Source organism: Bradyrhizobium sp. AS23.2, from assembly GCF_001908185.1.
Taxonomy (GTDB): domain Bacteria; phylum Pseudomonadota; class Alphaproteobacteria; order Rhizobiales; family Xanthobacteraceae; genus Bradyrhizobium.
In genome coordinates this window covers 1-57,671 of record NZ_LGHM01000051.1, presented here as the reverse complement: position 1 = coordinate 57,671, position 57,671 = coordinate 1, and the positions used below count along the sequence as shown (strand labels likewise).

49 protein-coding genes, 6 pseudogenes and 1 riboswitch (1 of these 56 running past the window's edge) are annotated in these 57,671 nt (G+C 62.1%); of the genes and pseudogenes, 44 read left to right on the top strand and 11 right to left on the bottom strand.

Going from position 1 to position 57,671, the window contains the following annotated elements; genetic code table 11:
* Positions 1 to 853, bottom strand: the 5' portion of a protein-coding gene (locus AC630_RS12375; RefSeq protein WP_074118808.1) for an aldehyde dehydrogenase family protein. 665 nt of this gene lie to the left of the window's left edge; 853 of the gene's 1,518 nt are visible here — the first part of the coding sequence; its start codon is at positions 851 to 853; its stop codon lies beyond the left edge, outside the window.
* A gap of 23 nt (positions 854 to 876) precedes the next feature.
* On the bottom strand, positions 877 to 1,635 hold the full coding sequence (locus tag AC630_RS12370) for an SDR family NAD(P)-dependent oxidoreductase (protein WP_074118807.1): 759 nt from the start codon (positions 1,633 to 1,635) through the stop codon (positions 877 to 879).
* Between the two features lie 498 nt (positions 1,636 to 2,133).
* Between AC630_RS12370 and AC630_RS12365 the strand changes: the two genes are divergently transcribed.
* The 8 genes from AC630_RS12365 to meaB all read left to right on the top strand — a co-directional run bounded on the left by AC630_RS12365 (position 2,134) and on the right by meaB (position 9,428).
* The gene (locus tag AC630_RS12365) at positions 2,134 to 3,006 is read left to right on the top strand and encodes a branched-chain amino acid ABC transporter permease (RefSeq protein ID WP_074118806.1); all 873 of its coding nucleotides are present in this window, start codon (positions 2,134 to 2,136) and stop codon (positions 3,004 to 3,006) included.
* A gap of 3 nt (positions 3,007 to 3,009) precedes the next feature.
* Positions 3,010 to 4,086: a branched-chain amino acid ABC transporter permease gene (locus AC630_RS12360; RefSeq protein WP_074118805.1), complete on the top strand. Its 1,077-nt coding sequence runs from the start codon at positions 3,010 to 3,012 to the stop codon at positions 4,084 to 4,086.
* Entirely contained in the window at positions 4,083 to 4,841 is a 759-nt protein-coding gene (locus AC630_RS12355; protein WP_074118804.1) for an ABC transporter ATP-binding protein, read from the top strand. Before AC630_RS12360 ends, AC630_RS12355 begins: the two co-directional genes overlap by 4 nt.
* A gap of 4 nt (positions 4,842 to 4,845) precedes the next feature.
* On the top strand, positions 4,846 to 5,616 hold the full coding sequence (locus AC630_RS12350) for an ABC transporter ATP-binding protein (RefSeq protein ID WP_074118870.1): 771 nt from the start codon (positions 4,846 to 4,848) through the stop codon (positions 5,614 to 5,616).
* Between the two features lie 63 nt (positions 5,617 to 5,679).
* Positions 5,680 to 6,459, top strand: a complete 780-nt coding sequence (locus tag AC630_RS12345) for an enoyl-CoA hydratase/isomerase family protein (protein WP_074118803.1) — start codon at positions 5,680 to 5,682, stop codon at positions 6,457 to 6,459.
* A gap of 12 nt (positions 6,460 to 6,471) precedes the next feature.
* Entirely contained in the window at positions 6,472 to 8,100 is a 1,629-nt protein-coding gene (locus tag AC630_RS12340) for an acyl-CoA mutase large subunit family protein (protein WP_074118802.1), read from the top strand.
* 23 nt (positions 8,101 to 8,123) lie between these two features.
* The gene (locus tag AC630_RS12335; RefSeq protein ID WP_245330351.1) at positions 8,124 to 8,510 is read left to right on the top strand and encodes a cobalamin-dependent protein; all 387 of its coding nucleotides are present in this window, start codon (positions 8,124 to 8,126) and stop codon (positions 8,508 to 8,510) included.
* Positions 8,511 to 9,428, top strand: a complete 918-nt coding sequence (meaB, locus tag AC630_RS12330) for a methylmalonyl Co-A mutase-associated GTPase MeaB (RefSeq protein WP_074118800.1) — start codon at positions 8,511 to 8,513, stop codon at positions 9,426 to 9,428.
* A 646-nt stretch (positions 9,429 to 10,074) separates the two neighbouring features.
* On the opposite strand, the gene AC630_RS12325 is transcribed toward meaB, so the two are convergent.
* Positions 10,075 to 11,247: an acyl-CoA dehydrogenase family protein gene (locus AC630_RS12325; RefSeq protein WP_074118799.1), complete on the bottom strand. Its 1,173-nt coding sequence runs from the start codon at positions 11,245 to 11,247 to the stop codon at positions 10,075 to 10,077.
* 163 nt (positions 11,248 to 11,410) lie between these two features.
* Between AC630_RS12325 and AC630_RS12320 the strand changes: the two genes are divergently transcribed.
* A complete protein-coding gene (locus AC630_RS12320) occupies positions 11,411 to 12,031 on the top strand; it encodes a TetR/AcrR family transcriptional regulator (RefSeq protein ID WP_074118798.1) in 621 nt (206 codons plus the stop codon).
* Between the two features lie 450 nt (positions 12,032 to 12,481).
* Here the strand turns inward: AC630_RS12320 and AC630_RS12315 are convergent, their stop codons facing one another.
* Positions 12,482 to 13,573 (bottom strand): Zn-dependent alcohol dehydrogenase, encoded by a 1,092-nt coding sequence (locus AC630_RS12315; RefSeq protein WP_074118797.1) that lies wholly within the window; start codon positions 13,571 to 13,573, stop codon positions 12,482 to 12,484.
* Positions 13,574 to 13,972: 399 nt separating this feature from the next.
* Here AC630_RS12315 and AC630_RS12310 point away from each other — a divergent pair, with 399 nt between their 5' ends.
* A complete protein-coding gene (locus AC630_RS12310; protein ID WP_074118796.1) occupies positions 13,973 to 15,181 on the top strand; it encodes an ABC transporter substrate-binding protein in 1,209 nt (402 codons plus the stop codon).
* Between the two features lie 72 nt (positions 15,182 to 15,253).
* Here the strand turns inward: AC630_RS12310 and AC630_RS12305 are convergent, their stop codons facing one another.
* From AC630_RS12305 to AC630_RS12285, 5 genes and pseudogenes are all read right to left on the bottom strand, one after another.
* Complete coding sequence (locus AC630_RS12305; RefSeq protein ID WP_245330350.1) at positions 15,254 to 16,987, bottom strand: AMP-binding protein; 1,734 nt, start codon at positions 16,985 to 16,987, stop codon at positions 15,254 to 15,256.
* Between the two features lie 32 nt (positions 16,988 to 17,019).
* Positions 17,020 to 20,365: pseudogene (locus AC630_RS12300) on the bottom strand (carboxyl transferase domain-containing protein).
* A 151-nt stretch (positions 20,366 to 20,516) separates the two neighbouring features.
* Positions 20,517 to 22,139, bottom strand: a complete 1,623-nt coding sequence (locus tag AC630_RS12295) for an AMP-binding protein (protein ID WP_074118869.1) — start codon at positions 22,137 to 22,139, stop codon at positions 20,517 to 20,519.
* 29 nt (positions 22,140 to 22,168) lie between these two features.
* Entirely contained in the window at positions 22,169 to 22,678 is a 510-nt protein-coding gene (locus AC630_RS12290; protein WP_083636212.1) for a MarR family winged helix-turn-helix transcriptional regulator, read from the bottom strand.
* A gap of 214 nt (positions 22,679 to 22,892) precedes the next feature.
* Positions 22,893 to 24,110 carry an ABC transporter substrate-binding protein gene (locus AC630_RS12285; RefSeq protein ID WP_074118794.1) on the bottom strand — a complete coding sequence of 406 codons (1,218 nt, stop codon included), beginning with the start codon at positions 24,108 to 24,110 and terminating at the stop codon, positions 22,893 to 22,895.
* 284 nt (positions 24,111 to 24,394) lie between these two features.
* On the opposite strand from AC630_RS12285, the gene AC630_RS12280 reads away from it, so the two are divergent.
* The 9 genes from AC630_RS12280 (at position 24,395) to AC630_RS12240 (ending at position 33,671) form a co-directional block, all read left to right on the top strand.
* A complete protein-coding gene (locus tag AC630_RS12280; RefSeq protein ID WP_074118793.1) occupies positions 24,395 to 25,354 on the top strand; it encodes a LysR family transcriptional regulator in 960 nt (319 codons plus the stop codon).
* 338 nt (positions 25,355 to 25,692) lie between these two features.
* Positions 25,693 to 26,439, top strand: a complete 747-nt coding sequence (locus AC630_RS12275) for an SDR family NAD(P)-dependent oxidoreductase (RefSeq protein ID WP_245330349.1) — start codon at positions 25,693 to 25,695, stop codon at positions 26,437 to 26,439.
* Between the two features lie 36 nt (positions 26,440 to 26,475).
* A complete protein-coding gene (locus AC630_RS12270; protein WP_074118791.1) occupies positions 26,476 to 27,237 on the top strand; it encodes an SDR family NAD(P)-dependent oxidoreductase in 762 nt (253 codons plus the stop codon).
* A gap of 30 nt (positions 27,238 to 27,267) precedes the next feature.
* Positions 27,268 to 28,065, top strand: coding sequence for an ABC transporter ATP-binding protein (locus AC630_RS12265; protein ID WP_074118790.1), 798 nt, complete (start codon positions 27,268 to 27,270; stop codon positions 28,063 to 28,065).
* On the top strand, positions 28,062 to 28,772 hold the full coding sequence (locus AC630_RS12260) for an ABC transporter ATP-binding protein (RefSeq protein WP_074118789.1): 711 nt from the start codon (positions 28,062 to 28,064) through the stop codon (positions 28,770 to 28,772). Before AC630_RS12265 ends, AC630_RS12260 begins: the two co-directional genes overlap by 4 nt.
* Positions 28,773 to 28,779: 7 nt before the next feature.
* Positions 28,780 to 29,658, top strand: a complete 879-nt coding sequence (locus tag AC630_RS12255) for a branched-chain amino acid ABC transporter permease (protein WP_074118788.1) — start codon at positions 28,780 to 28,782, stop codon at positions 29,656 to 29,658.
* Between the two features lie 2 nt (positions 29,659 to 29,660).
* Complete coding sequence (locus AC630_RS12250; protein WP_074118787.1) at positions 29,661 to 30,659, top strand: branched-chain amino acid ABC transporter permease; 999 nt, start codon at positions 29,661 to 29,663, stop codon at positions 30,657 to 30,659.
* Between the two features lie 243 nt (positions 30,660 to 30,902).
* Positions 30,903 to 32,879, top strand: coding sequence for a flavin-containing monooxygenase (locus AC630_RS12245; RefSeq protein ID WP_074118786.1), 1,977 nt, complete (start codon positions 30,903 to 30,905; stop codon positions 32,877 to 32,879).
* Positions 32,880 to 32,921: 42 nt separating this feature from the next.
* Positions 32,922 to 33,671 (top strand): alpha/beta fold hydrolase, encoded by a 750-nt coding sequence (locus AC630_RS12240; protein WP_167561182.1) that lies wholly within the window; start codon positions 32,922 to 32,924, stop codon positions 33,669 to 33,671.
* Between the two features lie 166 nt (positions 33,672 to 33,837).
* On the opposite strand, the gene AC630_RS12235 is transcribed toward AC630_RS12240, so the two are convergent.
* Complete coding sequence (locus AC630_RS12235) at positions 33,838 to 34,608, bottom strand: IclR family transcriptional regulator domain-containing protein (protein WP_074118784.1); 771 nt, start codon at positions 34,606 to 34,608, stop codon at positions 33,838 to 33,840.
* 97 nt (positions 34,609 to 34,705) lie between these two features.
* Here AC630_RS12235 and AC630_RS12230 point away from each other — a divergent pair, with 97 nt between their 5' ends.
* The 7 genes and pseudogenes from AC630_RS12230 (at position 34,706) to AC630_RS12205 (ending at position 40,175) form a co-directional block, all read left to right on the top strand.
* Positions 34,706 to 35,182 carry a MaoC family dehydratase gene (locus AC630_RS12230; RefSeq protein ID WP_074118867.1) on the top strand — a complete coding sequence of 159 codons (477 nt, stop codon included), beginning with the start codon at positions 34,706 to 34,708 and terminating at the stop codon, positions 35,180 to 35,182.
* Positions 35,183 to 35,209: 27 nt separating this feature from the next.
* Positions 35,210 to 35,662 (top strand): MaoC family dehydratase, encoded by a 453-nt coding sequence (locus tag AC630_RS12225; RefSeq protein ID WP_074118783.1) that lies wholly within the window; start codon positions 35,210 to 35,212, stop codon positions 35,660 to 35,662.
* A gap of 3 nt (positions 35,663 to 35,665) precedes the next feature.
* Positions 35,666 to 36,910 carry an FAD-dependent monooxygenase gene (locus AC630_RS12220; protein ID WP_283808410.1) on the top strand — a complete coding sequence of 415 codons (1,245 nt, stop codon included), beginning with the start codon at positions 35,666 to 35,668 and terminating at the stop codon, positions 36,908 to 36,910.
* A 39-nt stretch (positions 36,911 to 36,949) separates the two neighbouring features.
* The gene (locus tag AC630_RS12215; protein WP_074118782.1) at positions 36,950 to 37,933 is read left to right on the top strand and encodes a Bug family tripartite tricarboxylate transporter substrate binding protein; all 984 of its coding nucleotides are present in this window, start codon (positions 36,950 to 36,952) and stop codon (positions 37,931 to 37,933) included.
* A 65-nt stretch (positions 37,934 to 37,998) separates the two neighbouring features.
* A pseudogene (locus AC630_RS12210) lies at positions 37,999 to 38,965 on the top strand (Bug family tripartite tricarboxylate transporter substrate binding protein).
* Between the two features lie 27 nt (positions 38,966 to 38,992).
* A pseudogene (locus tag AC630_RS48280) lies at positions 38,993 to 39,124 on the top strand (CoA transferase); the annotation flags it as partial.
* On the top strand, positions 39,084 to 40,175 hold the full coding sequence (locus AC630_RS12205; protein ID WP_083636228.1) for a CaiB/BaiF CoA transferase family protein: 1,092 nt from the start codon (positions 39,084 to 39,086) through the stop codon (positions 40,173 to 40,175). The pseudogene AC630_RS48280 and the gene AC630_RS12205, both read left to right, overlap by 41 nt.
* Before the next feature lie 134 nt (positions 40,176 to 40,309).
* On the opposite strand, the gene AC630_RS12200 is transcribed toward AC630_RS12205, so the two are convergent.
* Positions 40,310 to 40,507 carry a hypothetical protein gene (locus AC630_RS12200; protein WP_349538476.1) on the bottom strand — a complete coding sequence of 66 codons (198 nt, stop codon included), beginning with the start codon at positions 40,505 to 40,507 and terminating at the stop codon, positions 40,310 to 40,312.
* A 217-nt stretch (positions 40,508 to 40,724) separates the two neighbouring features.
* Here AC630_RS12200 and AC630_RS12195 point away from each other — a divergent pair, with 217 nt between their 5' ends.
* The 18 genes and pseudogenes from AC630_RS12195 to AC630_RS12110 all read left to right on the top strand — a co-directional run bounded on the left by AC630_RS12195 (position 40,725) and on the right by AC630_RS12110 (position 57,297).
* Positions 40,725 to 41,063, top strand: a complete 339-nt coding sequence (locus AC630_RS12195) for a hypothetical protein (RefSeq protein WP_074118781.1) — start codon at positions 40,725 to 40,727, stop codon at positions 41,061 to 41,063.
* The gene (locus AC630_RS12190; RefSeq protein ID WP_143197989.1) at positions 41,060 to 41,419 is read left to right on the top strand and encodes a hypothetical protein; all 360 of its coding nucleotides are present in this window, start codon (positions 41,060 to 41,062) and stop codon (positions 41,417 to 41,419) included. Before AC630_RS12195 ends, AC630_RS12190 begins: the two co-directional genes overlap by 4 nt.
* A 554-nt stretch (positions 41,420 to 41,973) precedes the next feature.
* Positions 41,974 to 42,885 (top strand): AraC family transcriptional regulator, encoded by a 912-nt coding sequence (locus tag AC630_RS12185; protein WP_245330346.1) that lies wholly within the window; start codon positions 41,974 to 41,976, stop codon positions 42,883 to 42,885.
* A 336-nt stretch (positions 42,886 to 43,221) separates the two neighbouring features.
* Positions 43,222 to 44,124, top strand: coding sequence for an AraC family transcriptional regulator (locus tag AC630_RS12180; protein WP_245330345.1), 903 nt, complete (start codon positions 43,222 to 43,224; stop codon positions 44,122 to 44,124).
* A gap of 512 nt (positions 44,125 to 44,636) precedes the next feature.
* Positions 44,637 to 46,157, top strand: a pseudogene (locus AC630_RS46895) (autotransporter-associated beta strand repeat-containing protein); the annotation flags it as partial.
* 745 nt (positions 46,158 to 46,902) lie between these two features.
* On the top strand, positions 46,903 to 47,748 hold the full coding sequence (locus AC630_RS46890) for an autotransporter outer membrane beta-barrel domain-containing protein (RefSeq protein ID WP_074118776.1): 846 nt from the start codon (positions 46,903 to 46,905) through the stop codon (positions 47,746 to 47,748).
* Positions 47,749 to 47,811: 63 nt separating this feature from the next.
* Positions 47,812 to 48,441, top strand: a pseudogene (locus AC630_RS12165) (acyl-CoA dehydrogenase family protein); the annotation flags it as partial.
* Between the two features lie 16 nt (positions 48,442 to 48,457).
* Positions 48,458 to 49,228, top strand: a complete 771-nt coding sequence (locus AC630_RS12160) for an enoyl-CoA hydratase/isomerase family protein (RefSeq protein ID WP_074118775.1) — start codon at positions 48,458 to 48,460, stop codon at positions 49,226 to 49,228.
* 18 nt (positions 49,229 to 49,246) lie between these two features.
* Positions 49,247 to 49,591, top strand: a pseudogene (locus AC630_RS12155) (oxidoreductase); the annotation flags it as partial.
* A gap of 44 nt (positions 49,592 to 49,635) precedes the next feature.
* Positions 49,636 to 50,220, top strand: a complete 585-nt coding sequence (locus AC630_RS12150; RefSeq protein ID WP_083636210.1) for an SDR family oxidoreductase — start codon at positions 49,636 to 49,638, stop codon at positions 50,218 to 50,220.
* Between the two features lie 72 nt (positions 50,221 to 50,292).
* Positions 50,293 to 51,051: an SDR family NAD(P)-dependent oxidoreductase gene (locus tag AC630_RS12145; protein ID WP_074118773.1), complete on the top strand. Its 759-nt coding sequence runs from the start codon at positions 50,293 to 50,295 to the stop codon at positions 51,049 to 51,051.
* A 55-nt stretch (positions 51,052 to 51,106) separates the two neighbouring features.
* Positions 51,107 to 51,928: an MBL fold metallo-hydrolase gene (locus tag AC630_RS12140; protein ID WP_083636209.1), complete on the top strand. Its 822-nt coding sequence runs from the start codon at positions 51,107 to 51,109 to the stop codon at positions 51,926 to 51,928.
* 192 nt (positions 51,929 to 52,120) lie between these two features.
* Positions 52,121 to 52,504 (top strand): hypothetical protein, encoded by a 384-nt coding sequence (locus tag AC630_RS48275; protein ID WP_074118772.1) that lies wholly within the window; start codon positions 52,121 to 52,123, stop codon positions 52,502 to 52,504.
* Between the two features lie 270 nt (positions 52,505 to 52,774).
* Positions 52,775 to 52,970: riboswitch (cobalamin riboswitch) on the top strand.
* Positions 52,971 to 53,306: 336 nt separating this feature from the next.
* Positions 53,307 to 55,337, top strand: a complete 2,031-nt coding sequence (locus AC630_RS12130; protein WP_349538437.1) for a TonB-dependent receptor — start codon at positions 53,307 to 53,309, stop codon at positions 55,335 to 55,337.
* A gap of 107 nt (positions 55,338 to 55,444) precedes the next feature.
* The gene (locus AC630_RS12125; RefSeq protein WP_074118771.1) at positions 55,445 to 56,023 is read left to right on the top strand and encodes a hypothetical protein; all 579 of its coding nucleotides are present in this window, start codon (positions 55,445 to 55,447) and stop codon (positions 56,021 to 56,023) included.
* Positions 56,020 to 56,316, top strand: a complete 297-nt coding sequence (locus AC630_RS12120) for a hypothetical protein (protein WP_074118770.1) — start codon at positions 56,020 to 56,022, stop codon at positions 56,314 to 56,316. Before AC630_RS12125 ends, AC630_RS12120 begins: the two co-directional genes overlap by 4 nt.
* On the top strand, positions 56,313 to 56,525 hold the full coding sequence (locus tag AC630_RS12115) for a CbtB domain-containing protein (protein ID WP_502691511.1): 213 nt from the start codon (positions 56,313 to 56,315) through the stop codon (positions 56,523 to 56,525). The genes AC630_RS12120 and AC630_RS12115 overlap by 4 nt, the downstream gene beginning before the upstream one ends.
* A 10-nt stretch (positions 56,526 to 56,535) precedes the next feature.
* Entirely contained in the window at positions 56,536 to 57,297 is a 762-nt protein-coding gene (locus AC630_RS12110) for a CbtA family protein (protein ID WP_074118769.1), read from the top strand.
* The last annotated feature ends 374 nt before the right edge of the window (positions 57,298 to 57,671 follow it).

The window sequence follows — 57,671 nt, the reverse complement described above, 5'->3', positions numbered from 1 at the left end:
CCGGAGACTTTCCGCCGAGTTCGAGCGACGCCCGCGTCATGTTGTCCATGGCCGCCTTGCCGACGAGCTTGCCGACTTCGGTCGAACCGGTGAATGCCACCTTGTTGATCCCGGGATGCGAGGCCAGCGCGGCGCCGGCATCGGGGCCTTCGCCGGTCACGATGTTCACGACGCCCTTCGGGCATCCGACCTTGAGCAGCAACTCCCCAAGCCGCAGCGCGGTGAGGGAGGTCTCCTCGGCGGGCTTGAGCACGACCGTGCAGCCGGTCGCAAGCGCAGGGCCGATCTTCCAGGCCGCCATCATCAGCGGAAAGTTCCATGGAATGATCGCGCCAACGACACCAACCGGCTCCTTGCGGGTATAGGCGAAATATTCGCCGTCCCGCGGGCGCGGGAAGGAGACGTCAACAGTCGTGCCTTCGATCTTGGTGGCCCAGCCGGCGATGTAGCGCAGGAACTCGACGGTATTCTTCAGGTCGACGCGGCGTGCCAGTACCAGGCTCTTCCCGTTGTCGAGGCATTCGAGCTCCGCAAGCTCGTCGCCATGCGCCTCGACCTCATCGGCGAGCCGCAGCAGCAGGCGTTCGCGGTCGACGGGTCGAAATTTTCGCCATTCCGCGCCCTCGAAGGCGCGGCGAGCTGCAGCTACCGCTCGATCCACATCGGCGGCGGATCCGGCCGGCACTGTCGTGATTGGCTGGCCATTCGAGGGATCGAACACGGGGAGCGTGCGTCCTGAAACGGCTTGGGTCCACTCGCCGTCGATCAGCATCGCGCGAGGCGAGGCGATGAAGTCGCGGGTGGCTTGCGAAATGGTTGCGGGGTTTGCCTCGGCAGCGGCGGTCTTGGACATGTCTTTCCCCTGTGATTGGCTTCTCAGTTCATCACCGTGCCGCCGTCGACCGAGATGGTTTGCCCGGTGACGAAGGCCGATGTGTCGGAAACCAGCCAAAGGATCGTTCCCGAGAGATCGGATGGCTGAAGGTTGCGCTGAATTGCCTGCCCGGCCTTGACCACATCGAGCGCCTTGTCGAGCTTGCTGGCAAAGAATTCGCGCGTTCCTTCGGTGATCACGGCGCTCGGCGCGACAGCGTTGACGCGGATATTGTCGCGGCCGAGTTCACGGGCGAGGCCCCGTGTCATGCCGATCACCGCCGCTTTTGACGTCGTGTAGTGCAAAACGAAGGGTGTGCCGAAGGTTGCCGCCAGCGAAGCGATGTTGACGATGCTGCCTCCACCGGCCGCCCGCATGGCTGGCGCAGCGGATTTGCAGCAATTCCAGATGCCTTTGACATTGACGGCCATGGCCGCATCCCAGTCGGCTTCGGTGATGGTCTCAAATCGACCGCCGCGGAGGCCGCCATAGAGCGCTGCATTGTTGATCAGCGCATCGACCCGGCCGAACGCCTTCGAAGCTGCTTGCACCATCGCATCGGTCGAGGACGTGTCAGTAACGTTGCATTTGACGCCGAGCGCTTTGGCGCCGGCAGCTTTGGCAATCTCGACGGTTTCTTCGCAATCGTTCACGTCCGCCGCGACCGGCCGGGCGCCGGCCGCGGCAAGTGCGCGCACATATTCCTGTCCTATTCCGCGAGCGGCACCCGTAACGATGACCACCCTGCCTTCAACGTTCATTGTCGTCCTCCCTGTCTTGAATTTTGCGAGGTCATATCAGCTTTCGGCAACTAAATCTACAAAAATGACTGATGGATCATTTTTTGTCGGTTGTGTGCGATGCGGAATTGCGGGCGTTCCAGCAATTTCGACGGGGAGTTGATCGACGATTGTTGTGTGTCAGAAAACCCTATAGTTGCAGTGCAATTGCAGGCGATTAGTGCGAAGCTGCGGTTCAATCCAAATGCCCAGAGGTTCGTGTTGGCGCGACGAGCGGATGTGTGTAGTTCGGCAATTTGGGTTCAGTCGAATAAAAGTTGACTTGCCAGTCATGATGCAATTAGCATGACGATGCGTACCGTCATTGGCCGGTAGGGTCGCGCAAGCGCCACTGGAACAGAACATCGATGGACGTTCAGGGGAGAAGCTCATGGACGGTTCCGGTCTGGGCGTCCGGTTCGCGGCAAGTGCGGATCGTGCCACGCCGTGCAGCGGCGGTCCCTTCGCGAGGGCGGGCTGATGGCCGAGTTTCTGCAACTCCTCATCAACGGGCTGGCGGTGGGCTGCATCTACGGGCTGGTCGCGCTCGGCTTCGTCCTGATCTACAAGGCCGGAGAGGTCGTGAACTTTGCGCAGGGCGAACTGGTGATGCTGGGCGCCTTCGCCGCGTTCACGTTCGTAGTCCAGTTCGGTCTGAACTATTGGGTCGGGCTCGTCCTCGCGATGGCCGCGATGGCCGTGTTCGGCGGCTTGCTCGACATGGTCGTGGTTCGGCGAATTGTCGGTCAGCCGCAGTTTTCGACCGTGATGCTGACGATCGGTATTGGCGTTGTAATGCGTAGCGGCGCTGCGATGGTCTGGGGCCCCGAGACGCGCAGCCTGCCGACGCCCTTTGACGCCACGACATTCCACTTCGGAGGCGTCGTCCTGTCGGCGGTCTATCTTGCAATCCTGGCCACGACGGTGCTCCTGGGGCTGCTGCTCTTCTGCTTCTTCCGCTTTACCCGCATGGGCGTTGCCATGCAGGCTGCTTCGCAGAACCAGCTTGCCGCCTACTGCATGGGAATTCCGGTCAAGCGAGTCCTCTCCGGCGTGTGGGCGCTGTCCGCCGTGGTCGCGACGATCGCCGGAGTCATGCTGGCGCCGATCAGCCTGGTCGACACCAATCTCGGTGCGGTCGGTCTGAAGGCGTTTGCCGCGGCGGTCATCGGCGGCTTCGGGTCTGTTCCCGGCGCCGTGCTTGGCGGAATCCTGCTGGGACTGATCGATCTCTTCTCAGGTGTTTATCTGCCGCAGGGCTTCAAGGACACCGCAGGGTATATCGTCCTGCTCGCCGTACTCGTGGTGTGTCCGCAGGGGCTGTTCGGCGCCGTTGGGCGCAAGAAGGTGTAGACCATGCGGATCATCTTCAAGACCCGTTACGACCAGGATATCAACCTTGCTCCTCACGGCGGCGTGGTCTTCTGGTACTCGCTGCTCGCCATCGCGCTCGTTGCCGCGCCGCTCATCGTTGCTCCCTTCTATGTGGGCGAGGTCAGCTTCCTGTTCATCTGGTCCCTTGCCGGCCTGTCCCTGATGGTGCTCACCGGCTATGCGGGGCTGATATCGATCGGGCATGCGGCCTTTATCGGCATCGGCGCCTATGTCCATACCTATCTGATCCGGCGGGGCGTCCCGTTTGCGCCGTCCTTGCTGTTGGCCGGCCTTGCCGCGACCGTTGCGGGTGTCGTCATCGCCGTTCCGGCCATCCGGATGCGCGGGCTCTATCTTGCCATCGCGACGCTTGCCTTCAGCGCCATCGCGCAGGAAGTGTTCGTCCGGTGGGAGGTGCTGACCGGTGGTTCGCGCGGCGTCGCCGTGCCGAAGCCGCAGTTTTTCGGGAGGACGATCGAGAGCGAGACCGGCTTCTATTATCTCTGCCTGTCGATCCTGGTGGTCTGCATCCTCGGAGTTCTGAATCTGTTGCGCGCGCCGACGGGGCGTGCCTGGATCGCGCTTCGCGACAGCGAGATTGCCGCGCAGAGCATGGGTGTGTACCTGGCGGGATACAAGGTCCTCGCCTTCGCCTTCAGCGCCTTCCTCGCGGGGATTGCCGGCGGGCTGTTCGCCCACAAGGTCGGCTATCTCACGCCCGACATCTTCACGCCGATCCTGTCCATCCAGCTCCTCATGCTGGTGATGGTCGGCGGCATCGGTTCGATCCATGGCGCGATCTTCGGTGCGATCTTTCTCGTTCTGCTTCCAACCGTCATCGCGCTGCTACGCGATTACCTGCCGGCGGCGATCGCCCAGCAGCCCGCCCTGGAGCCGGGGATCTACGGCCTGATCCTTGTGTTCGTCGTGTTGCTGGAGCCCCAAGGGCTCAACGGCCTGTGGCGGAAGATCAAGTTCTTCTTCTCGCAGTTTCCCATGTACAAGAGCGCAACGTTCAAGCGTCAGAAGACCTATATGCGAACGGAGCGTCTGCAATGACCCTCTTGCTGGCGCGCGATCTCGCGATCAACTTCGGCGGGATCAAGGCTGTCGACGGCATCACGTTCGACGTGACCCCGGGAGAGATCTTCACCATCATCGGGCCGAATGGCGCAGGCAAGACGACGATCTTCAACCTGATCAGCCGCATCTATAACACGTCCGCAGGGCGGCTCGTTTTCGATGGAGACGACATCACGCATACGCCGCCGCACCAGATCGCCGGCCGCGGAATTGCGCGGACGTTTCAGAACGTGGAGCTTTTCGAGCACGCAACGCTGCTGCAAAATATGCTGCTGGGCCAGCATGCCCACCGGAAGACCAGGGTGTGGGAGGAGTTGCTGTTCCTGCCGCGCGTTCGGGTTGCCGAGAGGCATATCCGCCGCCGTGTCGAGGAGGTGATCGAGTTCCTCGATTTGCAGCGCTATCGCGATGCGCCGGTGCGCGACCTGCCTTACGGTGTCCGCAAGGTCATCGAGCTCGCGCGAGCGCTCTGCACGCAGCCCAAGCTTATCCTTCTCGACGAGCCGTCGTCTGGACTCAACGTCGAGGAGACTGAAGATCTCTCCTTCTGGATCCGCGATCTCCGCGATGATCTTGGCATCACGGTCGTGATGGTGGAGCACGATCTTGCGCTGGTGAATGACGTGTCCGATCGCGTCATGGCCGTGAACTCCGGCCGCCTCTTGACGATCGGCACGCCGGCCGAGGTGCAGAGCCACCCTGATGTCGTCAAGGCGTACCTCGGAGGATGATGCGATGGGCCATTTGATGGAGGTGCGCAACATCGAGACCTATTACGGCCCGACGATGGCGATCCGCGGGGTCAGCTTCGATGTGACGCAAGGCGAGATCGTGACAATCCTGGGCGCGAATGGGGCCGGGAAGACGACCATCCTAAAGACCATCAGCGGCCTCATGGATCCGCAGAAGGGATCGGTCGCGTTCGAAGGACGCGACATCCAGCGGATGGATCCGAACCGCGTCGCAGGGCTCGGCATCAGCCTGGTGCCGGAAGGCCGCGAGCTGTTTCCGTTCCTCAGTGTCAGGGACAACCTGCAGCTAGGCGCTTATCTCCGCCGCGACCAGGCGGCGATCGCGTCCGACCTCGAGCGCGTGTTCGAATACTTTCCGTCCGTGAAGGCACGAGCGAGCCAGCCGGCCGGCATGCTGTCCGGCGGCGAGCAGCAGATGGTGGCGATCGGACGGGCTCTGATGGCAAGGCCCAAGATGATCCTGCTCGACGAGCCTTCGCTGGGCCTGTCGCCGAAGCTCGTGAAGGAAATCTTCGAAATCATCGTCCGGATCAATCGCGAGGACCGGACCACGATCGTTCTGGTCGAGCAGAACGCCAATGTGGCGCTGCAGGTGGCGCACTACGGCTACATCCTGGAGATGGGACGGGTTGTCATGGCGGACACTGCTTCCGCCTTGCTCGAGAAGGACGATGTCAAGGAGTTCTATCTTGGAATCAAGGACAAGGGCGTGCGCGGAGTCCGCCGATGGAAGAAGCGCAAGACATGGCGATAGCGAAAACGGAACTGAATGGAAGCAAGGCGCGGCTCGCCGGGTCTGGAAATCGGAGAGGCTGGGATGGCTGACGGCGAAGTCTTGACGAGGATCGATGATGACGTTTTGCGCGTCACCATCAATCGGCCGGGGAAGCGCAATCCGCTGAGCCGGTCCGTCCTTTCGGCGATCGGCGAGGCATTCGCCACCCATCGCGATCGCCAGGACCTCCGGCTCGCGGTCCTCACGGGAATGGGGGACAAAAGTTTCGCGGCAGGCGGGGACTTGCGCGAGGTCGAGTCGATCCGCGAAACCGAAGCGTCCAGGCAATTCTCCAACGAGTCCCATGCGGCCCTCGACGCAGTTCGTCATTTCCCGCTGCCAGTGGTCGCCGCGCTGAACGGTGATGCGCTTGGTGGAGGAGCCGAGCTTGCGGTCGCCTGCGATGTGCGTGTGATGGCCGCCCATGCGAGGATCGGCTTCATTCAGGGGCGCATCAATATCTCGACCTCGTGGGGCGGTGGCGTCGATCTGGCGCGCCTGGTGGGCCATGCACGGGCGTTGTCCCTGCTGAGTCGGTCGGCCGTCATCGGCGGCACGGAAGCGATGTCGATCGGGCTTGCGGAGGCGGTGGCCGGAGCAGGCGAGGATTTTGGGACATTCGTTGAGGCGTTCGTCGCACCGATGCGGCGCCAGGCGCCACGCGTGCTGCGCGGCTTCAAGGCGGTTGCACTCGCCCAGCGCCTGGGCCTGCCGCGTGAGCGGTGCCGGGCTCTGGAGCTCGAGCACTTCGTCACGAGCTGGGTGCACGACGATCACTGGAATGCCGCGGCGAAGGTGTTGGCGCCTGCGCAGCCGCAATAGGGAGGGGATATCATGACCACAGCCGCCAAGTCGGCCGCTCTCGACGATCTCGACATTCCGCCGCCGGCGCCGCGGACGCCTTCGGGGATCGACGTTCCTGTGCTCGCGACGCCCGAAATGCTTCGCGAGCCGAATCCGGGCCAGCCAGCACAGTTTCCTTTCACGCGCGGGATCTTCCCGGACGGATTCCGCGGCCGCTTGTGGACGATCAGGCAGTATTCCGGCTTCGGTACCGCAGAAGATTCCAACAGCCGCTACAGGTTTCTGCTCGACCAGGGGCAGACGGGCCTTTCGGTCGCGCTGGATCTGCCAACTCAGTGTGGTTACGACCCGAACGATGCGATGGCGCGGGCCGAAGTGGGCAAAGTCGGGGTTTCCCTGTCCAATCTGTCCGAGATGGAGATCCTGTTCAACGGCATCGACCTCTCGAAGATTTCCACCTCCTTTACCATCAATGGTACGGCTGCGATCATCTATGCAATGTATTGCGCCTGTGCGGACAAGCAGGGCGTGCCGCGAGCGAAGCTCACGGGCACCATCCAGAACGACATCCTGAAGGAATATGTGGCGCGCGGAACGTGGATTTTCCCGGTGCGCCCGTCGATGCGGCTGATTGCGGACACGATCCTATTCTCCAACGATGTCACGCCGCGTTTCAACCCGATATCGATTGCCGGTGCGCATGTGCGCGACGCCGGATCGACCGCGGTCGAGGAGATGGCCTACACGCTGGCGAATGGCCTTGCCTATGTCGACGAACTGCTGCGGCGCGGGGGCGACGCCACCAAGTTCGCGAAACGCCTGAGCTTCTTCTTCTACGTCCACATGGACTTCTTCGAGGAAGTGGCGAAGTTTCGTGCCGCGCGGCGCGTCTGGGCGAAGATCTTGCGCGAGCGCTACGGCGTGACGGATGACAAGGCGCTGCACTTCCGCTTTGGTGTCGTCTGCGGCGGATCGTCACTGACCGCCTCGCAACCCTATAACAACATCGTGCGTGTCGGGGTTGAAACGATGGCCGCCGTGCTCGGCGGTGCACAGTCGATCTTTACCTGCGCATATGACGAAGCGTTCCAGATCCCGACCGAGTTCTCGGCCGAGATCGCGCTGAGGACGCAACAGATCATCGCCTATGAGAGCGGAATCTCGAAGACGGTCGATCCGCTCGGCGGCAGCTTCTATGTCGAGCACCTGACGGACCGGATGGAGGAGGAGATCCTGAAGGTCATGGGCGAGATCGATGCCTATGGCGGTGTCGTCAAGGCGATCGAGGATGGCTGGCTGCAGATGCGATTGGCGGAGCGGGCGACGGAACGGCGTCGCAAGATCGATTCGCTCGACACGATCATCGTCGGGCAGAACGCGTTCCGCCGCGAGAACCAGACGGACGACTTTGGCGAAGTGTTCAGGCTCGATCCGACCGGCGCTGCACGCGTGCTCGAAAAATTCGACGCCATTCGGGCCAGGCGCAACAACGCCGCGGTCGCGAAGAGCCTCGATGAGCTTGCCGCCGCGGCCGCCAAAGACAACGAGAACCTGATGCCCTATCTGATCGATTGCTGCCACGCCTACGCGACCGTCGGAGAGATCGTGAGTCGCCTGAAGAAGGGCTGGGGTGAATTCCAGGAGCCAGTACGCCTATGAGCACTCTCAAGGGAAAGCGGATTTTGATCGCCAAGCCCGGCCTTGATGGCCACGATATCGGAGCGAAAATCATCGCGCTGGCGCTGCGCGACGCCGGGGCCGAAGTGATCTATACAGGACTGCGCAAGACGCCGGGGTTCATCGCGCGTGTTGCGGTCGACGAAGACGTCGACGCGGTCGGTCTGTCGCTGCTCTCCGGGAGCCATAAGGAATTGGTCGCCGAGACCATGCAGGAGCTTCGGAGCCTCGATGCCAGCGACATTCCCGTGTTCGTTGGCGGCACGATTCCGGCCGAGGATCGCGCAGCGCTAACGGAGGCGGGGGTGATAGGCATCTTCACAGCAGAGATGCGGCTTGACGATGTCGTCGCAGAAGTTGCGCGCGTGCTCGTGCCGGTAAGGGCTGCGTAGGTGGCTGTGGCAGCAGCTGCAAGCAAGGCGGACGGACAACTGGACCGGCGGGCGCTCGGCCGGGCGCTCTCGCGGATCGCCAACACTTCGGTCGAGGAAGCCCTGGACGGCATGCGCGAGACCGCGGGCGGTGCAAGCCGGATCGGGATCACTGGTCCGCCCGGCGCGGGCAAGAGCACGTTGATCGGCCGTCTGGCGCGGCAGCGCCTCGACAGCGGAGCGGCGGTGGCCGTTGTGGCGATAGATCCCACGAGCCCGCACACGCATGGTGCAATCCTCGGCGATCGCATCCGAATGGACGGAGTTGCCGACGATCCGCGGTTGTTCATTCGATCTCTGGCAAGCCGGGGTGCGAATGACGGTCTTGCTGACAACATTGCCGACGTGCTGGCGACGCTGGATGGTTACCCGTTCGACGAAGTAATTCTGGAGACGGTGGGCGTCGGTCAAGCCGAATACGCCGTTCGGGCCCTGGTCGATACGCTGGTCCTGGTACTCATCCCCGAATCCGGAGACCAGGTCCAGGCCATGAAGGCGGGAACGCTCGAGATGGCCGATATCTACGTCGTTAACAAGGCGGACCTGCCCGGCGCGGAGAGAATTGCAAGCGAGATCCGCGCGGTCGCCAGATTGCGCCGGAGGCTGACGTCGGACTGGGAGCCGCCAGTGATCATGACCGCTGCGGACAGGCCGGACGATATCGCGGCCCTGCACGATGCGATTTCCCGTCATCTGGCCTTCGCGCGGGCGTCGCGGAACATCGACGAGGTCCGCCGCCTGCGCAGGGAGTATCACGTCAAGAGCCTGCTCATGCGGACGGTGACCGACATCCTGGCGGAAAACCCGAGAGCCGTGGATTGCTCGCCGCGAGAGGCCTTTGAACTTGTCGTCGCGCGCTTGAGGGAGCGACGTCGCTAAGGGTAGGGCCCTCCGAAGTGGGGGAGAAACATGCTGGGGAACATTGGGCACATAGACCAGGAAGATCGCACCAATCAACGCGCCGGGAAGCCTGCCGACGCCACTGACCGCCAGCCCGACCAAAAGACCAATCGACCGCGTCAACGTAAAGCTGTCGGCGGCGACGAACTGCACGACGCGCTCCTGGACGCAAGCCAAGCGCAATCTAGAAGAGGTTTGCGAATTGCTGCCTTGTCTGAGGGACCGACAATCTCAGTTGGCGGCCTCACTGTCCGGGGGAGCGCACGATCGTCCTGGTCGAACAGAACACGGCGCGGACCTATGCGATCGCCGACAACATAGCCGACAACATATATGTGATGTGAGCGGGCAAGATCGTGACGATGACCACACCGCAGAACGTGACATTGGCGGCTCTGCAGCGGCTTTACTTCGCCGCTCTCGAGTAGGTCGAAGTCAACTCGGCAAATCGCAATGGTTTACGAATGAGCTGACTATTTCTTTCAAAAAGCTAAAAAGAGATCGTCCTCTGGGCCGGACAGCGTCTGAGCGTAACTCGCCGTAGTCGTCCGAAGGCGATCCATCAGGCGTGTGCGTTGAAAGCGCAGGTAAGATCGGCGAAACGCGCTCCGCGCCGCCATGATGCCTATCCCGACTTCTCCGGCAGCAGGCCGCACTGCTTGGCGATGATGCCGAGCATCACCTCGTCGGCACCGCCGCCGATCGATCCGAGCCGCCCATCGCGATAGCGGCGCGACACCAGGGTTTCGTCCATGTAGCCCATGCCACCCCAGAATTGCAGGCAGGCGTCGTGGACTTCGCGCCCGAGCCGCGTGCCCTTCAGCTTCGCCATCGAGGCGAACCGCGTGCAGTCGCCGCCGGAGACATGGATCTCCACGGCCTTCCAGGTCAGAGCGCGCAGCGCCTCCACCTCGGTCAGCAGCTCGCACAACCGATAGTGCACGACCTGGTTCTCGATGATCGGCCGGCCGAACGCCTTGCGGTTGCGAGTGTATTCGATCGTCTCCTCGATCGAGCGCGTGCAGCTCGTGATGCAGCCGAGCGCTGCGTACATGCGCTCCTCCTGGAACTGCTTCATCTGGTAGACGAAGCCCTTGCCTTCATCGCCGATCCGGTTTCGCACCGGGACCCGCACGTCCTCGAAATAGAGCTCGGCGGTGTCGGAGGCGTGCATGCCGAGCTTCTTCAGCTTCCTGGCGACGGTGACACCCTTGGCCCGCTTGCCGTTTTCCTTGAGCGGCACGATGATCAGGGACTTGTTGCGGTGGACCGGGCCGTCGCCGGTATTGGCGAGCATGCACATCCAGTCGGCCTGTGTTCCGTTGGTGATGAACGTCTTCGAACCGTTGATCACGTAGTCGTCGCCGTCGCGCACCGCGCGGGTCTTGATCGCGGCGACGTCGGAGCCGGCCGAAGGCTCGGTCACGCCAATGCAGGCCACCATGTCGCCCGCAATCGCCGGCGCGAGATAATTCTTGCACAGTTCCGGCGAGCCGAACCGCGCCAGCGCCGGCGTCGCCATATCCGTCTGCACACCAATCGCCATCGGGATGCCGCCGCAATTGATGTATTGCGACGTCTCGTCGATGATGGCGCCGTAGGAATAGTCGAGACCGAGGCCGCCATACTCGACCGGCTTGGTGACACCCAACAGGCCGAGATTTCCGAGCTTCTTGAACACCTCGTGGGCTGGGAAGATCTGGGCCGCCTCCCATTCATTGACGTGCGGATTGATCTCTTCCTCGATGACCCGTCGATAGGTCCGGCGCAGTTCCTCGTGCTCATGGGTGAGCTGCATGTCGAATCTCCCTGGTCGCTGCGCGGTCTTGCGCGCCGCCCAATCTTCCCGGCGTGGCTGCCGCAGCCTTCCCGGCCTGTTTCGTTGAAGCTTGACGGACGATAGGTGCGGACCATAAAAAAAGCAATACGGCTGGCTTTTAATGCGATGAGGCTGCTTGGTGATGGACGTGCAGGGCCTCGGAAAACAGGAAGCGAAAAGCCTGAAGGCAAAGGACGCGATCTGCCGGGCGGCGATCTCGTGCCTGGTTGAATTCGGTTACGCTGAAACCTCGATCACCCGCGTTGCCGAGCGCGCCGATCTGTCGAAGGGCGCGTTGCAGCATCATTTTCCGACCAAGGAGGAGCTGATCGCGGCGGTTGTCGAGACGCTGCTCGCGCGCCCGCTCGCCCGTGCGCACACCGTGCGACCCGAGGCAGGCCGCACCGATACGGAGATCATCGCGGCACGCTTACGTTCGGGCTGGACCGATTTCGTCAACACCGGATCCTATCGCGCGCTGCTGGAGATACTGATCGCAGCGCGCACCGATGCCGGGCTGCGCAATCGTATCGACCTTATCCTGCAGACCTGGAATCGGGCGCATGATGCGCAGACGCGCGAGTCCTATGAGGCCGAGAGCGGAAATGATGACGACGTCGAGCTCCTGATGGTGATGCACCGGGCGTTGCTGCGCGGGCTCGTGATCCAGGATCGCTATGTCAGCGACCCCAGATACAACACCCGCGTGGTCGAGCGTTGGATTTCCATCGTGGCGCCGATGCTGCGGCCACGGCGCCTGTGAACGGCTAGGCAGACGGGCTATCGAGTCCCATGCTTCGATTGAGCCACATCAATCGTGCGACCATGCATGCGATGCTTCAAGGGCGATCTGGGACATGCGTCGAGCACTCACCTCATTGTTCCGCCGGCTCTCCCTTTCGGGATGGCGTGACATCGCGACCGCGCCGTTCGACTGCGCGATCGAGTTGCCATTGGCCGAAAGGCGGGCAATCTCGCATCGATCGTCAAGGGAGAGCTGCCTGTAAGTCTGCCCCATAGCAACTCCTCCTGTTGGAAGTGTTGCACTTCGTTTGTGAACCAGGGCAGTCTCACGCCCAGAATTGCGTAGTAGCTTCGCTGGCTCGAAGCAGTGCGACCTCGACGTCGATGACTTCTGAACTGCCCGAGATAAGCGGAGGGCTGCCAGGTGGGTGGCAGCCCTTTGAAAATCTCAACCCTAGCTGAATGCTAGCTAATCAAACACCACCACGCCGCGCGCGACCCCGCCCTTACGCAATTGTTCGAAGCCCTGGTTGATGTCTTCAAGACCGTAAGTGCGCGAGATCAGCGAATCCAGATCGATTTTCTTGTCCATGTAGAGGTCGGCGAGAACAGGGAAATCACGATCGGGCTGCACCGAGCCGTAATAGGACGAGGACAACGTCTTCTCCTGAAACACCATTGAGGCCGGAGCAATGCCGGCGCGCACCGTGACCGAAGGAATGCCGACCATGGTAGCCCGTCCACCCGGCGCAAGCGCGTCGACGATCTGCAGGACGGTTGCCTCGCTGCCGATTGCGTCGAAGGCGTAGTCGACGCCGCCGTCGGTGATTGCGCGCACCGTCTTCACCACATTCTCGGTCTTGCCGTTGATGGTGTGCGTCGCGCCGAATTTGCTGGCGTATTCGAGCTTGTTGTCGAGCAGGTCGACGGCGATAATTTTTCCGGCGCCGACGAGGCGCGCACCCTGAACGATGTTTAGGCCGACGCCGCCGCATCCGATCACGAGTACGTTCGCCCCGGCCTCCACCCTGGCCGCACGGGTGACCGCGCCGATGCCGGTGGCCACCGAACAGCCGATGATGGCGGCGATGGGCCAGGGCAGATCCTTGCGTACGGGGACGAGATTTTCCGTCGAGCAGACGACCTGCTCGCAGAAGGTGCCGATGCGGGCCATCTGATTGACCTGCTCTCCCTTGTACTTGAGCCGCGTCGTGCCGTCTGGCAGCAAGAACCCTGGCGCCGCATGGCCGTTACAGAGCACCGAACGGCCGGAATTGCAGTAGCGGCAATGCCCGCAGTGCGAAGCGAAGGAGAAGATCACGTGGTCGCCGACCGAGACGCGCGAGGGACCGGGCCCGACCTCCTCGACGATGCCGGCGGCTTCATGGCCCAGCACTTGCGGCAGCTTGGTCGGCCAATCGCCGATCATCATGTGCCAATCGCTCATGCAGATGCCCGTTGCCTTCATCCGGACCCGCGCCTCACCGGCCTTAGGCGCCTCCTGATCAAGGTCGAGGATCTGCAGCGGTTTGTTGATTTCGGTAAGGACAGCGGCCTTCATCTTTTTCTCTCGTGGATGGTTGGTGCGCGTGCGGTAAGCGGCAGCGTCAGTGGCGCGTATAGACGCTATCGTCCATGCCGCCAGGTCGGAATGGACGGCAGAAAATTGCCGCGGACGCCATTCTTGGGCGGGCGACTGCGGGACGTTCGCCCGGAGAGCCCGCGAGCAGGCATGCATCGGTGACAGCCGCGCCGTCGAAAAGAGTCGCGAACCTCATGCGATGTCTCCTTCCCAATTGATCGGAGTCCGAGGCCAGCTTGTCGCCTGGATGCTGGATGTTTGTCCCTTGAGCCTACGGGATCGATGTGGAAACGTCAATATCTTGACGTTTCTACGGGCAATTGAAACTATAAGCGAAGCCGCGAGCGCATGAGAGCACGCGGAGAATTGGAGGAAACAATGTGGAGAAATACCGCTTCTATATTTGCAGCGGCTCTGTCGCCATTCTTTCTTTTTGGCGTTGCTGCGGCTCAGGACAAGGCCGTCAAGGTCGGCGTCCTGAACGATCAAGCGTCAGTTTATTCTAGCATCACCGGTCCGGGTTCGGTCGCGGCCGCGCGTCTTGCGATCGAGGACATGGGCGGCTCGATGTTCGGCAAACCGATCGAATTAGTATATGCGGATCATGGGCATAAGCCAGATGTCGGCTCGACAATCGCAAGGCGCTGGTTCGATACCGAGGGCGTCGACGCGATATTTGACATCTACAGTTCCGGAGTCGCGCTTGCGGTGCAGGGCATAGCGGAGCAGAAGAACAAGATTCTGGTCGTCTCGATGGCGTCGAGCCGAGACATCGGCGGCAAGTCGTGCTCCCCGAACGGAATGCAATGGGCCAATGACGGATACGAGGTCGCGAATTTAACGATCAAAGGATCATCAGGCGACAAACCCACATCCTGGTATTTTATTACGGTCGATTATACCGCCGGGCATTCGATCGAGAGGGACGCACAAAAGATCATCGAAGCCGGCGGCGGAAAATTCCTTGGTGCGGTGCGCTTTCCGCTCAACTCTCCGGACTTCAGCTCCTTCCTGCTGCGCGCCCAGAGTTCTGGAGCCAAGAACATCGGGTTCATCGGCGGTGGCGCCGATATGACCAACGCGATCAAGCAAGCCGCCGAATTTGAGATCGGACGAACCGGACAACGTTTCGTTCCGTTCTCCCTGACCACGGTCGACATCGAAGCGCTCGGCAACAAGGCTACGCAGGGCATGCCTCTGGTGCTCAGCTATTACTGGGACGAGTCGGAGAAGACGAGGGCCTGGGCAGAGCGCTTCAAGAAAGCGTTTGGCAAACTGCCGAGCGATCCCCAGGCCAACGTCTACAGCGCGGTCCTGCACTACCTGAAATCGGTCAAAGCTGCGGGGACGACAGATACGACGGCCGTGCTGGCGAAAATGAGGGAGATGCCAGTCGAGGATCTCTTTACCTCAGGTGCCCGCATCCGTGCCGACGGCCGTCTGATGCGCGACATCTACTATGCCGAAGCGAAGAAGCCGGACGCCATGCAGGGATCGACGGATCTGATCACGCTGGTGAAGAAAATGTCCGGTTCGGAAGCCTTTGTCCCGGCCGACGAAAGCGAGTGCAAGCTTTTGAAGAAGTAAGCGCGGGCCGATTGCTGTGGCCTCGCCCGAAGCCCCTCTCCCCGCAAGAAACGGGGAGAGGGGAGACTTAAGTCAGCCGTAAAGCCGCGTCAGTTCTTCCTTCTTGACCTTGCCTGTGGCGGTCATCGGCAGCGTGTCGACAATCCGCACTTCGGGAATCTTGTAGACCGCGAGACGTTCGCGGCAAAACGCCGTCAACGTCTCCGGCGTGACGTCTGCCTTGTGCTCCGGCAGGATAGTTACAAAAGCTACCGGAACCTGCCCGCGCGTGTCGTCGGCGCGACCGATCACGCCGCTGCCGGTCACGGCCGGATGCTGGCCGAGCGTCGCCTCGATCTCCGACGGGAACACGCTCATGCCCTTCACCTTCAGCATCTCCTTGCGGCGTCCGAGGAAGTGGATCGTCCCGTGCTCGGAGATCATGCCGATATCGCCGGTGCGCAGCCAGCCGTCGACCAACCCTTCGGACGTCGCATCGGGCTTGTTCCAGTAGCCCCGCAACAGCGACGGCGTGCGGACGCACAACTCGCCCTCTTCGCCGAACGGCACCAGCTTGTTGGACCCGAATTCGAGGATCTTGAAATCCGTCTGCGGGACAGGAATGCCGACGAAAATCTGCTGCTGCTTAAGATCCCGATCGTTGTCCTGCCAGCCGCGGGTGAAGGTGTCGTAGGAGTGGGTCTCCGTCATGCCCCAGGCGGCCTCGCGCAATGTCGTGCCCGTCAATTCGCGCCACTTCGTCCGGAATGCGGGATTGAGCTTCTTGACGAAGGATGCCACGATCACCTCCCCCAGCGACGACAGGTCATAACGACCGGCATCCCGATGGTTGATGATCTCGACGGCATTGTCGACAACCATGTTGGATACCGTGGCGCGGTGGCGCTGAACCGCCGTCATGAAGGCGACCGGGTCCCACCTTGCCAGCAGAACGCAGGTCGCTCCGGTCAGGACCGGCAGGATGATGCCGACGTCCTCGCCAGCGACCCAGAAGATCGGCCAGAAATTGATGATAGTATCGCTCGACGTCACGCTCATCGAGATCGAGCTCATGACGGCACCTGTGAACAGCATGTCGAATTGCGTATGTACGCAACCTTTCGGCATGCCGGTGGTGCCCCCCGTGTAGTTCAGCGCGGCGATATCGTCGATCCCGACATCGACCTGCGGTGGCGCTCCGGCCTCCTGAGCGATCGTCGACATCAGATCGATCGTACGCGGCACCTCGAGTCGCGCGTCGGTCAATCCCGCCGGCAACGGACCTTCCGGCTCCGCCGGCAGCGCGTCGAGGAAACTGGTGACGAGCACGTGCTCGATCTTGCACTCGTCGCGCACCTCGTCCACGAGTTGCGCCAGGCGATCGTGTGCGATCACGATGCGGGCCTGGGTATCGTTGATCTCGTAGACGAGTTCGGGCCGCGTGAACATCGGGTTGACCGGAACGTGCACGCAGCCGGCCTTCAGGATACCGAAGAAGCAGACATAGAACTGCGGGCAGTTCGGCAGGAATACGGCAACACGGTCGCCCTTGCGTGCGCCCAGCCGCGCGAGGACAGCGGCGAACCGGTCGCTGAGACGATCGAGTTCGGCATAGCTGATCGCACGCCCGTAAAACACCACCGCAGCCTTGTCCGGCTGGCGGCGTGCCCATTCGCCCAGATACTCCGTGAGTGGCTTGCGCCCCAAGGGAAAGATTGGCTCGCGCGGCACGTCGGCCGGCCACGCAGCGCTCTGTAGCGCACGGGCATGTGCCAGATAGCTCTTCTCGTCGCGCATATAGTCCGAAGTGGCTTTATTCTCCGTCATCTCTTCCTCCTGGCTCCCTGGTCGCGGCCTGTTCACCACAGATCGACGCGCGTCACTCTCCGCTCGAAACGACTGGCATGCGCGGTCGACTTCAATCCCTCAACGATCCGGCTCCGTGTCTCGCAGGGATCGATGACGTCGTCTATCTCCAGAAACGTCGCACTGCTCAGAGCCTTGTTCTCGGCGTAGGACTTGGCGACCATGTCATCGAACCAGGCCTTGCGGGCGGTGGGGTCTTCGAGCGCCGCGAGTTCCTTGCGATAGGCGAGCTTGACAGCACCCTCGAGGCCCATGGCGCCGAATTCGGCGCTCGGCCACGCGACAATCGTGAACGGCTTCTGGTTCGAGCCTCCGATCATGGCAAGCGCACCCAGCCCATAGCCCTTGCGGAGCACCACGGCGAAAATGGGAACGGTCGCGCGCGCGGCAGCCACGAAAAGGCGCGAAACGTGCCGTACCTGCGCGGTCTTCTCGACCTCCGGGCCGACCATCATGCCCGGGGTGTCGCACAGCGAGACGATCGGAATGTTGAAGGCGTCGCAAAGCTGGATGAAGCGCGCAGCCTTGTCGCCGCCCTCGGCGTCGATGGCGCCGCCGAGATGATGCGAATTGTTCGCGATCAAGCCGACCGGCCTGCCCTCGACGCGGATCAGGGCCGTGATCATCCCCTTGGCAAAGGATGACCGCAGTTCGAGAACGGAACCTGTGTCGGCGAGCGCTTCGATGATGGGCCGGACGTTGTAGGCGCGAAGGCGGTTCTCGGGCACGGCATGCCGCAGCACGCGCTGGTCGCCGCAGGACCAGTCACGGACTCGTCCCTGGAAATAGCCGAGATACTGCTTGGCGACGGCGACGCCTTCGGCTTCATCCTCGACCAGCGCATCGATCACGCCATTCGGCGCCTGCACCTCGACGGGCCCGATGTCCTCCGGCCGGAAGACGCCGAGACCGCCCCCCCTCGATCATCGCGGGGCCACCCATGCCGATGTTCGAGGTGCGATCGGCAATGATGACGTCGCAACTGCCGAGCAGCGCGGCATTGCCGGCAAAGCATCGGCCCGAGACGACGCCCACGATCGGCACCTTGCCGTTGAGCGCGCCCAGGCGGCCGAACGTCGTCGTCTCAAGTCCGGCTGGCGTCGGCCATTCGTCGCCGGGACGGCCGCCGCCGCCTTCGGTGAACATCACAAGGGGCAGCGACCACTGGTCCGCAAGCCCGAGCAGGCGATCCTTCTTCTTGTGATTGATGACGCCCTGCGTTCCCGCGAAAACAGAGTAATCATAAGCCATGATGGCGCAGCGCGACTGCTCCTCCTCGAACAGCGGTCCGTTGACCGAGCCGATGCCGGTGATCAGACCGTCGGCCGGGCTCATCCGGCGCAATTCGGCCGGCGTGCGGCGCTGCCGCTGTGCGGCAAGCGCCAGGCCGCCATATTCGGCGAACGATCCGGGATCGCAGAGATCGGCGATGTTCTCTCGCGCGGTTCGCTGATTGGTCTTGCGCCGGCGCGCGACCGCATCCGGCCGATTTTCGTCGAGCAGTTCGGCCCGCCTTGCGAGTGCCTCAGCAAGATCACCGCGAATGTGGTCGAGATCGACCGATCGCTCCGTTTCCGCGCCGGCCCCCGCATCGTCCGACGGTGCCACGTGCAGCAGCACATCGCCCTCGAAGATGGTATCACCCGGGGTCACCAGGATTTCCTCAACCACACCCGCGACCGGCATGGAGATGAGATGCTCCATCTTCATGGATTCGATGATGAGCACCTGCTGCCCGGCGCGGACCTGCTCGCCGCGGGCTACCGAACACGCCACGATCGTGCCCTGCAGCGGCGCCGGGAGCGGCATCAGCCCCTCCGGCGTCGGGACGGCGAGACGATCTGACGTCACGTCGGCTCGTGGCTTTGCGATCGCTGCGGACGCGTCGAACACTCCGAGCGGATCGACGTCGCGTACGTCGCGCGCCTTTTGGCCCAGGCTTGCCACCTTGGACTCGTAGGCCTCAGCAGCGGCGAGAATCTCGCCGCCATGTGTCTCGAGGAAGGTCGTCGATATGTGATCGGCGAGAAAGTCCTTGTTCTCGGTGATCGCACGCAGCACCGGGACGTTGGTCGGCAGTCCTTCGATGCGGAACTCTTCCAGCGCGCGCCGTCCGCGACGAATCGCATCCGACATGCCTTCGGGCGAATACGCGATCACCTTCGCCAGTAGCGAATCGTACCGCGGACTGGTGCGATAGCCCGCGTATCCGAAGGTGTCGACGCGTATGCCGGGGCCGGCGGGCGGCATGAAGCTTGTCAGCGTACCCCCGGTCGGATGCGCGCCGCCGTCGGCCGTCAACTTCTCCATGTTGACGCGAAACTGGATTGCTGCTCCGCGCGGCGTCGGCGAACGATCAAGTCCGAGGTCGCGAAGACGCGCGCCCGAGGCGATGCGAATTTGCGTTTTCACCAGGTCGACGCCGAACACCTCCTCGGTGACCGTGTGCTCGACCTGCAGGCGCGGATTGGCCTCGATGAAGACGTAGCCTTCGCCGTTGGCCTCCACAAGGAATTCGAAGGTCCCCAAGCCACGATAGGCGACATGGGATGCCATCGTCGTCGCCGCAGCACAGAGCACGTCACGAAGCGCGGGCTTGAGTCCCGGGCTTGGCGCGATCTCGATGATCTTCTGATGACGTCGCTGGATGGTGCATTCACGCTCGCCAAAATGCACGACGTCATGGCCGTCGCCGACGATCTGCACCTCGATGTGACGCGCGTTGGCTAGATAACGCTCGACGTAGAGGCCGTCGGCGCCGAAGGCAGTCTGCGCCTCTGAGCGGCACCGCTCCCAGGCCGAAGTCAATTCGGATGGCGAGGACACCACGCGCATGCCGCGTCCGCCGCCGCCTGCGATTGCCTTGACCATGATAGCCCCGCCTGCGCCGAGACCGGCGAGGAAGGCCGACGCCTGCTCCAGCGTGACCGGCCCATCGGATCCCTCGAGCACGCGAACGCTGTTGGCGCGGGCAAGCGCGCGCGCCGTGGACTTGTCACCGAACAGTTCGAGCGTTTCCGGAGCAGGTCCGATGAATGTCATGCCTGCGGCAGCGACGGCCCGGGCGAACTGCGCATTCTCCGACAGGAAGCCGTATCCCGGATGCACCGCATCGCAGCCCGTCTGTCGTGCGGCATCGATGATCGCTGTTATGTCGAGATAGGCCGCCGTGCCGACGCCCGGCAGTTCGAGGGCCTCGTTGCCGGCCCGCGCATGGGCCGAGCCAGCGTCATCAGCGGGATAGATTGTGACCGTGGCCACATCGAGCTCGCCGGCCGCGCGCGCAATGCGCAGCGCGATCTCTCCGCGGTTGGCGATCAGAATCTTGCGAAACGGCATGATGCCTCCGTCTTGTAGGAGATCGCCGACCTGTGCTTTCGCGCGCAAACCTGATCCCGCGATGCATGTTCTCCGACGATGGCTGTTATGTCAATATCTTTACCTAATAGGTCAAAACAGTCTGCGCCATCCGCAACCAACTCTCCGGCCCCTAGCGGATCTTCTCCCGCCGGATCTTGATTCCGGCTTTTTCGCGATCCCATGCATCGGGTGTCAATCCCTGCTGCCGCAGCACGTATTTTTCGACCTTTTGGGTCGGCGTGCGCGGCAGGTCGGTCATGATGCGGATGTATCGCGGCAGCATGAAATGGGCGAGCCGCGACTGAAGAAACTCCAGCAGCTCCGTTGGATTGATGGTCGCACCGGGCGCCGGCGCAACCACGGCCAGCACGTCGTCTTCCGCCATCTCGTTGGGCACGGCGACGACGGCGCATTCCCGAACGCTCGGATGCGCGACGATTTCGGTTTCCACCTCGAACGACGAGATGTTCTCGCCGCGGCGGCGGATTGCGTCCTTCATCCGGTCAACGAAGAAGTAATTGCCGTCGGCATCGCGACGGAATGCGTCCCCGGTGTGGAACCAGCCGTTGCGCCAGGCCAGCGCAGTGGCTTCGGCATTCTTGTAATAGCCGGAGTTAAGGGCCCAGGGCGCATCGCTGCGAATGATCAGCTCGCCGACAGTGCCGACCGGCACCTCGCGATCATGCGCATCGACGATCCGCAATTCGTTGCCCGGGCGCTGCTTCCCGCAGGTCCCGATGACAGCCGGGTTGGGATCGGAAACGATCGGGACATTGATCTCCGTCATGTTGAAAAGGGTCCAGACCGTGACGCCGAACCTCTCGGCGAAACTGCGGGCGTCATCGGGTAAGGGTATCAGCGTGACCTTCTTCAGCGTGTGGCCGCGATCCTCGGGCGAGGGCGGTCGCTTCGACAGGAAGGTCGACATCACGCCGAGCAGGATCGTATAGGTTGCGCCGGTCGCGCGGACCGCCGGCCAGAACGCTTCGGTCTCGAAATCACCGGCTACGGCGAGCGAGCCGCCGCGATTGAGCATGCCGATCGCCGGCAACGTTCCGCCGACGTGGAAATAGGGCAGATAGACGAGGTAGCAGTCGTTCTCATCGAGCATCGGGAACGCGGCCGTTCCGCTCATGTGCCACATGTGGGCGTAGGAACTTAGCACACCCTTCGACTGACCCGTCGTCCCTGACGTGTAGATGATCGACTGGACATCCCACGGCTCGATCGGCCGCGACAGCGGAGGCAGCGTTGCCGGATCGCGGTCGAGATCGGCCAGCGACGTGGTTTGTATGCCGGGAATTGTCGTGGCCAGATCGCCCGACACCACCAGCATCCGCAGCGCCGCGCGATCGATATCGCGAAGCCGTTCGACCAAATCCGCACTCACGATCATCACCTGCGCGCCGCCGTTGGCGATGACATGCGCCAGCACATTGCCACGGTAGGCGGTATTGATCGGCACGTAGGTCGCACCAAGCCAGTTGATCGCATGCCAGACGCGCAGCATCTGTACGCCGTTGGGCATCCAGACGTTGACGAAGTCGCCCTGCTTGACGCCAAGCGCGGCGAGACCGGCAGCCGTGCGCTCCACAGAATCGCGAAATTCGCGGTAGGTGATGGCGCTCCCGTCGGGAAGGCGGATGTAGGGGCGATCTGGATGGATCTGCGCGCGCTTGTCCAGCACGTAGCGCAATACGCAATCTTCCCGGTCCGGCACGCGAAGATCAGCGGGGGATGTGGGCTCGGACATCATTTCCTCCTGCAGTCTTGTAGAGCTTTTCAAGCCTTCCGTGACGCCTTGAGCGCACGTCCGATTTTGGCCAGAGCGTCCGCACAGGCCTCGACCTCTGCCGCGGAAAGCGTCGCCGTAATGTTGCGGAAAAAATCCAATGAACGTGCATGCAGATCAAGCCACGCTGCAACGCCGCCTCTTGTCAGGCGAACAATCTTGACGCGACGATCGGCCTCGTTTTCGACCCGCTTGACAAGGCCGATGCCTTCCAATCGCTTGAGCACGGCATCGAGATTTTGACGGCTGACCGCCAAATAGCCGCAAAGATCCGAAAACGACATGCCGCGATCGACATCGCGATATAGCGCGCCGAGAAGGACGCCCTGCACCGCAGTCACGTCAAGTTCGCGCGGAGTGCTTGACTGGTAGAGGTTTGCTGTCTGAAACAGGCGAAAGATCAAGCGGTTGTTTAGTTCATCGCGCGGCGTCATGGCAACGACACGCGCCTGCTTCGGCACAGTCTTGTCAATCGCCGCCTTTTTTGCGCGCCGCTGCATATTTCCACCCTCAGAATGTCAAGATATTGATAAAATGGCGCGACTGTCCATAACTTTGTTTGAACCTACGCGCCGCCAAAGCCCTCGGACTATCGATACCAGAATATTGTTGGGTTGGCAGTTGAGGCTCTCATGCCCACCCCCCAAAGCAAAACGGCGCGCACCGTTTCGGGTGCGCGCCGCTCTTGTCAGCGAATCCGGATGGATCGGCGGATTAGAGGAGATCTCCGAACAGCTTCCACTGTTTGCCGTCGAAGCGCATCATCTGCATGTTTCTAATGACCGCATAGTCGTCCTTGGTGGTGTTGATCTTGGAGCCGGGCAGCAGCATCGGCGGGACGAAATCCTTGAGGTTGGCCGCCTGCCGCATCACGTTCTCGCGGCTGAGATCATCGCCACACTGCTTCAGAATCTGCACCAGGGTGTGGGCCGCAGCATAACCATACACTGTATGAATGGCAGTCTTATCTCCGCTGGGGAAGTGCTTGTCCATGAAGGCTTCCCACTCTTTGCGGTCCGCCGCATTGTCCCAGGTCGGGTCGGTGGGATCCTTGAGGTAACCCGCACTCAAGATGCCGGTCGACGCTTCGAGACCGGCGGGCTCGAGCACGGCGCCAACCGAATTGGCGACGCTGTTCAGGATGTGGACCGGCTTCCAGCCCATCTCGCCGATCTTGCGGATGGCCTGTGCCGCAGCCTTTGTGGTGGAGACGTTGACGAAGACGTCAGCCCCGGCGCTCTTGATTTTTACGACCTGAGAATCGACGGTCGGATCGCTCGTTTCATACGGCACCGCGGCGACGATCATCTTGTCAGCGTCTTTGCCGAGCCCGCTGCGCAGACCGTTGAGGACTTCCCGGCCATAGTCATCGTTCTGGTACAGAACGCCAACCTTTGCGCCGGCATGGTTCGCCAGAATATAGCGTCCGTATATTTGTCCTTCGTTCTCGAGAGTCGGGTTCCAGCCCATCGTCCACGGGAAGCGCTTGGGATCGGTGAACTTCGCCGCTCCACTCGCTGTGAGGAGTTGGGGTACCTTCTTTTGATTGAGGTATTTGTGAACGGCGCTGCTGGGCGGAGTGCCGAGCGTCTGGAAGACCAGCAGCACGTCGTCGCTTTCCACCAGCTTTCGGACCTGCTCGACCGTCTTTGGCGGGCTGTAGGCGTCATCGTACGAGAGAAACTTTATCTTTCGTCCGTTGATGCCGCCCTCGGCGTTGATCTTGTCGAAGTAGGCCTGCTCCGTCTTGGCGATGATGCTGTAGGCAGATGCGGGCCCGCTATACGGCATGGCGTTGCCGATCCGGATCTCCGTGGCTGTGACGCCCGGCATGTCGGCGGCCCGGGTTCCGGTCGCAGCCGTGGTCGCCAGGGCCGTGCCGAAAACGAGAGCTAGAATTGCATTGTCAACGAAGTGACGGACGAAGTTCATTATAGGGCGTGCTCCATTCAAGCGAAGTCGTTGACTTTCTACTTGTTTAATTTTTTATGCTGACGGCATGGTCGCCGCGAGGCGGGATGCTTGGGCCAGTCCGCCATATAGCCGGCTGGCGTGTAGACAGACTGAGGTGAGCTCCATCGAAGTCGATGCCGCTCCCTCCCATCGCAATTCACACTAGGCTTGTGCCGTTATTGGTGGCAAGAACGGCGAAATTGATGGGCGGTATCAAATCCGATGATATCCAATGGTTGGATCGATGCCGTCGGGGCTGTTGAATGGACCTGAAGCAACTCTCCTATTTCATGCTGATCTACGAGGAAGGAAGCTTCAGCAAGGCGGCTTCCAGGGCCGGCGTGGTGCAGCCGGCGTTGAGTTCCCAGATCAGGAAGCTGGAGGCGGAGTTCAGCGTTACCCTATTTACGAGAACGTCCAGAGGCGTCGAGCCGACGCCGGCAGGAAACCTTCTCTACGATCTCGCTCTGTCCATCACGAAGGAGATCGCGGATACTCGGCAGAAACTCGCCGCTCTCGTGCAGTCTGACCAAGTCAGCGGAATCGTGAAGGTCGGGCTGCCGCCGTCTCTTTCGCGTGGAATTTTCGGCAAGGTGATGCCCCGGTTCGTGGCGGATTACCCGAACGTCGAAATAAAAATGGTCGAGGGATTCAGCGGCACTCTGACGGAATGGGTGCAGGGCGGCAAGGTAGACTTCGCCATCGGAGCGATGCCGGTCGAGGCCGCGGGCCTCCGTCAGCGTAAGCTGCATCGGGAAGAGGTGGTTCTCATCTGCGGACGACCGATTGCCGGCCCCCAGTTCACGCCCTGCTATCTCGATCGCATCCCGAACCTGAAGTTGATCATGCCTTCGCGAGGCCACAGCTTCGGTGAGGAGGTCCTGCAGCTGATCGCGGACGGCAAGGTCATAGTAAAATCTACCGTCGAGATCGACGGGACGTCGGGCAGCCTCGAACTGGCACGGTCGACGGATTGGGCTTGTCTGTGCCCATTTGTCGCGGTTCACGGCGATGTCGAGACCAACAACATATTCGTCTATCCGATCGTGGAGCCCGCGCTCGCCTGGAATTTATTCCTGCTCTACGATCACAAGAGACCTCTGACGCCGGCGGCTTCGCGCTTCGTCGAGGTCGTCGAGCAGGAGCTTCACCATATTAGGCGGATCTGGGCGGAGCTGAACGTCAAGTATGGTGTTCAGAAGGCTCTGAAAGCCGCTACCTAAGGCATTTTCCGGACCCGAAGGTCAACTTAGCGAAAAGCGGACACCGCTTCTCTGCAGAGGCCGGCATTGATTCCGTCGAAGCCGGCAAAGCTCCGGGAACGTCGTTTCGGACGACCGCATCACGATGCGGGCTCCCTGATAGTGCGGAAACTGATACCCGCCATCAAAGCGACATGCCTTCTGGTCTCCGGCTCAACTACTCTAACGACACCACGGCGCAGCAGCCTCGCGGCCGTGAGGCTTCGTGCCGCCTTCCGGCAAGCGGAAATGTGTGCGCGAGGAGAAGTAAGAGAATGCGAGCGGAAGCCTTATTCAGTCTCCAGGGGCAATCGGCGATCGTGACCGGCGCCGCCAATGGCCTCGGGCTCGCGATGACGGAGGTTCTTTCCGCGAACGGCGCCAACGTCACGATGCTCGACATCGATCCGCGGGTGATCGACGAAGCCGCTCGTCTCGATCCTTCGCGTGAGACAGTGCGAGCGTTCATCTGTGATGTTTGCGACCCGGACGGTCTCCGACGCGGGATCGAGGGGGCGTTTGAGGCGAATGGCAGGCTCGATATCGTCTGCGCAAACGCAGGAAAGGGGTCAGGCTCTGGACCGCTCACGGAAGCTGGCGCGCTGGCGAACGTGACGGGCGAGAGCTGGTCCGGAATCCTGGACTTGAACCTGACGGCGACCTTTCACACCCTCAAATACTCGGTCCCGCTCATGCGGCGTCGCAAGTATGGCCGTATCATCGTCACCTCGTCATTCGCCGGTTTGCGTGGCGAGGCGCTGGTCGGGTACGCGTATTCCGCCACCAAGGCTGCCGTCGCCAACATGGTGAGGCACGCCGCCATCGAGCTATCCCTCGACAACATTCTCATTAACGCGATCGCTCCGGGGCCGTTTCGGACCAACATCGGCGGCGGCCGAATGCACGAGTCGTCGACCGAATTGGCGTTTGCTGGCCGCACGCGCCTGAAGCGCATCGCCGAGCCTGACGAGGTCAAGGGGCTGACACTGCTCCTGGCGTCTCCGGCATCGAGTTACATCACCGGCACCGTCATCCCGATCGATGGCGGCGGTTACGCCTGCGGCTAGTGCGAGCGGCGCGGGTTCAGCGAAGAGGTAGCGGTAATGGGAGTGCTAGACGGCAAGACGGCCGTGGTCACAGGTGCGGGCCAGGGAATTGGCTCTGTCTTCGCGCGGCGATTGGCCGCGGAGGGCGCATCAGTTGTCCTGTGTGATCTGGTGGCGTGTGCGACGACGTTGGAGGCGATCCGGCGCAGCGGAGGTCGTGCAGTCGATGTGGCGGCCGACGTGACGGACCAGAGGTCGGTGGCCGGATTGATGGAAGCGGCCGTCAGCGCGTTCGGCCGGCTCGATATCCTGATCAACAACGCCGCGATCGCGAGTGCGGTCGAAATGAAGCCGATACATGAAATCTCCTCGGAAGAATGGACGAGAGTCATGGAGGTCAACGTCCGCGGCGTCTTCGAGTGCATCAAGGCCGCGGTGCCCCGCATGAGGGCGAATGGCTACGGAAAGATCGTCAACATGGGATCGGGGACATTCCTCAAGGGGACACCGATGCTTCCGCACTATGTCGCTTCGAAGGGCGCCGTGGTCGGTATGACCCGCTCGTTCGCCCGCGAACTTGGCGAACACGGCATCCGTGTGAACTGTATCTCCCCGGGCCTGGTCATGACCGATGCGATGCGCGGTCATGCCGTCATGGGCAGCGCAGAGTTTGCGCAAGGCAATATCAAGAGCCGTGCGATTGGGCGGGAACAGGTTCCCGAAGACCTGGCCGGAGCCATGATTTTCCTGTCATCGCCGCAGAGCGACTTCATCACAGGCCAGACGCTGGTCGTCGATGGCGGATCCTTCATGCATTGAGCTGAACGAGCCTCCGTTCGGGAAGACCATATGAATCATTCCAACTCGCCAATCGAAGCGCGGCCGATCCTTTCGGTCCGAGGCGTCACGGTCCAATTCGGTGGCATCAAGGCGCTGAACGGCGTCACCTTCGATATGCAACGTGGTCAGGTCCTCGGGCTGATTGGCCCGAATGGCGCGGGCAAGACGACGCTGTTCAATTGCCTCAGCAGGCTCTACCAGCCGAGCGACGGCGACATCCTGCTTGAAGGCGAGAGCATCCTGGCGCGAAAGCCCGCGGGAATTGCGAAGATGGGAATCGGCCGCACGTTTCAGAACGTCGCGCTGTTCCCGACGCTTTCGGTGCGGGACAACATCCGCATCGGCGGCCATTGCAGATCAAGGGGCGACTTGGTGAGCGATGCCTTGCGGCTGCCGTGGGTCCTCCGCGAGGAGCGTGAACTCGATCGCAAGATCGACGAGATCGTCGACGATCTCGATTTGGGCGGGGTCGCGGACCGGGAAGTGGCGGGATTGCCGTTCGGCACGCAGAAGCGCGTCGAACTGGGGCGCGCTCTGGCGGCGAAGCCGAAGGTCCTGCTTTTGGACGAGCCGGCCGGCGGTCTCAATCACGAGGAGGTCTACGTTCTCGGCGATCTGATTTGTCGCATTCGCGACGCGTACAACCTGACGGTTCTTCTCGTTGAACATCACATGGGGCTGGTGATGAAGATCGCCGACCACGTGGTTGCGCTCAATTTCGGCAGCAAGCTGGCCGAGGGTACGCCGGCTGCCGTTCGATCCGATCCGGCCGTGATCAAGGCCTACCTGGGCAGCGAGGCCGCATGACACTTCTAGCTGTCGACGGACTGCGCGCCTACTACGGTCAGGTGCAGGCTCTGCAGGGAATTTCCTTCGCGCTCGAGGAGGGAACTGTGACAGCCTTGCTCGGCGCCAACGGCGCCGGCAAGACGACCACGCTGCGCGCGATCTGCAACATGGTGCGCTCGACCGGGCGCATCGAGTTCGACGGGAAGCCGCTCGCCGGGATCTCGACTGAAAGCGTGGTGCGGCTCGGGATCGCGCACGTTCCGCAGGGGCGCGGCACGTTCTCCGCCATGACTGTCGAGGAGAATCTTCAGCTTGGAGCCATATCGCGCAAGGACACGAAGTCGATTGGGCGCGATATCGAGCGGATGTACGAGCATTTTCCGGTCTTGAAGCGGCGTCACACCCAGCAGGCAGGGACGTTGTCCGGGGGTGAGCAGCAAATGCTCGCCGTCGCCCGGGCATTGATGTTGCGGCCACGTCTGATGTTGCTCGACGAGCCGTCGTTTGGCCTTGCGCCGCTGATCGTGCGCGACCTCTTCGCGATTCTCAGGAAGGTCAATCTGGAAGAAAAGGTTGCGATTCTTGTCGTCGAGCAGAACGCGCAACTCGCACTCGAGATCGCGCAAAAGGCCTATGTGATTGAAACGGGCAGCATTGTCATGTCGGGCAGCGCGAAGGAAATCGCGACGAACGAAGACATTCGCAAATCCTATCTCGGATACTGAGGACGCCATGGAGCTTTTGACGAACCAGATCCTGGCCGGTCTTGCCACGGGCGCGATCTACGCCTGCATGGCGCTCGCCGTCGTCATGATCTATCAGGCGATCAATCACCTGAATTTCGCCCAGGGCGAGATGGCGATGTTCTCGACCTTCATCGCCTGGCAGCTGATGCAATGGGGGTTGGGCTTCTGGGGCGCTTTCGCGCTGACCCTCGTTATCTCGTTCATCGGAGGTGTCGCTCTCGAACGGCTGCTGTTCAACCCGCTGACCAACGCGCCCGTGCTGGTCCACGTGGCAGGGTTCATCGCGCTCTTTGCGATTCTCAACAGCGTTGCAGGGCTGACCTGGGATTTCACCATCAAGCAGTTCCCGTCGCCTTTCGGTTCGACAGGCTTTCTGGGCAGTCAGCTGATATCGAAGCACCAGGCCGGCATCATCGGCGTGGCGTTCGCGATGCTGTCGCTGCTTTACGGCTTCTTTCGCTTCACCAGGATTGGCCTTGCACTGCGGGCGGCAGCTTCGCAACCTGAATCGGCGCGCCTGGTTGGCATCGATACCCGTTGGATGGTCGCTCTCGGATGGGGCATGGCGAGCGCGATCGGAGCCATTGCCGGTGTTCTGATTGCGCCGGTGGTGTTTCTGGAGCCAAACATGATGGGCGGCGTCCTGCTGTACAGCTTCGCTGCGGCGGTGCTCGGAGGCCTCTCCAGCCCATTCGGATCGGTCCTTGGTGGATTTATCGTCGGTGTCTTCGAGAATCTCGTCAGCACCTACGTGCCGGGCGTCGGTACCGAGCTCAAACTGCCGATCGCGCTGGCGTTGATCGTGACAGTCCTTGTCATAAGGCCGTCCGGGTTGCTCGGACGCGTGGTCGTCAAGCGGGTGTAAGCATGAGCGCGATTGAAGAGACTCTCGGCCAGACTGTGGCCGCCGTCGAAGTCCGGAAGTCGTCGATGCCGACGGTTGCGAGGCTGGTTTTGCTGCTCGGTCTCCTCGTCATTCCGCTGGGCGTGAGTGATTTCGTCGTGTTCCAGGTGACGACGGTTCTGATCTATGCCATCGCCATTCTGGCCTTGAATCTGCTGACCGGGGCGAGCGGGCAGTTCTCGCTCGGGCAGAGTGCGTTCTATGCGGTCGGAGCCTACACGGCGGCGATCATGATGGAGGTGTACGGCGTCAACTATGCGCTGACGCTCCCGGCAGCCGGCGTAATCTGCTTTCTCTTCGGATTCTTGTTTGGTCTTCCCGCACTGAGGCTGTCCGGAGTGTATCTCGCTCTTGCGACGTTTGCCCTGGCGGTCGCGATGCCTCAGATCCCGAAGCTCGCGGTGCTGGAGCCCTGGACGGGTGGCGTGCACGGGCTTGTCGTCAACAAGCCGGAGGCGCCGTTCGACCTGCCGTTGTCCCAGGACGCGTGGCTCTATTATTTTACCCTGTCCGTGGCCGTGGTCATCTACTGGCTTTGCGCGAACCTGCTGCGCAGTCGTACTGGACGGGCGATGCTGGCCGTGCGCGACAATGAGATTGCGGCGTCGGCGCTCGGGGTCGACTTGTCGCTCTACAAGACACTGGCATTCGGCACGAGCGCCGCGTTCACGGGGGTGGCTGGAGCGCTTGGAGCGATTGTCGTGCAGTTCGTCGCTCCGGACAGCTTCACCTTCCAGTTGTCGATTGCGATCTTCGTCGGAATGATCGTCGGCGGCGTGGGATGGCTTCCCGGTTCGCTGGTCGGCGCAGTCTTCATCGTTTTCGTGCCGAATTTGGCCGAGGGGATTTCGAAGGGTCTCTCAGGCGCGGTGTTCGGCGTCATCCTGTTTGCCGTCATCTTTGCCTTGCCGCATGGGGCGCGACAGATCGCGGATTGGATCGCAAAGCGATTGCCGCGATGACGACGCGTTGACCGATTTCGAGAGCGTCCCACGGCGGCGTGCCGGCATGAATCTCCGCCAAAGACAGCGTCGCGCGGGATCGGCAGGCGCCCGCGCGATGCGCGGTGTCGTACCCCGACATTCGTGCCTTCCAGATATCAGCGTTACCGATGCCGCCCATCATCGCGACAGTTCTTCATTCGAGCGACGTCAACTCCTAGGTTGACTTTTACAACGCAAGCAACACCAACCAAGAGCAAGTAAATGACCAATTCGTTCGCGAAAGCGGTCGCCGATGAGGCGATCTTACGGAGCTCCCTCGAGGAAGCCGATATCGTGGTTTCCGCGTTGGTGTTGGCGCATCTCGGTGGCGACCTGAGCATTTTGGATGAGGTGAAGCCGTTCATCCATGGCGCCTGGAACTATCAGGAGAAAATACCGGACGAGCTCAAGAAGAACATTCGCGAGCGTCTCGTGGCGACGCTGATCGAGTCGGCGAAGTCGAACCGCCCACTGGTGCGCGGATTGTCTGATGCTGCGCTCAAGAAGATCATGTGTGTCGGCGCGGGACAGGAAATTCCCGACGAGTATCTGCCGCTCATGGCTGAGGAGCTGCGTCTGAACGACGAGGATCACCGAGCGTTGCAGTGGCGTCGGGATCCGCGGGAGCTGCCTCGTGAGGACTTCAAGGTTGTTGTTATCGGGGCTGGTCTTTCGGGGATTTGCGCCGGCATGCGCCTGAAGGAGGCCGGAATCCCGTTCGATATCTTGGAAAAGAACGACGAGCTTGGGGGTACCTGGTATGAGAATTCGTACCCTGGCTGCGGGGTCGATACCGCCAACCATATCTATTCGTTCTCGTTTCATCCGAAGCCGGATTGGACGCGGCATTTCTCCAAGCAGAAGGAGATCCTGAACTACATCAAGGATGTGGCGGATCGGTTCGACTTGCGCGGGCAAATCCGATTCGGCGTCGAGGTCGAGAAATTCGAATGGGACGATGACGCGTCGCTCTGGTCTGTGACTGTGCGCGGCAAGGACGGATCGAGGAAGACCATGCGCTGCAACGCCGTGATCACGGCCGTCGGGCTGCTGAACCGTCCGGCGATCCCGGCGATTCCGGGGTTGAGCGAGTTCAAGGGCGAGTGCTTGCACACCGCACAATGGGATCACAATGTCGATCTGCGCGGCAAACGTGTCGTTATGATCGGCACGGGCGCCAGCGGGATGCAGGTCGGGCCGGAGATCGCCCCCGAGGTTGCGAGCCTGACGATCTTCCAGAGGTCGCCGCACTGGGCCGCGAAGAACCCGCTTTATCATTCGGCGGTTTCCGAGGGGCAGGTCTGGGCCCTGAAGAACATTCCGCTGTTCAACGAGTGGCAGCGCTTCTTGCTGTTCTGGGCGTCTTCCGACGTGTTCCATTCGACGCTTCAGATGGACGATAAATGGACCAGGCCCGAGCAGTCTCTCAATCAGGCCAATCACGAAATGCGCGAGATGCTGATCGCGCATATTCGCGAGGAGCTCGGTGGTGATGAGGAACTGATCGCGAAATGCGTCCCGAGCTATCCGCCATACGGAAAGCGGATGCTGCGCGACAATTACTGGTATCGCATGCTTCGTCGCGAGAACGTCAAACTCGTCACGGATCGGATTGACCGCGTCACCGCCGACGCCGTTGTGTCCAAGGACGGCCAGGTCCACGCAGCGGACGTCATTCTCCTCGCGACGGGATTTCAGGCAGGCAAGGTGCTCTGGCCGATGTCCATCCGCGGAAGCGGCGGCGTCGAGCTCGAGAAGGAGTGGGGCGAGGACGATCCGCGAGCCTATCTGGGCATGACGATGCCGAAATTCCCCAACCTCTTCCTGACCATGGGGCCGAACACGGGCCTCGCGCACGGAGGAAGCATGATCTTTCACATCGAGTGCCAGATCAAATACATCCTGCAGGCCTTGCGCGAGATGATCGAAAGCGGGCACTCAGCCCTGGAGGTCCGTCGCGAGGTGCACGATTTGTACAACGTGCTCGTCGACGAGAAATGCAGGAATATGGTGTGGTCGCATTCCGGCGTGACCAGCTGGTACAAGAACAAGAACAATCGCGTGACGACGACGTCGCCTTGGCGCCTTGTTGACTACTGGGACCTCACGCAAGCGTTCGATCCGTCCGAATACCGCATCTTCTCGCCGCGCCCGGCGGCGAGTGAGGCGCGGACGGCACACGATGAGTCTGTGGCGTAAGAGGAGGGAAGGGGAAGTCTGATGAAACATGTCGAGACCTATATGGACGTCGCGGGGATTCCGCTGCGGCTGGTGAGAGGCGGCCAGGGAAGTCGCGTTCTGTTCCTTCATGGTGCCGCCGGCCTGCAGGGATGGGTGCCGTTCTTCGAGGCGCTCAGCGCGTCGCACGAAGTCGTGGCGACGGAGCATCCCGGCTTCGGTCTTTCGCATGCCCAGACGTGGGCCGACACGATGGCGAAGTTGGCGGATTTTTACGTTTCGGTCCTCAAGAATTCCGAACTCGGAAAAGTGCATCTCATCGGCAGCTCGCTCGGCGGGTGGCTCGCAAGCGAGATTGCGATCCGCGATCAATCGCTACTTCGCAGTCTCGTGCTGCTCGCCCCCGCGGGCATGAATTCGCCCGAAATCCCTGTACCGGACTTCTCAAGCTGGTCCTATCCGGAATTGATGAGGCAGGTGTTCGCCGACCCCAAGATCGCCGAACAGGTTCTTTCGCAACCGCTCTCGGCGGCGCAGCAGGAGCTGCGGGCGAACAATGGCATCGCCGTCGCGCGTCTCGGGCGCGCGGGCTTGCATAACCCTGCGCTCGCCCAATCGCTGTCGACGGTGAAGATCGCCACGACGATCATTTGGGGAGATACGGATCGCGTAACTCCAACGGAATATGCGCCTTTGTGGAAGCATGCGATGCCGCATGCGCGCTTGCATATCATTCCGCAGTGCGGCCATCTCCCCCAGGTGGAACGACTGCCGAACGTCTTGGAGGCGATTGGACCACAGCTCGCAGACTAGCGCCGCGCTATCCGTTCCTGCGCGAGCCTCTGGATAGCTAATTTCGCAAAGTCGAGTAGGGGCGGGCAATCAAATGGCCCGCCCCTAACGTGTTTCGAGAGGACGAGTTCCAACACAATCGCCCCGTAGCGGACATGATGTACTGCAATCGCCAGGCGCCCTTGAATTACGGCAGCGAGACCGATTGCGTCCGAATGTCCTGGGCGGTCTTCTGAAGCCGCACGAGATACCGTTTCTTTGCAGCGGCCTCGTTCAGCGTGCCTGAAATCAAATTGATGCTGATCGCCGCGACGACGCTGCCGCCCTGGTCGCGAATTGGAACAGCGATGCCGCAAATCGCTGGGTCGAGTTCGCCATCGACCCAGGAGTAGCCCCGCTCATGCGTCAACTGCAGTTCCCGAGCGAGTCGCTTGGTGTCGATGATCGTGCGTGGCGTAACCGATTTGAGCGGCGTGGTCGCGAGGTATTGTTCTCGCTGGTCCGACGGGAGATTGGCCAGAAGCACGCGCCCTAGCGAGACGAGGTGCGCGGGAAGCCGGCTGCCAATGCCGAGATTGGCGGAGAGGATTCTCCGCGCGGGAAGTCTCAGCGCATAGACGATGTCGGTTTCATCGAGCACGGCGAGCGCGCAGGATTCGCCGATGTCATTGCGGAGATCTTCGAGCGCCCGCTGGGCATAGCCCCAAAATGGCAGCGCGTTGAGATAGGACAATCCAAGACCCAGCGCGCGAGGCCGCAAGCGGAAGTAGCGGCCGTCGGCTTCGCAATACTTCAACTTGACCAGGGTTGCGAGCATGCGCCGCGCGGTTGCGCGATTGAGGCCCGCGTGGTCAGCGGCCTCCGACAGCGTGTGCCGCCCCGGCGAACGGCCGAGCGCTTCGATCAAGGCGAAACCTCGCTCAATCGCGCGTACGTATCCATCACTCTCTTTCGGCATTCGTCGACAGCCCCTTGCGGAGTCGGAAGGTTCCGCGCATAGTGTTTCATAAATCGACTGATTAGTTCGCCAGGCGAACAGTATGGGAGAAGCCGCGATGACGCAAGCGTCCGCATTCGAGACCGACTTCTGGAAAGACGCCAATTTGCGAAAGGTGTGGGACGAGATCGTGCCCGGCGAACCGCGCAAGACGATCCCCTACAAGCTGACGCTGGAAGCCATTCAGCTCTACTGCCGCTCTGTCGGTGAGGATCACCCGCTCTACTTCGACGAGGCATACGCCAAGACGACTTCGTACGGCGGGCTGATCGCGCCGCCGTCGATCCACATTCTGCTGATGTTTGCCTGCACCCCGACCGACGACTGGATGCGAACGCCGGGCACCATCAATGCCGGCCAGTCTTGGAGCTACAACAAACCGGCGCGGCCCGGCGACACCATCACCTTGCAGGCCCGCGCACTGGACAAGTTCATCAAGCGCGAGCGCCTCTTCGTCGTCCACGACAACGTCTTCTTCAATCAGCATGGCGACGTCATCTGCTCCGGCCGCGGCCAGACCATCCGTCCCGCGTAATCGCAGCAAGAGACAGGGAAACACAGCATGAGCACCAGCTTCGAAGAACTCGCCGTCGGCGATACGATCAACGGTCCGAAATTCGACGTCTCGCGGGAATCGATCCGTCTATTTTGCGACGGATCGCTCGACTACAACCCGCTGCATCTCGACGACGACTATATGAAGAACAGTTTCGGCAAGACCAATTTCGGTGGCATCATCATGCATGGCATGAACAATTTCGGGCTGATCACCCGGATGCTGACCGATTGGGCCTATCCCGCCGGCGCTATTCAGCGCCGCCTGGAGACGCGCTGGCTCAAGCCGGTCAAGCCGGGCGACACAATTACGCCCGTGGGCGTGGTGAAGTCCAAGCAGTCGACGCAGAAATCACGTTGGGTGCTGATCGATGTATTGGTCCGCAATCAAAGGGACGAACACGTCGCTGCCGGTGAAGCCATGGTCGAATTCCCCTTATCCGGTTCAACCGTGGCCTGACCGGTGAGTAAAACGAGGATTGCGATCGCAGGCGCGGGTGTCGGCGGTTTGACCGCCGCGCTCAGCCTGCATGCGGCGGGCTTTGATGACGTGGTGTTGCTGGAGGCGGCACGTGAAATTCGCGACGTCGGCGTCGGCATTAATCTTCCGCCGCACGCGGTTCGCGAACTGAGCGAATTGGGGCTCGAGGAAGAGCTCGCGCGATCAGGATTGCCGACCAAGGAATTGGCCTATTACGATCCTGCCGGCCAATTGATTTGGGCCGAACCTCGCGGTCACGATGCCGGATACCGCTGGCCGCAATACTCCATCCATCGCGGTCAGCTGCAACGCATTCTTGTAGAGGCCGTACGCAAACGCCTGGGCCTGTCAGCCATCAAGACCGGACAGCGCGTGCTCCGCGTGGATCAAGAAAGCGCCGGGCAAGTGCACGTCGGAGCGATCGACCAGTCCTCGGGTCAATCGGTATCCCATTTCGCCGAAGTGCTCGTAGCGGCCGATGGTATCCGTTCGGCGATCAGGGACGGCCTACGCGGCGGCGTGACGCCGATCGCATCGAACGGCTGGGTCATGTATCGCGGCACCACACGTGCCGAACCGTTTCTCACCGGGGCGACGATGATCATCCTGGGGGACGAGAGACAGCGGATTGTGGTCTATCCGATCGCGCCCGGCCTGCTCAACTGGCTGCTGGTGCGCCCGCGAGGAGATACCGCTGCCGCCGAGTTGGGCAATTGGAACGTATCCGTTTCACCCGAGGTCGTGGCGTCGTACGTCGATCAGTATCGTTTCGACTGGCTGGACATTCATCGCCTCGTCGGTGCGGCGTCCGAAGCGTATGAATATCCGATGGCTGACATCGACCCGCTGCCGCGTTGGGTGTTTCGGCGCTGCGCGCTGCTCGGCGATGCCGCGCACGCGATGTATCCTTTCGGATCCAATGGCGCTTCGCAGGCCATTCTCGATGCGCGTGTGTTTGCTTACGAGCTTGCGAGTGGTCGCACGATTGACGAAGCCCTGAACGGCTATGAGACGCGCCGCCGCCCGGTTGCGAGCGGCGTACAATTGGCGAACCGTCGTCAGGCCGGCGACGTCATGGCCAAAGTGAGCGCCATGGCCCGGCGTGGTGCCCATGGCGATGCCGCAAGCGAACTGCAGGACGCCGAGCGCAGCTACCGGCAACTCGCCGGCTTCGACGTCGACGAGTTGAACAATCGCAAATCCTGGAGCGTGCGGGTGCGCTCGTAACCGGGACGGATCGAAACGAAAGATATGGGAGGTGTGCGGATGAGATTGCTTGGTGCCTGGTCGCGTCGGGGGATACTTGCTGCGGCGTTACTTGCGGGACAATGCCTGATTGCGACCGCGCAGGAAGCCTATCCGACCCGATCGATCCGGCTGCTCGTAGGATTCGCGGCAGGCGGTGCCACCGACGTTACCTTCCGCAAACTTGGCGAACTTGCATCCAAGCAACTCGGCCAGCCGATCATCATCGAGAACAAGCCCGGCGCAGGCGCTACGCTCGCGCCCTCCACCATGGCAAAGACCGAAAAGCCGGACGGCTACACGATCGCGGTCGCGACAGCAGGATTGCTGCGCTATCCGTACATGCAGAAGGTCGATTGGGATCCGATCAAGGACTTCACCTGGATTGCCGGTCTCGGCGGCTACAGCTTTGCGCTCGCGGTCAACGCGGACTCGCCGCTGAAAAACATTGGCGACCTCATCGCCTACGCCAAGGAAAACCCGGGCAAGCTGACGATCGCGACCGCCGGCGCCGGCACCACCATGCATCTGCTGGCGGAGGCGCTGGCCGGAATGGCAGAAATCGAGATCACGCATGTCGGCTACCGCGGCAGCAGCGAGGCCGGTACCGCCGTGCTCGGTGGTCACACCATGGCCACGGTGGATGCGGTCGGCACCATCCTGCCCAATATCGAGTCAGGCAGGATGCGCGTTCTGCTGTCCTTCGACGCGCAGCCGACGGACTGGCTGCGGGGCGTGCCGACGGCGAAAAGCCTGGGTTACGACCTCGTCTATCCCGCGCCTTACGGACTTGTCGGGCCCAAGGACATGCCCGCGCCGATCGTCGACAAGCTGTATCAGGCCTTTAAGGCCGCGGCCGAAAGCGACGAGTATCACAAGCTGCTCGAGACGTTGAAGCAGACGGAATGGCATCGTGCGCCACGCGAGTACGAGCAATGGGCAAAAGAATTCTATGTTTCGGAGCGTTCGCTTGTCGATCGCGCCAAGCTCTTGCGACAGCCATAAGAGAGGCAAGCGCGCGGTTCGACCGCTGATCGGAGAAGTACATGACCTGGATTGCAAAGATGAAGATGTTCCGCCTCGCTATCGGTCTGGCGTTGCTGTCGCTTACGGTCTCGCTGGCTCCCGCATCTGCCCAGCAATTTCCGCCAAGCCAGATCAAGATTGTGGTTCCCTTCCCGGCGGGGGGCACGACGGACATCCTCGCGCGCTTCATCGCTCAATATCTCGGCGAGAAGCTCGGGGTCTCGACCATCGTGGAAAACCGCGCTGGTGCGTCGGGCACCATCGGGTCCGAGATGGTGGCAAAATCCCCGGCGGACGGCAGCGTGCTGCTGATCACCGCAACCCATCACGTCATCAATCCAAGCCTATTCCGCAAACTGCCATACGACACCGAAACCGCGTTCTCGCCGGTGGCGGTGGTCGCGAGCGCGCCGAACGCGCTTGTGGTTTCCAAGGATTTTCCGGCGAAGAACGTCGCCGAACTGATCGCCATGGCCAAGAAAGATCCTGGCAAGCTGTCGTTCGGCTCCTCGGGCATCGGCGGCGCCAATCATCTGTCCGGCGAACTGTTCAAGCAAATGGCGGGCGTCGATATCGTTCACATTCCCTACAAGGGCGCTGCGCCGGCAATGAACGATCTGCTCGGCGGCCATATCCCGATCATGTTCGACACGCTGCCGACCGTGCTTCCGGCCGCTTCGGCCGGCAATATTCGCGTGCTCGCCGTCACCAGCATGACGCGTGCTGCGTCGCTTCCCGACGTTCCGACGCTCGACGAGGCCGGCGTCAAGGGTTTTGAGGCGACGGCGTGGTTTGGCTTGTACATGCCGGCGGCGAATGGCAATGCGGCCTATACCCGCCTGGTGGAAGTGATGAAGGAAATCCTGGCCACGCCGGCGATCGCCGAGAAATTTGCAACTCAAGGCGTCGCCCCCCGGCAAATTGTCGGGTGCTGATTTCACGCGCTTTGTGGATGCCGAAATCAAGAAATGGTCTGCCGTAGTGAAGACCGCCAACGTGCCCCTGGAATAGGCGCACGCAGACACAGACGAAAACATCATGACCGACAAGGAAGCCTTCAGTGGAATTCGCGTCCTGGATCTTAGCCAGGGCATCGCGGGACCTCACAGCGCGATGCTGCTGGCGCAGCATGGCGCCGACGTCATCAAGGTGGAGCCGATCGCAGGAGATTGGGGGGCGTACCCTCGGCCGCCCCTATGGTCAGAACACCGCGCACTCGATCGCCTTCAACCGGGGCAAGCGGTCGATCGCCCTCGACCTGACCAAACCGCGCGGGCTCGAAGTCGCGCGCATGCTGATGAAACAGAGCGACGTCGTCATCGAGGCGTTCCGGCCCGGCGTGATGGCGAAATACGGTCTGGCCTATGAGGACGCGAAGGCCGCCAATCCCGGCATCATCTATTTGTCGATCAATGGATTTGGCAGCCGGGGCCCCAATGCGATGCTGCCGGTGACAGACGCGGTGATTCAGGCCTTTTCGGGCTTGATGACGGTCGCCCGGTCAAGCGATGGTGTGCCCAACCGTCTCACCATGATCCCGGTCGACGTTGTCACCGGTCTCTATGCGTTCCAGTCGGTCGCGACCGCGTTGGTACGCAAATTTCGGTTTGGAACGGGCAGCCATATCGAAGCCAGCCTGATGCAGGCGGCCGCGGCATTCCAGGCGGCAAAGATCATGGAATATCATCTGGAAGGCGGCGAGCCGCAGCCGCTCTATTCTCCTGTAGCGACGATGCGCACCAGCGACGGTTATCTCAACGTCACGGCGATGCGGGAGCAGCACTTCGTTGCCCTGTGCGAAGTCATTGGACGGCCCGAGGTTGCGGCCGATCCAGTCTATCAAGGCCGCGAACTGCGGATAAAAAACGAAGCGTCCTTGCTCGCGATCCTGCGTACGGAGTTCGCCAAACAGCCGACCGCCCATTGGGCGGAAAAATTGACGGCGGCCGGCGTGATGAACGCGCCGGTACAGACTTACGGCGATTTTCTCGATCATCCGCAAACCAAGGCTCTCAGCGCGGTGGAATATGTCGAACATCCCGGCGTCGGCACGATCGCGGTCGCGCAGATACCGGGTACGCCCCCAGTTGCGAGCCAACCGGTCAGCCGCAGCCGGTCGCCTTTGATCGGCGAACACACTGCTGAAATACTCGACGAAATCGGTTTCGATGAGGCTGAAATCCGCGCAATGCGGGCGGACGAGTCGATCGCGGTGCAATGAGGACGTCGTGACGGACGACAGACAGATCCGAATCGAGTGCCCTATGAGCCGGCATAGTTCGCGGCGCAAGGTTGGAAAGTCTGTCCGATAGGGCAGCGAGCCCACAGCTTTCGCAAGGAGCCGGCTCAAGGATTTTAGTTCGAGGTAGCGACGAAAATGGTGCGGACAGTTTCAGCTTCCTGCTGGCTGACGACGAGCTTCTTACCCCTTGCGCCGTAACCGAGCGGGACTGTCGTCCCGGTCCATTTGCCTTTCTTTCGGGCGCCAGCGACTTTGTCCCTGACACTCTCCGATGCCAGCTCCTGCTCCAATTGAGCGAAGGACAGCAGCACGTTCAGGAGCAAGCGGCCCGTGGAAGTGGACCGTGCGACAGTTCGCTTTCATCCAACTCTGTTCGTCCTCCGCCAAGACGTCCGAGCGGCTGAATCGTACACGCACACCAGGTGCGGCTCACGACCGTCGGTTGGCCGCCCGATCCGTCGACTGACGGTCGCAGGCCGTTCGTCATGGGAATCCATCTGCCACAGGTCTAAAGGGGATCCGGTGCAAATGAAGATAGCGATCGTGGTGCTCGGCGTTGCCGTCGCCGGATGCAATCAGACCACGAGTTCGACCGCCGACCGATCGCCCGTGGGCCAGCAGCTGACGGCCGGCCGGACCTCGGCCAAGCAGGCTGCAGCTCGCTGCGCCGAAACCGCCCAACGGGCCGCCGACGCCCAGACCAACGCCGCCATGGTTGGTGGTGCGCTTTCCATGGTCGGCGGTTTCGGTGGGATGGGCGGGCGCGGTGGCGAAGTGGCGGCCCAGGCGGCGTCGATGGGCGGCTCCGTCATTCAGTCGCAAGCCAATGACAATGCGACCGCTGCGCTGGAGCGCGACTGTCGATGATGGCGCAACGTTCGAAGCAAGCAATCTGCGCCCTGGCCGGGCTTCTGTTCGCGTGGGCGACCGTGGCCGCGGCCGCGCAGACCCTCACGGCACGTGATGCAGGTTCGGTTGTCGGCTTGCTCGAAGCGCTGAAGCCGGACCTCGGGCGTCTTGCCTACGACGAGGAGGTCGCCGACGCATGGTTCGAGCAGGACGGCGACCATCGTGGCCTGATCGCCAAGGCCGGATTCACAAAGGCGACGTGGAAGGCGGCCCTTGACGCGACCATGAAAGGCTTCTTTGCCTCGCTCCCCGAACCCGAAATCGAGGCGAGGTTCGGCAAGCTCCGTAAGCGGGCAAACGACGATCGCAGCTGAACGCAGACCAGAAGCGCGCGCTCCTGGACCTCATCGAGGAGCAGGCCGCGCAGTTGCGCACCTGGCGGGAGCAGGGGAAATCCAGCTTGGCGATCGTGCGTCCCCTGGCGCCGCGGCTCCATGATCTTGTGGCCGGAGCGCAAGACGAGTGAGAAAGTGCCGCACGGACGTCGCAATGCGATTTCGGGCACTCGGGACCAACCGGGGCCCCACAAAAGCCGTGGCGGCGGCCGACGAACCGTCGATGAGCCTGGCGATCTGACCGCGTAGCGGAAAGGCCCCGGAAAGTCCCTTCTTTGCGCACGATCAGTCTAATGATAGTAACAATAGACCGGTGACAGTAATAGTAGACCGGTTATCCAAGGGTCTCCGGCTCCTGCGCGAATTCGCAGACGGTTCGGGCGCGCCTTTGGAGCTATTGCTCCGCGGGGACCGCGCGGCCGCGTTCGCCGCACAGATCGGATCGGCGCTATGGGGCGGGGGATCGCTCGGTGACTGCAACTCCATTTGCGATGAAGCGACTGTCCACGGAAGACGTTCCTCGTCGAGAGCGGATGGCTTTCGTGCATGATTTCGTGGCGCGTCATGTCGGCGGACTCTATTTTCGCCCTGCCGACAGCAATAATGTCCGCATCGATCTGGAAGCTATGCTGCTCCCTGGCGGGCTGACCATCGGCCGTAGTCTGTACGCACCAATGCACGGCGCCCGGACGCGTGACCTGCTTCGGGACGGGCGCGAGCATTATCTGCTGACGATCCACAACGAGAGCCACGAGATATCAGTCGACGGCAAGAAGCCGGTCAAGGTGGCGGCCGGTGACGTCATGCTGGTGAATGAAGGGATTTGCTCTGAATTCTGGCTAGGCAAGCCCATGTCCGTCGATGTCGTCTCGCTCGATCATCAGTCGCTCACCGGTCTCGCCCCGCGTATAGCGCTGGAAGCGAGCTACGTCATCTCTTCGACGGCTTCGTCGGTGCCGTTATTGGCCACCTATGTCGAGGCGCTCCGTCGGAATCCGCCGAACTCGATCAAGGCTGGTGAAGTCGCCTCCCGTCACGTCTACGATCTAACCGCCCTGGTTCTCGATGGATTTGTCCGCGGCGGCGCCGAGCGAAACGAACCCAGCATTGCGACGGCGCGACTGAGACTCGTTCAAAAGGATATTCTGGAGCGGCTGTCCGACCATGGCCTTCACATCGATGCTGTCGCGAAACGCCAGGGCGTGACGCCGCGCTACATACAACGCCTTTTCGAGCGTGAAGGAACGACCTTTACGGACTTCGTTCGCGAGCGCAGGCTTGAACTGGCCTTCCGTCTTCTGAGGGAGCGCGGTGCCACATCCAGCACGATCACCGCCATCGCCCATGATGCCGGATTTGCCGAAATCTCGTCGTTCAACAGGGCGTTTCGGAAACGCTACGATACGACGCCCTCGGAGATCAGAGTGGCAAATCTGACCAGATAAAATCAACGGCAGTCGCTTTTGACTCGTGCTTGCAGGAGGTGAGGGCAGTCCTCGATATCAACGAAGCTTGATTGCTTCGTTTCGATCGCAATGACAGCGTCGAACCTGAATTTATCATGCTTGGGCGACGCGAAGATTTCGCCCTTTTGTTCGTCCTCTGCAAAGGTTGTTCGTTCTCAGCTGAGACGATCGCGCCCGGCATTCCCTATCGTTCCGGACGAACGGTGCGGTTCTACGCGCCGCAAAGCGCGTGGAACGACACAAGTGACCGCAACCCCATTTGCGATGCAGCGATTGTCCACGGAAGACGTTCCGCATCGGGACAGGCTCGCCTTCGTGCATGATTTCGTCGGACGTCATATTGGCGGTCTGAATTTCCGTCTTCTCGACTGCGAAAACGTCCGCATCGATCTAGCCGCCATGCAGCTCCCCGGTGAGCTGACCGTCGGCCAGACATGGTTCCCTCAGGTGCACGGTGCGCGCACACGTGACCTGCTCCAGGACGGTCGCGAGCACTATCTGCTGGCAATTCATAACCAAGATTACGAAATTTCGATCGACGGCAAGGAGCCTGTCAGAGTGGCTGCCGGCGACCTGTCGCTCGTGAACGAAGCCGTTTGCTCCGAATTCTGGTTCGGAAAGCCTCAGACGGTCGATGTGATGGCGCTCGATCGCCAACTGCTTGCCAGGCTGGCCCCGCGCGTCGACATGGAAGCGAGCTATATTCTGCCTGCAGCGGCAGCCGATATGCGGTTGCTGACAGCTTATGCCGACAATCTTCGTTCAAGCCCGCCGACTTCCGAGAAGGCGCGCGAGATGGCCTCGCGCCACATCTATGATCTCACCGCCCTGGTTCTCGATGGGTTTGTCCGCGGCGGCGCCGAGCGAAACGAAATCAGCATTGCGGCGGCGCGATTGAAACTCGTTCAGAAGGATATTCTCGAACGGTTATCCGATCACGGTCTTCACATCGATGCCGTCGCGAGACGCCAGGGCGTGACGCCGCGCTACATTCAGCGCCTTTTCGAGAGCGAAGGCACGACCTTCTCGGACTTTGTTCGCGAGCGCAGGCTTGAACTGGCCTTCCGTTTTCTCCAGGAGCGCGAGCCCGCATCCAGCACGATCACTGCCATCGCCTACGACGCCGGCTTCTCCGACATTTCATCGTTCAACAGGGCATTTCGGAAGCGCTTCGAGGCGACGCCCTCGGAGATCAGAGCAGCCGTTCTGATCAGATAAGTATTCCTCGAGATCATTCGAAATATCGCCGCACGCGAGGTGAGTGTGCGTGTGGCATTTGGTGCTTGTTTGTCACCAGGCGATGCAAATGTCTCGCGCTGTTCGTCCCCTGCAAAGGTCGTTCATTCCTGACCGAGACGATCATGCACGCCCTTCCGTATCGTCTCGCATGAACGGCGCGGAATATTCCCCGCGCCGCAATTGCGTCGGAGGTGTCTTGAGACGGTTCGATATTTTCGAAGCGCAACTTCCTTCGGCGAGCAACGATAAAGAGAGTGCAAGATTGATGATGATCGGTACACGCTGCGAATAGCCGAAGCCACGCCCACCCGGAAACGGACTGGCGGAGAGCTGTGCCGGGCAACACGCCATCTTCTGGCCGCGGTGTCTTACGCCGGCGCCGTGCGACCGATCGCGCCACGACGGAAGCATCTCCTCCCGAATTCATCCGAAGGAAACGCTGACCACCGAGGTCAGCAGGATCACGACATACGTTCTTCAAAGGCAAGACTATGAAAGCTCACAATCCGAAACTCTCCGCGCGTCCCTTTTCCAGCCTGAAAGCCAGCCTTCTCTCGGCGACGGCGCTGGTCGCCGCCGGCGCACCGCTGGCGCAGCCGTCGTTGGCGGTTGAGTATAGATATGAGGTGCCGGGGCCGCACAATACGGCAATAACCGTCAGCGGACCCGGCGATACGATCTATGCCGCCGATGGCGTGACCGCCGTTTTTGGGGGCACGGTCGCATTCTCTGCCGCGTCCGGAGTCTTGAACCTCGGCAGCGCCAGCGATCCGGATAGCGCGATCATCTTTTCGCCGACGAGCATGACCGGTCCCATCGCCGGGTCGAGCATTTCGTTGGTCACGGGCAGGCTACAACTGGGCAGCGCCGCCGCCCGCAGCTTCTTCGAGTCTGCGTCTCTGACTCTCTCGGGCGGTGTTTTCAATCTGAACGGCGAAGACCAGATTCTTCATGGTGTGACGGCTCTGGCCGGCTCGAGAATTGTCAACGACACTGCCGGCACGAGCGTGACCTTGACCGTGGGCTCGAACTCTGGCGCGACCCGCGTCCTTGCCGGCACGATTGCCGATGGCGCGGGACAATTGGGTCTGCGCATCGTGGGAAATGATTGGGTGCGCATCAGTGGCTACAACAGCTATTCCGGCGGCACGACCGTGGTGGGCGGCAAGCTGGAAGTGGGGCATTCCAATGCGCTCGGAACAGGTGCGTTGCGCCTTGATGGGTCCCGGCTGCTCCTCGACAACGGCATCACAATCGCCAACAATACTGAGATCGCAGGTTTATCGCGCTTCACCGTTGACGGTTCGGATACGGCGACGCTGAGCGGAGCCGTTACGAGCGGTGACGACCGCGATCTGATAAAGGACGGCCAGGGTACGCTGCTGCTGACGAACGCCGCCAACGCCTACCGCAACACCATCGTCCAGCAAGGCACGCTAGTCGGCAACGCCGATTCGATCCGGGGCGATGTCAGCAATGGCGGGACGGTGGTGTTCGATGAGCCGAGCGATCTCACCTTTGGCGGCAACATCAGCGGCCTGGATAGCGGCGTCAACGGAACGATGGTCAAGCGTGGCGCGGGCAACCTGACCCTTGCCGGAAACTCGTCGCTCGACTGGACCGTCGAGGCCGGTTCGCTCAACTCCACGGCCGAGCGCTTCCACGGCAATGCCGTTCTGCATGCCGATGCATCCCTGCAATTCAATCAGGCGGCGAATGCGACCTATGCCGGCGCGCTGTCGGGGGAGGGATTTTTCGTCAAGGTCGGCAACGGCATGCTGACCCTGACCGGGAACAACAGCCATACGGGCGGCACCATCATCGGAGATGGCACGCTCCAGATCGGCAATGGCGGCACGACGGGCTCGATCGCCGGCGATGTCCTGGCCAGCGGCACGCTCGCCTTCAACCGCTCGAACGAGATGACCTTCGCCGGCGTCATCAGCGGCGCTGGCCGCGTTCGCCAGATCGGCTCGGGCAGAACCGAACTGACGAGCAACTCCAGCGGCTTCACCGGCTCGACCGCGGTCGAGAACGGCACGCTGGTGGTAAACGGCCAACTCGGCGGCCTGATGGATGTGCTATTGGCGGGCCGCCTGCAAGGCACCGGCACGGTAGGCAGCACGTTCGTCAACGGCACCATCGCGCCCGGCAATTCGATCGGAACGCTGAACGTCGCCGGCAACATCACCTTCAACCCGGGCTCGATCTATGAGGTCGAGGTCAATGCGGCGGGTGCGGGGGACCGCATCAACGCCACCGGCACGACCACGATCGACGGCGGCACGGTGAGGGCGCTGGCCGGCAAGGGCAATTACGCGCCGTCCACCCGCTACACGATCCTCCATGCCGATGGCGGCCGGACGGGCACCTTCACGGGCGGCGTGACCTCGAATCTCGCCTTCCTCGATCCCTCGCTCAGCTATGACGCCAATAACGTCTATCTGACAATGACCCGTAACAGTATCGACTTCGCCGCTGTCGGCGTTACACGCAACCAGATCGCCACCGGCGGCGGCGTGGAAAGTCTCGGGTTCGGGAATCCGGTCAATAATGCGGTGCTGAACCTCTCGGCCGATCAGGCGCGCAATGCCTTCGACCAGCTCTCGGGCGAGATCCACGCCTCGGCCAAGTCCGCGCTGCTCGAGGACAGCCGCTTCCTGCGCGATGCGGCGATCGATCGCCTGCGCTCGGCCTTCGACGCGGTCGGGGCAGAGAGGAGCCCGGTCATGAGCTACGCCTCAGCCGGTCCGGAATATGTGCCCGCCAGCACCGACCGCTTCGCGGTCTGGGGGGCGTGCCTTCGGCTCCTGGGGCCACACGGACGGCGACGGCAATGCCGCGCGCTTCAACCGTTCGACCGGCGGCTTCTTCGTCGGCGCGGATGCTTCGGTGTTCGACGCCGGGCGCTTCGGTGCGGTGGCAGGCTACAGCCGCACGACTTTCGACGTGAAGGACCGCCGCTCCTCGGGCTCAAGCGACAACTATCATCTCGGCCTCTATGGTGGCTCGCAATGGGGCGATCTCGCCTTCCGCACCGGTGCTGCCTACACATGGAACGACATCTCCACCTCGCGGAACGTGACGTTCTCCGGCTTCACGGACAGCCTGAAGGGCGACTACAACGCCGGTACCGCCCAGGTCTTCGGTGAACTGGCCTACGGCATCGGCAAGCGCGAGGCCCGGTTCGAGCCCTTCGCGAACCTCGCTTATGTCAATTTGCGCACCGACGGTTTTACCGAAAGGGGCGGCGCGGCTGCGCTGACCAGCGCTTCCGCCAACACGGATGCGACCTTCACCACGCTCGGCCTGCGCGCTTCGACGACGTTCGGCCTGAACAACGCTGTCGTGACGGCCAGGGGGACGCTCGGCTGGCGTCATGCCTTCGGTGACATGTCGCCGTTCTCGACGATGCGGTTTGCCGGCGGTGGCGATGCCTTCACGATCGGCGGCGTGCCGATCGCGCGCAATGCGGCGGTGGTGGAAGCCGGTCTCGACTTCGCGCTGACGCCGAATGCCGTGCTCGGGGTCTCCTATGGCGGCCAGTTCGGCTCGGGCGTTTCCGACCAATCGGCCCGCGCCAACTTCAGCGTGAAGTTCTAGAGCCATTTCCATTCCGATGGAATCGGAACGGGGGCCGGCGCCACCGTGATCAAGGTTGAGCGCCTGTTCCGCACCAGCACGCCGACCGAGAAGAACCGCCGCCACGGCCTGACCTCGCTCCTTGTCGACATGAAAGCTCCGGGCATCACCTGCAACCTGATCGATCAGATGAGCGGCGTGCGGGATTTCAACGAGGTCGTCTTCGACAACGTTTTCATTCCCGACGATCAGCTGATCGGCGAGGTCGACGGCGCCTGGAAGCAGGCGACGACCGAACTGGCTTACGAGCGAAGTGGTCCGGAGCGTTTCCTCGAGACCTTTGCCGTGCTCCGCAAGCTGGTCGAAGTGGCCGGAAACAAGCCCGACGCACGTATGAGCGAAGCCATCGGTGGACTGGTGGCGGAGTTGCACGCATTGCGCCGCATGTCGGTGTCGGTTGCAGGCATGCTTGAAGCCGGCCGGGAGCCTGTGTCCGAGGCCGCGATCGTGAAGGATCTGGGCACGCTGTGGGAGCAGGACCTGCCGCAGCGTGTGCGCCAGGCCGCCGCACATCTTCCCGTCGATACCGCAAGCTTCGGCGACTTCGAACGCGTGCTTCAATTCAACACCCGCATCGCGCCCAAGCTGACGATCCAGGGCGGGACCACGGAAATCCTGCGCGGCGTCATCGCCCGCGGACTTGGCCTTCGCTAGTCATTCGAGGAAACTCATGTCTGATCTTCTGATCTCCCGTGTCGGCCACGTTCAAGTCGCCGAAATCAACCGGCCGCCGCATAATTACTTCAACAAGGAGCTGATGACGCTGATCGCCGAAGCGCTCATCGCGGCGGATGCGGATCCGGACATTCGGGTCACGCTGCTGTGTGCGAACGGCAAGTCCTTCTGCGCCGGCGCGGATTTTTCCGGGCCGCAGCCGGAAACGCCGGAGGCGCGCCGCGCGGACTCCCGCGCTCTCTACAACGAAGGCATCCGGATCTTTCAGGCAAAGAAGCCGATCGTCGCGGCGGTGCAGGGCCATGCCATTGGCGGCGGCCTCGGCGTCGCGCTCGCGGCCGACTACCGGATCGCGACCCCCGAGACCAGCTTCTCGGCCAACTTCACCCGGCTTGGCTTTCATCCGGGCTTCGGGCTCACCATCACGCTGCCCGAGCTGGTCGGCCGGACCCGTGCATCGCTGCTGATGCTGACTGGCCGCCGGGTCAAGGGCGAGGAGGCCCTTGAGATCGGCATGTGCGAAGCGGTGGTTCCGCTCGAGAAGCTGCGCGACGAGGCGATGAAGCTGGCGCAGGAGATCGCTGAAAGCGCGCCGCTCGCCGTCAAGTCGACGCGCGCCACGCTCCGCGCCGGATTGGCCGAGCGGGTCGAAGAACGGCTGAAGCACGAACTCGATGAGCAATCGTGGCTGCGCGAGACCGAAGACTTTGCCGAGGGCGTGCGCGCCACCGCCGAGCGGCGCGTCGCAAATTTTAAGGCACGTTGACCTCCAGGGGAGAACCACATGGTCAAACTGTTTGAAAAAGCTGTTTTCCGCGGTGTCGAGTTGAACAATCGCATCGTGGTTTCGCCGATGGGGATGTACTCGGCCGAGAACGGCTATGTCACGCCGTTCCATCTGGTTCACTACGGCAAGTTCGCGATGGGCGGTGCCGGGCTCGTTTTCGTCGAACAGACGTCGGTCACCCGCAAGGGGCGGATCACCAACGGCGATCCCGGGCTCTGGGAAGATGGCCAGATCGAGGGGATGCGCCAGGTCGTTCACGTGATCAAGGCGCACGGTTCGAAGGCGGCGATCCAGATCAACCATGGCGGCCGAAAGTCCAGCCAGCAGCGTGCCTTCAGGGGTAATGGTCCCCTGACCGACCGCGATATCGAGATGGGCGAGGAGCGTTGGACGCCGACCGGCCCGTCGGATGTACCGACGCCGACACCTTCGCGGCCGTGCTGGAGCGTATCGAGGCCGAGGAAGGTCCCATCCGTACGTTCTGTTCGAATGCCGGCGTTGCGCGCGGCTTCGGCGGCCCGGCCGACAATGCGGCCTTCGCGTCCGACGACATCTGGCGGCAATCCTGGGACATCAACGTCATGGCCCACGTTCGGGCCGCCCGTTTCCTCTTGCCGCGGATGATTGCGAGGGGAGGCGGGATCTTCCTTCAGACCGCGTCTGCGGCCGGCCTGCTCAACCAGGTCGGCAGCGCGGTTTACGGCACGACGAAGCACGCTGCCATCGGTCTGGCGGAAAACCTCGCCTTCAGCCACCGAGACCAGGGCATTCGCGTCGCGGTGCTATGTCCGCAAGGCGTGGACACGCCGCTCTTGAACGACATCCCGCAAGGTCCGGAAAGCGCCGACGGAATCCTGTCTCCGCGCGACGTGGCTCTAGCTGCGCTGAAGGGGCTCGACGAGGGGGGCCTTCGTGATCCTGCCCCACGTCGTGGTCAAGGATTACTGCCGGCGAAAAGCCGAGAACTATGACCGGTGGATCGCAGGCATGTCCAGGCTCGCACAGCGCCAGCGCGTCTGAGGCGCAACCGCTGGGAGAATTGAATGTTCGATATTGACGGCAAGCATGTGTTGGTCACCGGTGCGTCGAGCGGCTTTGGCCTCCATTTCGCGCGTTTCCTGGCGGGCCGCGGCGCCTGCGTAACGCTCGCGGCGCGCCGCATCGACGCCTTGAAATCCAACGTAGCGCAAATCAACGCATCCGCCGGCAAAGCGCACTGCGTCGTGCTTGACGTGACCGACGCCGGCAAGATCGAAACGGCATTTGGTGAGGCCGAGGCCAGGTTCGGGCCGTTCCACGCCGTCATCAACAATGCCGGCGTCACGGCGACGAAAGCGGCTCTCGATCAGGACGAGCGCTCCTGGGACAGCGTCGTCGACACCAATCTGAAGGGTGTCTGGCTGGTAGCGCAGCAAGCGGCGCGGCGGATGATCGCACACGAGGTCAAGGGTTCGATCGTCAATATCGCCTCTATCTTGGGCTTGCGCGTGGCCGGCGCCGTTGCACCCTACGCGATATCGAAAGCAGGCGTCATTCAATTGACCAAGGCCCTGGCGCTCGAGTGGGCGCGCTACGGGATTCGTGTCAACGCCCTTGCTCCCGGATATTTCGCGACCGACCTCAACGACGAATTCTTTGCGAGCGAGAGCGGAAGGGCCCTGGTCAAGCGGATACCCCAACGCCGCCTGGGCCGGCTGGAAGAGCTGAACGGACCGTTGCTGCTGCTGATTTCCGATGCGGGGTCGTTCATGACCGGAAGCGTTGTCACGGTTGATGGAGGCCATCTGGTCTCTGGACTCTAGCGCGCGTCCTGCTCCGTAAATCCTTGGTCGCCGTCACTACCGAAAGGAAACCAGAGTGAAACTCCGCAGCCGCCGTGTCGGCGATTACGATATCGCATTCCTGTTCGACGGAATGTTTACAACGGGCACGGACTCGTTGGTTCACGCAAATGGGCCTGCGGCGCAGGCGAAGATGCTGGCCAATTGTCCAGGCGCGACGATCGAGTTCGAAGTCAATCACTTCGCCCTGCGCGGACCGGGCGGCCTGACGCTCGTTGATGCCGGGACCGGACCTGGTTGGAGCCCGTTGCTCGGTCGCTCCTGGGACTCGATGCGGCAGAACGGCATCGAGCCGGCGGACGTTGACCGGGTTCTCCTGACCCATCTCCATTTCGACCATGCGCGAGGGCTGCTGGATGGCGAGAAGCCCTACTTTCCCCGGGCCGAGATTCTGATCCCTTCGATCGAGCTTGCTTTCTATACGAGCGAGGCAGCCCGGCTGGTGCTTCCTGAGGCGCGTCGTAGCGCGTTTCCCATCACGGCCGCGATCGTCAATGCCTACGGCCCGCGCATCAAGCCGTTCATGCCGGGTGAAGTGCTGCCTGGCATCGAGACCCTGGCGCTTCCGGGCCATACGATGGGCCAGACCGGTTTCCTTCTGCAGGGGAATAGGGAAACCGCGCTGTTCTGGGCCGATGCGGCTCACATGGCCGAGACCCAGACGGCCGATCCCGACGTTAGCACGGTCTTCGACTACGATCCGAAACTCGCTGCGCGAACGAGGTGGTGGCTGTTCGATCGAGCCGTCGAGGAGAACTGGCTCATTATCGGCTCCCATCTGAGCGACTTTTCCCGCGTCCGCAGGGTCGGCCGCACCTACGGAATTTCCGGGGCTTAGCCAGCACGTGCGTGGTGTCGTGGGTGGCTCGCTTCAATTGTTCTCGGGTTCTCTGCAGTCGGCGTTAGGTCTCATACGCTAGTCAGCTTGTCGCTCGTCTTCTTCGGAAGGCTCGGGCACGATTCTCGGGAAAGCGTCAAGCGTTGCGTTCTGCGATGACTTCGTTAGAAGGGCCGCGGAGCCCGTCTAAGTGTGAATTTTCAAGTAACTGTACTCAAGATCCTCGTGAGTCACCCGGATGGATTCGCTGCGATGGACGATCTCAAGCGGGACATGGAAATCCTCGCGACAAGCGGGCGCGACTGGGCAGAACGCACGAAGAGGCTCGCGGCTCATGCGCCCGGTCTTTCTGTATTCGAGCAAGGCCTGATCGAACGCAGGAACGGCGGATGGCGAATCACCGACACAGGTAGGGAGCTCCTTGAAGGCTTGGAGGCGGCGGTTAAGTCAGAGCAGGAGCTGAGCTCCGGGGCGACGGCTGGTCGTGTCCACAATCATGTACCGGGCGATCGACGGCCGGATGATGGAGTGCGTTTCGAGACAAAGGATGGCTGGCGGCCTGCCGGGCGAGAGTGATTTCGACCAGAAGTCCGACTCCGAGCTTCAGGACGGTTGTCGAAAATCCCACGAGAAGAGTTGGTTCTGGCTCGCGTTTACAGACCCATGCCACCATCCACGGCGAGGACGGCAACCAGCGTATTTGAAGCAATTCATTGCCGACCGTCCGCTGAACGAGCTTTGCGATTGCAGGAGCTCTGCGCAGCGCCGAGTGATGTATTTCAATCACACTGAGCAAAGAACCGTTGTGCGTCACCACGAACTCGTTTGACGCGGTCAAAGCGGAGACCCTACGGTCATCCCGACGGCTCCCTTCGGGGATTAATAGGGAATGCGGTGCAGGGGATTGCCCTTATGCCGCAGCTGCCCCCGCAACTGTAAGCGGTGAACCTCGCGTCATATGCCACTGGTATCTCGGACCGGGAAGGCGACGTAGAGGTCACGACCCGCGAGCCAGGAGACCTGCCGTCAGCCGTGGTCACACGCGAAGATGTCGGTCGGGGAGTACAGACATTAGCTTCACCGGAGCATTTCGGCGCTCCGCCGTGAAACCTCGTTCGCTGTGACGTGCCACTGACGTCATACCGAGGTTTCCCCCGCATGCCTTCCGTTTCTGCTGTCCGGCGCCGTCGCGCGGTTTGGCTGGCAACTAGCTTCATTGTTCCCGTCCTTCTCCTGAACGTGAGGCCCGCCCACGCGCAGCAAGCTGTCGCCGCGCAGTTGCCGCCGATCGAAGTGACCAAGCCCGATGATCAGAACCGCACGCGCGCCAGGGCGACCGGCGATGGCGGCGACACGACGAGGCGGCGGGCGGCACCGTATGTCGCCCCGAGCGGCGCGCCGGCGGGCAATGGGGGCCGGCTCATCCGGCAGCGAGGCGGCCGCCGGCAACGGAGGCATCGTCGGGGCCGCCACGACCGTCATCACGGCCGCGGACGTCGCAAATTCGCCGTCGCAGACACTCGCCGAGATCATCGCGACGCAGACTCCGGGTGCCCAGATTACGACGTTCTATGGCGGCCCAGTCGCTGCGAAGACGAGCGTCGATCTGCGCGGCTTTGGCGCCTTCGCCACCGCCAACACCCTGGTGCTGGTCAACGGCCGGCGACTAAACGACGTCGACATGGCGCAGGTGGATCTCTCCACCATCCCGCTCAATTCCATCGAGCGCATCGAGATCACACGCGGCAATTCCGGCGCGGTGCTCTATGGAGACAACGCGATCGGCGGCGTGATCAACATCGTCACCAAGAACGGCGTCGGTGGCCCACCTGCCGCTTTGCGCGTCGAGGGTGGATTCGGCTCGTTCAACACTAAGCTCGGCAATATCTCGACCTCGCTCAACTCCGGTCCGTGGTCGACCTCGTTCTATGGCAGCGCGGTGAAAACCGACGGCTACCGCGACAACAATCGCTACTCCCAGGAGAACGGGGTCGGCAATCTGAACTACACAACGCCCGGCCTGACCGCTTTCCTCACGGTGACCGGTGACAATCAGGAGCTGAGACTGCCGGGCGGCCGCACCGTCGATCCGTCCATTGGCCTCGACGAGCTCGCCACCGACCGCAGAGGAACCAGCACACCATTCAACTACGCCAATCAGCAGGGCATGAGTGCGACCGCGGGCTTCACCAAGACATTGGTCAACGGTGTCGATCTCATCGTCGATGGCGGCGTTCGCAACAAGAAGCAGCAGAGCGCCTTCTTCTCCAGTCCGACGCCGGTGCCGGACTGGTTCACGTCGACCTATGTCGATGCCGACCTGACGACGTGGTCGATCACGCCACGGCTCAGCGTGAGGAGTTTTGCGTTCGGCATGCCGTCACAACTGTTGACCGGCATCGATTACTACGATGCGAGCTTTCAGCAGAACCGTGGCGCCGGCCAGGGACTCGCTCCCTGGCACAATTACGACCTCAGGCAGCAGACGGTCGCTGCCTATTTCCAGCACACATTGGGCGTGACGCCCACGACCGACGTCTCCTACGGCGCTCGGGTGCAGAACATCAGCCTGACGGAACGCGACAATTTTGACCCGACGGCCCCCTTCAATGGCGACATCGGCGCTCTGCCGCTCAAGAGCGACGAGACCCAATATGCGCTGCATCTCGGTGTCGAGCAGCGGCTCAACGACATATTCACGCTGTTCGGCCGCGGCGCGCGTGCGTTCCGCACGCCTGACGTGGACGAGCGCGTGGCGTCGGGCCCTGCATTTGACCCATTCTTCAATCCGCTCCCGCAGACCTTCCAGCTCAAGACCCAGACATCGCAGGATGTCGAGGGCGGCCTGCGCATCAAGGCCGGTGGGCTTCAGATGCAGAGCAGCCTCTATTTGATGGACCTCACCAACGAGATCCATTTCAGCCCCGTCCTGTTCTACAACACCAATCTCGATCCCACCCGGCGCTACGGCTCAGAGACCAGTCTCTCCTATCGCGTCAACGACTCTCTGCTGTTGCGCTCCGGCATGGCTGTGACGCGGGCGATCTTCCGTGAGGGCATCTGGGCCGGCAACGACGTGCCGCTGGTGTCGCGCTACACTGCGAATGTGGGCGTCACCTGGAACATCTGGCAGAACTACGTCGTGCTCGACGCCACCGCCCGCTTCTGGAGCGAGCGGCGGATGGACAACGATCAGGCCGGCACGCAAAAGCCGATTCCCGCCAACGGCACCATCGACCTCAAGCTCAGCGGTCAGTATGAACGCTACTTCTGGTCCTTCAGCGTCAACAATGTGCTGAACGCTCTCTATTACGACTATGCGATCGCGAGTACCTTCACGGACGGTCGCTTTAGCGCGTATCCGCTGCCCGGCCGCACCTATCTGCTCAAGGCCGGCGCTACGTTCTGAGGCGCGTCCAAAGTTGCATCGGCTCCCCACGTACGCACTTCATTGGCCTCGATGGGGCTGTCATAAGCCCACAAATGTACTAGAATTCGGAAACAAGGAGATCACATATGGCCCTCAGCATCCTGCCGCCCCACACCGACCATTTCCGGCTTCAGCCGGTCGAACCGCGTTATGCGTCGATGTTCTGCTTTGCTCTGCTGACGGTGTCATGCGCGCTCGCGAGTTTTGCGCTTGCCTGTGCAACACCCTTCGCAGCCTTCGCAGTCGTGGCGGCGGCCATGCTGCCGCTGCGTCCGGCGCTGCTGGTTGTCACCGGCGCCTGGCTCGTGAACCAGTGCATCGGCTTTGGCGCGCTGCACTATCCCGTTGACTCCAGCACGATCGCCTGGGGCTTCGTCATCGGCGCCGCTGCGCTTCTATCGACTGCGGCGGCGTCCGCCGTGCTCCGCGTGCTGCCGCAGGGCCGCACTCCGCTGATGCTGGCCGTCACGCTCCTTGTCGCCTATGCAGCTTACGAGCTCGCGCTGTTCGCCGCGACGCCGGCCTTGGGCGGAGAGGGTGCCTTCACCGCCGCGATCGTGACGCGCATTGGACTGACCAGCGCGGTCTGGCTCGCCGGCCTCGTGGCCGCCTGCGAAATCGTTCGTCTGCTCGATCTCTTCGGGCGGGGACGCGCGACAGCTTGAGCGGAGAGGCCCATTGGCGCGACGACATCGCGTCGCTGGTCTTTCCTGTCACCGGTCATGGCGCGATCTGCGCCGTGCACCGGGGCGCTTTCCGGACGCTGCTCGGCGCCGAGCCGTCGCCGGAGGACTGCCTCGGGTATTTCCGGCGGTTTGAAGCAGCCTTTCGGGCGGCCGCCGGCGCCAAGATCGCCCGCAGGGGCATTCCTGCGGGGACTAGCCTGCATCTTACCAGTCGCGACATCGCCCGGAAGCTGCTAGAAGACGTGCAAATCGCCAACGGAGAACAGCCATGAGCCAACCCCAGCTCACGAACGCCCAGGTCATGAACGACCAGGTCACGCATTTGCCGGTTGCCGCCGGGCAGGTGGGACGGCTTTCGCAGGCTTTGATGGCCATGGTGCTGGGCGTCTTCGTCGTCGGCGTCGTCGGCTTCGCTCACATCGATGTCATCCACAATGCCGCACACGACGTGCGCCACTCAAATGCCTTCCCCTGCCACTGACTGAGGTGGAATGAGCACGTTTCGCTCGATCGTTTTCTCATCGGTCATTGCTGGCTTCATCGTCGGTGTCATCGTCACAGTCGCCCAGCAGTTCGGCACCGTTCCCCTGATCCTGAAGGCCGAGGTCTACGAGAAGGCCGCGGCGACGCACCAGCACGACGCAGCAGCGCCGCAGGCGGCTACGGCCGGCCACGACCATGCAGCTCACAGCCACGCCGACCATGACCACGGCGCCGAGGCATGGGAGCCGCGCGACGGGCTCGAGCGCAACACCTATACGGCCGCCGCGAACGTGCTGGCCGCGATCGGATTTGCATTGCTTCTGGCCGGCTTCTTCGCGGTCCGCAGCGGAGCGACCGGCGAGGGGATCACCTGGCACGAAGGTCTGATGTGGGGCTTGGCGGGCTTTGCGGTATTCACGATCGCGCCCGGCCTCGGCCTGCCGCCGGACCTGCCTGGCGTGCCCGCCGCGCCTCTGCTGTCGCGCCAGATCTGGTGGCTCGTGGCGGTGCTGTCGACGGCCGCAGGCCTGGGCCTGATTGTCTTTCGCCGCTCCGTGCCGGCGGCTATCGCGGGCGTGATTCTCCTGGCGTTGCCGCATCTGATTGGCGCGCCAGAGCTGGAGCACATCGAAACCAACGTCCCATCATCGCTGTCTCACCAGTTCGTGGTCGCGGTGACCCTCACGAGCCTGGTCTTCTGGTCGCTCCTGGGAGCGGTGACGAGCGCGGTGTTTGCGCGATTGGACGACGTTCCCCGCCAAACCCCGTAAGGGAGCAGATTGCCTGTCACGGCCGAGTCGCGAGATGTCGGCGGACAGAGACAAGCGCGCCTACGCTAGAGCGTTTTCGAGCGAAGTGGATACCGGTTCGCGTCAAGAAAACGCGTCAAAACAAGAGTCTAGAGCCCCGTTCCGATTCCATCGGAACGGAAATGGCTCTAGAGACGGCCCTTTCCGACAAACTGCTCGCTTCACTGAGCCCCAGCGGCCGGGGTCGTGCTCAGCGGCGCGCCGCCGACCGAGATGGGGCCTGCCGAAGGCGCGGGCCGCGGCGGCTTCTTTGGCTTCGGGACGACTCGCGGAGGCGTGGGAGGCTGTGCGCTGGCGAGCGGTGGCGGCACCACCGGTGGCGGGGCGGCTCGCGG

Excerpts from the sequence above, each read along its gene's own strand:
- AC630_RS12310 (WP_074118796.1), top strand. The coding sequence starts at position 13,973 with ATGTGGAGAAATACCGCTTCTATATTTGCAGCGGCTCTGTCGCCATTC.
- AC630_RS12305 (WP_245330350.1), bottom strand. The coding sequence starts at position 16,987 with ATGACGGAGAATAAAGCCACTTCGGACTATATGCGCGACGAGAAGAGC.
- AC630_RS12320 (WP_074118798.1), top strand. The coding sequence starts at position 11,411 with ATGGACGTGCAGGGCCTCGGAAAACAGGAAGCGAAAAGCCTGAAGGCA.
- AC630_RS12115 (WP_502691511.1), top strand. The coding sequence starts at position 56,313 with ATGAGCCAACCCCAGCTCACGAACGCCCAGGTCATGAACGACCAGGTC.
- AC630_RS12125 (WP_074118771.1), top strand. The coding sequence starts at position 55,445 with ATGGCCCTCAGCATCCTGCCGCCCCACACCGACCATTTCCGGCTTCAG.
- AC630_RS12270 (WP_074118791.1), top strand. The coding sequence starts at position 26,476 with ATGGGAGTGCTAGACGGCAAGACGGCCGTGGTCACAGGTGCGGGCCAG.
- AC630_RS12110 (WP_074118769.1), top strand. The coding sequence starts at position 56,536 with ATGAGCACGTTTCGCTCGATCGTTTTCTCATCGGTCATTGCTGGCTTC.
- AC630_RS12355 (WP_074118804.1), top strand. The coding sequence starts at position 4,083 with ATGACCCTCTTGCTGGCGCGCGATCTCGCGATCAACTTCGGCGGGATC.
- AC630_RS12370 (WP_074118807.1), bottom strand. The coding sequence starts at position 1,635 with ATGAACGTTGAAGGCAGGGTGGTCATCGTTACGGGTGCCGCTCGCGGA.
- AC630_RS12245 (WP_074118786.1), top strand. The coding sequence starts at position 30,903 with ATGACCAATTCGTTCGCGAAAGCGGTCGCCGATGAGGCGATCTTACGG.
- AC630_RS12205 (WP_083636228.1), top strand. The coding sequence starts at position 39,084 with ATGGCGCCGACGTCATCAAGGTGGAGCCGATCGCAGGAGATTGGGGGG.
- AC630_RS12295 (WP_074118869.1), bottom strand. The coding sequence starts at position 22,139 with ATGTCCGAGCCCACATCCCCCGCTGATCTTCGCGTGCCGGACCGGGAA.
- AC630_RS12360 (WP_074118805.1), top strand. The coding sequence starts at position 3,010 with ATGCGGATCATCTTCAAGACCCGTTACGACCAGGATATCAACCTTGCT.
- AC630_RS12190 (WP_143197989.1), top strand. The coding sequence starts at position 41,060 with ATGATGGCGCAACGTTCGAAGCAAGCAATCTGCGCCCTGGCCGGGCTT.
- AC630_RS12255 (WP_074118788.1), top strand. The coding sequence starts at position 28,780 with ATGGAGCTTTTGACGAACCAGATCCTGGCCGGTCTTGCCACGGGCGCG.
- AC630_RS12225 (WP_074118783.1), top strand. The coding sequence starts at position 35,210 with ATGAGCACCAGCTTCGAAGAACTCGCCGTCGGCGATACGATCAACGGT.
- AC630_RS12280 (WP_074118793.1), top strand. The coding sequence starts at position 24,395 with ATGGACCTGAAGCAACTCTCCTATTTCATGCTGATCTACGAGGAAGGA.
- AC630_RS12235 (WP_074118784.1), bottom strand. The coding sequence starts at position 34,608 with ATGCCGAAAGAGAGTGATGGATACGTACGCGCGATTGAGCGAGGTTTC.
- AC630_RS12285 (WP_074118794.1), bottom strand. The coding sequence starts at position 24,110 with ATGAACTTCGTCCGTCACTTCGTTGACAATGCAATTCTAGCTCTCGTT.
- AC630_RS12350 (WP_074118870.1), top strand. The coding sequence starts at position 4,846 with ATGGGCCATTTGATGGAGGTGCGCAACATCGAGACCTATTACGGCCCG.
- AC630_RS12365 (WP_074118806.1), top strand. The coding sequence starts at position 2,134 with ATGGCCGAGTTTCTGCAACTCCTCATCAACGGGCTGGCGGTGGGCTGC.
- AC630_RS12130 (WP_349538437.1), top strand. The coding sequence starts at position 53,307 with ATGTCGCCCCGAGCGGCGCGCCGGCGGGCAATGGGGGCCGGCTCATCC.
- AC630_RS12345 (WP_074118803.1), top strand. The coding sequence starts at position 5,680 with ATGGCTGACGGCGAAGTCTTGACGAGGATCGATGATGACGTTTTGCGC.
- AC630_RS12260 (WP_074118789.1), top strand. The coding sequence starts at position 28,062 with ATGACACTTCTAGCTGTCGACGGACTGCGCGCCTACTACGGTCAGGTG.
- AC630_RS12265 (WP_074118790.1), top strand. The coding sequence starts at position 27,268 with ATGAATCATTCCAACTCGCCAATCGAAGCGCGGCCGATCCTTTCGGTC.
- AC630_RS12250 (WP_074118787.1), top strand. The coding sequence starts at position 29,661 with ATGAGCGCGATTGAAGAGACTCTCGGCCAGACTGTGGCCGCCGTCGAA.
- AC630_RS12240 (WP_167561182.1), top strand. The coding sequence starts at position 32,922 with ATGGACGTCGCGGGGATTCCGCTGCGGCTGGTGAGAGGCGGCCAGGGA.
- AC630_RS12340 (WP_074118802.1), top strand. The coding sequence starts at position 6,472 with ATGACCACAGCCGCCAAGTCGGCCGCTCTCGACGATCTCGACATTCCG.
- AC630_RS12160 (WP_074118775.1), top strand. The coding sequence starts at position 48,458 with ATGTCTGATCTTCTGATCTCCCGTGTCGGCCACGTTCAAGTCGCCGAA.
- AC630_RS12215 (WP_074118782.1), top strand. The coding sequence starts at position 36,950 with ATGAGATTGCTTGGTGCCTGGTCGCGTCGGGGGATACTTGCTGCGGCG.
- AC630_RS12145 (WP_074118773.1), top strand. The coding sequence starts at position 50,293 with ATGTTCGATATTGACGGCAAGCATGTGTTGGTCACCGGTGCGTCGAGC.
- AC630_RS12290 (WP_083636212.1), bottom strand. The coding sequence starts at position 22,678 with ATGCAGCGGCGCGCAAAAAAGGCGGCGATTGACAAGACTGTGCCGAAG.
- AC630_RS46890 (WP_074118776.1), top strand. The coding sequence starts at position 46,903 with ATGTGCCCGCCAGCACCGACCGCTTCGCGGTCTGGGGGGCGTGCCTTC.
- AC630_RS12325 (WP_074118799.1), bottom strand. The coding sequence starts at position 11,247 with ATGCAGCTCACCCATGAGCACGAGGAACTGCGCCGGACCTATCGACGG.
- AC630_RS12195 (WP_074118781.1), top strand. The coding sequence starts at position 40,725 with ATGAAGATAGCGATCGTGGTGCTCGGCGTTGCCGTCGCCGGATGCAAT.
- AC630_RS12315 (WP_074118797.1), bottom strand. The coding sequence starts at position 13,573 with ATGAAGGCCGCTGTCCTTACCGAAATCAACAAACCGCTGCAGATCCTC.
- AC630_RS12185 (WP_245330346.1), top strand. The coding sequence starts at position 41,974 with ATGGCTTTCGTGCATGATTTCGTGGCGCGTCATGTCGGCGGACTCTAT.
- AC630_RS12230 (WP_074118867.1), top strand. The coding sequence starts at position 34,706 with ATGACGCAAGCGTCCGCATTCGAGACCGACTTCTGGAAAGACGCCAAT.